Consider the following 54,433-nt stretch of genomic DNA (forward strand, 5'->3'; position numbering starts at 1 on the left):
AGGCGCTGGACGTCGCGGTCCTGCAGGGGCGCGGCGGCGCCTTTTGCGCCGGCGCCGACCTGAAGGGCGTGGCCGAGGGGCGCGGCAACCCGGTGCATCGCGACGGCGACCTGGGGCCGATGGGCGTGACCCGGCTGTCGCTCGGCAAGCCGGTGATCGCCGCGGTGGAGGGCCACGCGGTGGCCGGCGGGCTGGAGGTCGCCTGCTGGGCGGATCTGCGGGTCGCCGCCGAGGGCGCGGTGTTCGGCGTCTTCTGCCGCCGCTTCGGGGTGCCGCTGATCGACCTCGGCACCGTGCGCCTGCCCCGGCTGATCGGCGCCTCGCGGGCCATCGACCTGATCCTCACCGGGCGGCCGGTCGAGGCGCAGGAGGCCTATGACATCGGCCTCGCCAACCGCCTGGCGCCCAGGGGCGGGGCCCTGGACGCGGCGCTGGAGCTGGCCGCCCAACTCTCGGCCTTCCCGCAGCTCTGCATGAGGAACGACCGCCTCTCGGCCATCGGCCAGTGGTCGCTGGATTGGGACCAGGCCACGGCCGCGGAGATCGCGCTGGGCATGGAGGCCCTGCGCTCGGGGCAGAGCCAGGAAGGCGCCGCCCGCTTCGCCGCTGGCGAGGGGCGCGGCGGCAGCTTCTAAAGCTCCTCTCCCCCGAGCGTCAGCGAGAGAGGGAGAGGGTCGGGAGAGGGCGGCTCCTGCGAGCGCGATCCACGGCGCTAGCGCGAGGGCCCTCGACCGACCGCGGAGGCGGGTTTGCCCAGCCGCCCTCTCCCAAACCTCTCCCTCTCGGCTTCGCCGGGGGAGAGGAGTCTCGTTGCCTAAGTCGAACCCCCGTTCGATAATGATCCGACGCTCAAACCGTACCCAAGGTTCGAAAAATGGAGCGCGTGGGAGAGGCAAGATGGCCTGGGATTTCGAGACCGATCCTGAGTTCCAGAAGAAGCTCGACTGGATCGAGGATTTCATGCGGGAGGAAGTCGAGCCGCTTTCGCACCTGGGCATGGCGGCGCACGGCTCGCTCGGCCGCGAGAAGTTCATCAAGCCGCTGCAGCAGAAGGTGAAGGACCAGGGCCTGTGGGCCTGCCACCTGGGCCCCGACCTCGGCGGCCAGGGCTATGGCCAGTTGAAGCTGGGCCTGATGAACGAGAAGCTGGGCCGCAACGCCCTGGCGCCCACCGTCTTCGGCTGCCAGGCGCCGGACTCGGGCAACGCCGAGATCATCGCCCACTACGGCACCGAGGCCCAGAAGGAGCGCTACCTGTGGCCGCTCTTGAATGGCGAGATCCGCTCGGCCTTCTCGATGAGCGAGCCCACCGGCGGCTCCGACCCGCTGACCTTCCAGACCCGCGCGGTGCTGGAGGGCGACGAATGGGTGATCAACGGCGAGAAATGGTTCTCTACCAACGCGCGGTATTCCAAGGTGCTGGTGCTCTATGCGGTCACCGACCCGGACGCCAAGGACCCTTACCGGCGCACCTCGATCTTCCTGGTCCCCACCGACACACCCGGGGTGGAGATCGTCCGCAACGTGGCCGTCGGTGGCGGCGGGGAGATCGGCGGCGGGACCGAGGGCTATGTCCGCTACGCCAATGTGCGGCTGCCCTACGACGCCCTGCTGGGCGAGCGCGGCGCGGCCTTCGTGATCGCCCAGGTGCGGCTGGGCGGCGGGCGCGTGCACCACGCCATGCGCACGGTCGGCGCCTGCAAGAACGCGCTCGACCTGATGTGCAGGCGGGCCGTCAGCCGCAAGACCCGCGACGGCCGGCTCGCCGATCTGCAGATGGTCCAGGCCGACATCGCCGATAGCTGGATCGCCCTGGAAAGCTTCCGCCTGATGGTGCTGCGCACCGCCTGGCTGATCGACAAGCACCAGGACTACCAGATGGTCCGCAAGGACATCGCCGCCATCAAGGTGATGATGCCGCGGGTCTATAACGACATCGCCACCAAGGCTGCCCATCTGCACGGGGCGCTGGGGGTCTCCAACGAGATGCCGTTCATGCACATGGTGACGAGTTCGCTGGTGATGGGCATCGCCGATGGGCCCACCGAGGTGCACAAGGTCACGCTGGCCAAGCAGGTTCTGAAGGACTACCGCCCCGACAACGACCTCTTCCCCGCCTACCATATCCCCAAGCTGCGCGAGGCGGCCCAGGAGAAGTACGCCACGGAGCTGGACGAGCTGAAGGCGGCCTATGCGGAGCGGCGGGACAAGGCGCCGGCCTGACGACGGCCTCAAGTCCGATCTATATAGCTGTCATCCCGGACGGCCGAAGAGCCGATCCGGGACCCAGGGGCGCGCGCATTGCGTGTCCGCCTGGGTCCCGGCTCTCCGCTTCGCTGCGGCCGGGATGAGGATGAATTCTGGAGCGAAGGCGTGAGTGAGAAACCCTGGCCTGTGATGTCGATCGCCGAAGCCCACGCGCGGCTGACCGCGCCGGGCGAGCGGCTGGAGATCGTCGAGATGCCGATCCGGGGCGTCATGACGAGGGTCTGGAAGAATGCGCCGCCGACCTTGCGCGACGTGTTCCTGAACGCCCGCGCGTTTCCCGACCGCGAGTTCCTGGTCTACGACGACGAGCGCGCGACCTACGAGGCCTTCGCCCGCGCCGCGATCGCGCTCGCCCGCCGGCTCCAGGCCGATGGCGTCCGGAAGGGCGACCGGGTCGCGGTGATCATGCGCAACCTGCCGGAATGGCCGGTGGCCTTCTTCGCCGGCGTCCTGGCCGGCGCCATCGTCACCCCGCTGAACGCCTGGTGGACCGGGCCCGAGCTGGAATACGGCCTGGCCGACTCCGGGACCAAGGTCGCCATCGTCGACGACGAGCGCCTGGGCCGGGTCTCCGAGTTCCTGGACGGTCTGGGCGACCTGCAACGCGTCTACGTTTCGAGAGCGACCGAAGCGTTGTCGCATCCCAAGCTCGCCCGGCTGGAAGACGTGATCGGGCCGGTGAACGGCTGGGGCAGTCTGCCCGACCATCCGCTGCCCGACGTGGCGATGGAGCCGGAGGACGACGCCACCATCCTCTACACTTCGGGAACGACCGGGAAGCCCAAGGGAGCGCTCGGCACCCACCGCAACATGACCTCCAACATCGGCGCCGGCGGCATCTCGGCGATGCGCAACTTCCTGCGCGCCGGCGAGCCCCTGCCGGAGACCGACCCGCACAAGCTGCCGCAGCGGGTGACCCTGCTGGTCGTGCCGTTCTTCCACGCCACAGGCCTGTCGGCGACCCTGGGCCCGACGATGAACGCCGGCGGCAAGATCGTGCTCATGCGCCGCTGGGACGCCGAGCCGGCCATGCGGCTGATCGAGCGGGAGAGGGTCTCCTCCACCGGCGGGGTGCCGACCATCGCCTGGCAGCTCATCGAGCATCCGGCGCGCGCCAAGTACGACCTCTCGTCGCTCGTGGCGGTCACCTATGGCGGCGCGCCCTCGGCGCCGGAGCTGGTGCGCAAGATCGCCGAGACCTTCCCCGGCTCGCAGCCCGGCAACGGCTGGGGCATGACCGAGACCACGGCCACCTTCACCTCGCACCTGGGCAAGGACTACGAGAACCGCCCCGACAGCGCCGGGCCGGCTGCGCCGGTGGGCGAGATGCAGATCCGCGATCCGGCCGACGGCAAGACGGTCCTGCCCGTGGGCGCGGTCGGCGAACTCTGGTGCAAGGGCCCCCAGGTGGTGAAGGGCTACTGGAACAAGCCGCAGGCCACGGCCGAGACCTTCGTCGACGGCTGGCTTCGCACCGGCGACCTGGCGCGGATCGACGAGGAAGGCTTCCTGTTCATCATCGACCGGGCCAAGGACATGCTGATCCGCGGCGGCGAGAACATCTACTGCGTGGAGGTCGAGAACGCCCTCTACGAGCACCCGGCGGTGATGGACGCGGCCATCGTCGGCATCCCCCACAAGACTCTGGGCGAGGAGCCCGGTGCGGTGGTCCGCCTGAAGCCCGGCGAGACGGCGACCGAGGGCGAGCTTCGCAACTTCGTCCGCGAACGGTTGGCGGGTTTCAAGGTCCCGGTGAAGGTGGTCTTCTGGCCTGAGATGCTGCCCCGCAACGCCAACGGCAAGATCGTCAAGACGGAGCTGAAGAAGGTGTTCGCGCCACAGACGGAGAGCGCATGAGCGGACCGCTGATCGTCGGTATCGGCGGCACGCCGCGCCCCGGGTCGGCGACCGAGCGGGCGCTGATCCTGGCGCTGCGCCAGGCTGAGGCCGCGGGCGCGCGGACGCGGCTGTTCGGCGGCGAGTTCCTGGAACGGCTGCCGCATTTCAATCCCGGCCCCAGCGGCCCCAGCGCCGAACAGGCCGAGCTGGCCCAGGCGGTGCGCGACGCCGACGGGATCATCCTGGCGACGCCCGGCTATCACGGCTCGCTGTCCGGGGTGGTCAAGAACGCGCTGGACACCCTGGAGTTGACCCGGGCCGATCCACGGCCCTACTTCCACGGCAAGCCGGTGGGGATCATCATCACCGCCGATGGCGCGCAAGCCGGCGGCACCACCTTGATGGCGGTCCGCGGCATCATACATGCCATGCGGGGCTGGCCGACGCCCTACGGGGCGGCGCTCACCGCCGCCAACCTGTTCGACGCGGTGGGCGAGTGCCGCGAAGCCCGGGACGCCGGCCAGATCGCCACAGTGGCCGACCAGGTGATGGAGTTCGCCCAGATGCGCCGCGCCCAGATGACGGGAGCCGACCAATGAAGCGCCCCTACCTCGTGCCCCCCGCTCAAGGACCCGGAGGCGGCAGGCCCACGCCCGATCCGGACGCCTTCTCCTCGGCGATCTCGCCGATCGAGGACATCATCGAGGACGCCCGCAACGGGCGGCCCTACATCCTGGTCGACGCCGAGGACCGGGAGAACGAGGGCGACGTCATCATCCCCGCCCAGTTCGCCACGCCCGAGCAGATCAACTTCATGGCCAAGCATGCGCGGGGCCTGATCTGCCTGTCGATCACCGCCGAGCGCGCCCGGGCGCTGCGCCTGCCACCCATGGCCAGCGACAACCAGTCGGGCCACGGCACCGCCTTCACCGTCTCCATCGAGGCGCGCGAGGGGGTCACCACCGGCATCTCCGCCCACGACCGGGCCCACACCATCGCCGTGGCGGTGGATCCGACCAAGGGTCCCGACGACATCGTCTCGCCGGGCCACGTCTTCCCGCTGGTGGCCAAGGACGGCGGCGTCCTGGTCCGGGCCGGCCATACCGAGGCGGCGGTCGACATCAGCCGCATGGCGGGCCTCAACGCCGCCGGCGTGATCTGCGAGATCATGAAGGACGACGGCTCGATGGCCCGTCTTCCCGACCTGGTCGCCTTCGCCCAACTGCATGGGCTGAAGATCGGCGCCATCGCCGACCTGATCGCCTACCGCCGCCGCACCGAGCGGCAGGTGGAGCGGGTGCTGGAGACGCCGTTCGATTCCTCCTACGGCGGCCGCTTCCGGATGGTGATCTACCGCAACATCATCGACGGCGCGGAGCACGTGGTCCTGACCAAGGGCAAGATCGACCCGGAAAAGCCGACCTTGGTCCGGATGCATCGCGTGGATTTCGCCGCCGACATGCTGGGCCATGTGGAAGCCCGCCGGGACTACGTGCCAAGGGCGCTGCAGGCCATCGCCGACTACGACGGCGCAGGCGTGGCCGTGTTCATCCGCGATCCCAACCCCGCCTGGCTCTCGGAGCGCTATGGCCAGCCCGAGGTCAGCCAGACCGAGAACGTGCTGCGCGACTATGGCGTGGGCGCCCAGATCCTCATCGACCTGGGCGTGCGCGACATGAAGCTGCTCACCTCGTCCAAGACCGTCCTGCCGGGGTCAGCCGGCTACGGCCTGCGCATCCTGGGACGCGAACCGCTCTAGACCCTGTCCCGGCTGACTTGGATCAAGTCAGCCGGGACAGGGTCGTCGCCTATATCTGGAGCCCTTCTTATCCACTCAGGTTGATTCAACCTGAGTGGGAAGGGCTCTAGCCACCCAGTCGCCTCCGGCGCGAAGCGGCTGGACCGCCCAGCCCTGTTCGACAACAGTCCGGCCGCCGCCCCGCCTCGGGCGGGAGAGGGCGGCTGGACGCTTGCTTGCGGCGGCTGAACCTGCAAACCTGAGGTTGCGGGACGCTTGGGATTCTCGTAAAGAATTGAAAGGGATGGGCTTGGTAGAGACGTTCAGATGCCGCCCACGCCCAACCTCGTGACCGATCCCTATGGAATGAGCCTGATGGGCCGGCCGTCGCCCGAGGGGACGGCCCATGACGCGTCGGGATTCGACCCCTATCCGCTGCCGGAAACGACGCTCATCACCGGCGGCGGCGGGCCGGAGTTCTTCCTGAACGCCGATTCCCGCGCCGGGATCGCCGACAACGGCAAGCCCAGCCTCACCATCGACGAGGCGGCCAATCAGATCGTCCGCGGCATGCCCGGCTGGTCGGCCGCGCTCGGCCAGCCGTTCACCGTCACCTTCGCCTTCCGCGCCGACGCTCCGGCCCAGATGCCCAGCGACACCGGCGGCTTCCAGCAATTCAACACCGCCCAGATCGACCAGGCCCTGTTGTCGCTGCAGGCCTGGTCGGACGTCGCCAACATCAAGTTCGTGCGCGTCGGCTCCGGCGACAGCGGGCCGGCGGCCTATTCCGACAACGCCACCATCCTGTTCGCGGACTACACGACCGGCGAGGCCGGCGCCGCGGCTTTCGGCAACTTTCCCGGCAACACCAGCTTCACCTCGTCGGCGGGCGACGTGTGGGTCAATTCGACGCTCAGCTACAACGCCGCGCCCGCCACGGGGAACTACGGCGGCCAGGTGCTGGTGCACGAGATCGGCCACACCATCGGCCTGGACCACCCCAGCAACTACAACGCCGAGGCCAACGTCACCCTCTCCTACGCGGTGGACGCCGGCTACTACGAGGACGACCGCCAGTACACGGTGATGAGCTACTTCAGCGAGGCCAACACCGGGGCCAACTTCGGCGGCGGCTACTATTCGGCGGCGCCCCTGCTGGACGACATCGCCGCGGCCCAGCTCGAGTACGGGCCGAACATGACCACCCGCACCGGGGACACGGTCTACGGCTTCAACTCCAACACCGGCCTGCCCTGGTATACGATCACGGGCAGCTTCCAGAAGGCGGTCTTCGCCGTGTGGGACGCCGGCGGCAACGACACCCTGGACTTCTCCGGCTACTCCCAGGCCCAGACCATCGACCTGCGGCCCGGCTTCTTCTCCAGCGTGGGCGGGCTGACCGGCAACGTCACGATCGCCGAGGGGGCCAATATCGAGAACGCCATCGGCGGCTCGGGCCCGGACTCGATCGTCGGCAACGCCCTGAACAACTCCATCGTCGGCGGCGGCGGCAACGACACGGTGATGGCCGGCGCCGGCAACGACACCATCACCGAGGTCAGCGGCGCGAACTATCTGCGCGGCGAGGACGGCGACGACTCGATCCAGGGCGGCTCCGGCTTCGACGACATCAACGGCAACAAGGGCGCCGACACCATCGACGGCGGATCCGGCGGCAACGACTGGCTGGTCGGCGGCCAGGGCGACGACATGATCACCGCCCACCACGGGCAGAACCTGATCTACGGCAACCTGGGCAACGACACCCTGATCGGCGGCGACGGCGGGGATATCCTGCGGGGCGGCCAGGGCGATGACTCCATCGTCGGCGGCTCGGGCAACGACTTCATCTCCGGCGACCGGGGCAACGACACCATGAGCGGCGGCGCCGGCGCGGATATCTTCCACTCGAGCCAGGACGCCGGAATCGACAAGGTGCTCGACTTCAGCCTGGCGCAGGGCGACCGGGTGATGCTCGATCCCGGGACGACCTACACGGTCAGCCAGGTCGGCAATGACACGGTCATCGACATGGGCGGCGGCAACGAGATGATCCTGGCCGGGGTGAAGCTCTCCAGCCTGACGGGCAACTGGATCTTCGAGGGCTAGACGCCCCCTCAGGGCGAGCCTGGCGCGGGGAGGGGATGACAAATCCCGTTTCCCAAACCGTTGATCCGGCCTATAGATCGCCACTCACCGCCCGGCCGAAAGGCCGGGCGCCTTCATTTCCGACGCACGGAAAAGACGCGAAAAGATAAGACCATGAGCACCGACATCCTGATGCCGAAGGCGACCGCCGTCTGGCTGGTCGACAACACCTCGCTGACCTTCGAGCAGATCGCGGATTTCTGCGGCCTGCACCCGCTGGAGGTGAAGGGCATCGCCGACGGCGAAGTGGCGCGCGACATCCGCGGCGCCGACCCGATCGCCAACGGCCAGCTAAGCCGCGAGGAGCTGGACGCCGCCGAGAAGAACCCCAAGCACAGGCTGGTGGCGCTCAAGAGCCGCCACGCCGAATATCTGAAGCCGCAGAAGAAGGCGCCGCGCTACACGCCCGTGTCGCGCCGCCAGGACCGGCCGGACGCCATCGCCTGGTTCCTGCGCAACCACCCGGAGGTGGCCGACGCCCAGCTCGCCCGCATCCTGGGCACCACCAAGGCCACCATCGACCAGGTGCGCAACCGCACCCACTGGAACTCGGCCAACATCAAGCCGGTCGACCCGGTGACGCTGGGCCTGTCGACCCAGCTCGAGCTGGACGCGGTGGTCAAGAAGGCGGCCGAGAAGAAGGCCCGCGACGACAAGCGCAAGGGCATCGTCGAACCGGAAGGCCCGACCCTGATGCCGGCGTCCGAGACCGGCGTGATCGAGAACGAGGAGCCCGCCGAGGCCCACGCCGGCGAGCATACCGCCCAGTCCGTGTTCGAGGATCACGACGACCACGACGACGAGGATTAGCCCCCGTCCCGGCTGACTTGGTCCAAGTCAGCCGGGACAGGACGGGGTCGTCGTCTATATCTGGAGCCCTTCAACCCAAACGGAAGGGCTGTGGCGCCGCGCACAGAACGGGTGGGAGCATCCTTGCAGGATCTCCCACCCTTGCCGGCGCACCGCCGGCGTCTGCTCTCCCGATTGCGGGAGGGATCTTGTCAGGAAGCGCCTAGAAAAACAGGGGCGTCGGCCATATCCGGAACCCTTCTCCTCCACTCCGGTTGAGCCAACCTGAGTGGGAAGGGTCCTAGTGCAACTGGCCTCGAAGGGCTTCCATCTCTTCCTTCAGCTTCAGCTTTTGTCGCTTCAGTTCCTTCAGTCGGATGTCGTCTGCGGCGGGCCTGCTCATTTCGTCCTGGATCGCGTTTTCCAGGGACTGGTGACGGGATCCGAGCTCGCGGATCCGGGCTTCCAACGCCATGACGAGTGGCCTCCTTGCTGTTGGAGGGCGCAGTGAACACCCGCTATGCGCGGCTGTCAGATCACATATGTTTGCAGGCGGCGTAGCTGAGACGATGCGCGCCGTTCGCGCGTTAGGGACCCCTTTTATGCCGCAGGGCGAGCAACCAAGGCTGGTGGTGGGAATTTCCGGCGCCTCGGGGATCGTCTACGGCCTTCGCGCCCTCGACGCCTGCCGGGACCTCGGCATCGAATCCCACCTGGTGATGAGCAAGGCCGCGGCGCTGACCCTGGCGCAGGAGACCGCGCTCTCGCCCGCCGACGTCAACGCCAAGGCCGATGTCGTCCACAAGGTCGCCGACATCGGCGCCTCCATCGCGTCGGGATCGTTCAAGACGCTCGGCATGATCGTGGCGCCCTGCTCGGTGCGCACCATGAGCGAGATCGCCACCGGGGTGACGTCCTCGCTGCTGAGCCGGGCGGCCGACGTCGCGCTCAAGGAGCGGCGGCCGCTGGTGCTGATGGTGCGCGAGACGCCGCTGCACCTGGGCCACCTGCGCACCCTGGTTCGGCTGGCCGAGATGGGCGCGGTGATCGCCCCGCCGATGCCCGCCTTCTACGCCCAGCCCGCGGACCTGGGCGCCATGGTCGACCAGTCGGTGGGCCGCGCGCTCGACCTCTTCGGACTGTCATGGACGCCGGTTAAGCGGTGGGGCCGCGACGTCGGGCCGTTGAAGGCGGAGATCTGAAGCCATGTCGTTGTGGGACTGGACGCTGCAGGCCTACGCCCGCCCCGGCGCGCCCGAAGCCTGCCTCACCCTGCAGGACGAGTTCGGCCAGAACACCTCGCTGCTGCTCTGGGCGGTCTGGGCCGAGGCGGCCGATCCGGCCCTGCTGGCCCGCGCCGCCGACGTGGCCCGCCGCTGGGAGGCCCTGGCCCTGGTCCCGATCCGGGACGTCCGCCGCGCCCTGAAGCCCGCCTTCGACGGGGTCGACGACGGCGAGCGCGAGGGCCTTCGCGACGACGTGAAGGCCGTGGAGCTGCGCGCCGAGCGGGTGCTGATGGAGGCTCTGGAGGCGATGACCGGAGACCAGGGCGGCGCCCACGCCCTGGCCGCACTGGAGGCCGCCGCGGCCGCCTGGGGAAAGCCCGCGCCCGCCAACGCCCTGGCTGCGCTCGCCGCGGCTCTGGGCTAGAACATCGCGCGCCGATGAACGACGACCTGTCAGAAGCCGCCCTGATCGCGAGGCTCAGCGCCCTTCGCCAGGATCACTCTGACCTCGACGCGGCCGTACAGGCGATCGCGCTGTCGCCGCTCCCCGACATGCTGCTGATCGCCCGGCTGAAGCGCAAGAAGCTGGCCCTGAAGGACGAGATCGCCCGCATCGAGGACCAGCTCAACCCGGACATCATCGCGTAGCTCCAGATGCATACCCCTCAGGGGGAGCTGTCACCGCAGGTGACTGAGGGGGGCGAAGCCCACCGGGTCCGTCAGCCGTGGGTGAAACCCCCTCCGTCTGGGCGCGATGCGCCGAGCCCCCTCCCCCTGATCGGCCTTCGGCCTGGGGGAGGAACTGGAACTCTACGCCGACTTGCGGCCGCGCTTGCGGGCGAACATGGCCGCGTCGGCGTCGGCCACCAGGCCCTCCGGCTCGGCGTCCTGGGTGATCTCGCGCACCCCCCAGGAGATGTGCAGCGGGGCAGACCATTCGCCGAATCGCAGGGGCTCGGCCTCGATGGCGCGGGCCAGCGCCGCGGCCTTGGCTTCGGCGGTCGCGTGATCGGCCTGGGCCAGGATCACGGCGAACTCGTCGCCGCCCATGCGGCCCACGATGTCGCTTTCGCGGAGCTGGGAGACCAGCCGCTCGGCCACCGCCTTCAGCGCGGCGTCGCCGGCGGCGTGGCCCAGGCGGTCGTTGACGCCCTTCAAGTCGTCGAGGTCGATGTAGACCAGGCTGGCCGGCAAGCCGTAGCGCTGGGCGAAGGTGCGGATGCGGCCCAGCTCGCGCACGAAGGCCCGCCGGTTGAGCAGCGGGGTCAGCGCGTCGCGGTCGGCCAGCTCCTCGGTTTCGGCCAGGCGGCCCTTCAGGCGGCCCACCTCGCCGCGCAGGTCGTCGATCTCGCCCATCAGGGTCTGGATGGCGGCCTTCACCGAAGGCGTCATTTCCACCTCGGCGATGCCCAGGAACTCGGTGGAATCGACGGGCGTCGAACTCCGCACCTGGGCGCCGGCCTGGGCCAACGCGCGTCTTCGCATGGCCGAGAAGGGCTCATTACGTGCGCCGGTGATCTTCATGGCTGTTTCCCGAGCGGGGCTGTGGAATCAAGGACGCGCACGACGATTTGGTGAATCTAGCTGTCCTTGGTTGCCCCTGCAAAGTCGGCGCCTATACTCCGCCGCCTTCGTATATGGGGGTCGGATCGACATGAGCGCCGCGTCAGCGCCCGTCGCCATCATTATGGGCAGCCGCTCCGACTGGCCGATCCTGCGCCATGCCGCCGAAATGCTCGACGCCCTGGGCGTGGCCTACGAGGCCAAGGTGGTCTCCGCCCACCGCACGCCCGAGCGGATGTACCACTTCGCCAAGGGGGCCAAGGCGGCCGGCTTCAAGGTGATCATCGCCGCGGCCGGCGGGGCGGCGCACCTGCCGGGCATGACCGCCTCACTCACCGAGCTGCCCGTGCTGGGCGTGCCGATCGAATCCAAGGCGCTGAAGGGCATGGACAGCCTGCTCTCCATCGTCCAGATGCCGGCCGGCATCCCGGTGGGGACTCTGGCGATCGGCGAGGCGGGCGCCAAGAACGCAGGCCTGATGGCCGCCAAGATCCTGGCGCTCTCCGACGAAGGGATCGCCCAGCGGCTGGCGGCCTTCACCGCCAACCAGACCGACAGCATCCCCGAGACCGTCGAGGACGCGTGAGCCCGCCGGTTTTCCCCCTGGCGCCAGGTTCGTCGATCGGCATCCTCGGCGGCGGCCAGCTCGGCCGCATGCTGGCGCTCGCCGCCGCGCGCCTGGGCTTCGACGTGGTGGTGCTGGAGCGCGAGGCCGACAGCCCCGCCGGCCGCGCCGCCGCGAAGCTGATCGTGGGCGGCTACGCCGACGAGGCGGCGCTCGCCGAACTGGCCGAGTTGACCGGCCTGGTCACCTACGAGTTCGAGAATGTCCCCGCGGCCTCGGTGGCCTGGCTCGCCGCGCGCGGCGTCGCCGTCGCGCCCGGGCCGCAGGCCCTGGCCGTGGCGCAGGACCGCTTCGAGGAGAAGACCTTCCTCAACGCGCACGGCGCGCCCACCGTGGCCTTCGCTCCGGCCAGTTCGCCGGCCGAGGCCGTGGCGGCGGTGAGCCAGGTCGGCGCGCCGGCCCTGATGAAGACCCGCCGCGAGGGCTATGACGGCAAGGGCCAGCGCTGGGTGGAGCACGCGGCCGACGCCGCGGCGGCCTTCGAGGCCCTCGGCGGGGCGCCGGTGATCGTCGAGGCGGCCGCCGATTTCGTGCGCGAGCTCTCCGTCATCGCCGCGCGCGGCCGCGACGGGGCGACCGCCATCTATCCCCTGGCCGAGAACCACCACGAGAACGGCGTGCTGCGCCGCTCCATCGCCCCGGCCCGCGCCGGCCAGGCGGTGGTCGAGCAGGCCGAGCGGATCGCCGCGCGGGTCCTGGCTGGGCTCGACTATGTGGGCGTGATCGGCATCGAGCTCTTCGAGATGGCCGATGGCCGCCTGCTGGTGAACGAGATCGCGCCCCGGGTGCACAACACCGGCCACTGGACCCAGGACGGCTGCGAGGTCGACCAGTTCGAGCAGCATATCCGCGCCGTCGCCGGCTGGCCGCTCGGCCCCACCCATGCCATCGCCCAGGTCGAGATGCTGAACCTGCTGGGCGACGACGCCGACGCCTGGGCGAAATACGCCGCCGAGCCGGAGACCCGCATTCACCTCTACGGCAAGCGCGGCGCGCGCCCCGGCCGCAAGATGGGCCACCTCAACCGGGTTCGGCCGCTTTAGGGCTGGCTTTCGCGGCCTCCTGGGCCGCCCGGGCCGCCCAGGCCGTATGCCCCCTTCTGCCGATGTCGAGGATGACCGGCGTCTTGCTGATCATGTCGTCGACGAAGACCGCGAATTCGCGGTCAAACATGTGGCGGGTGGTTATCCAATTGGCGCGGAAGCCCGGCAGGGAGCACTGGAATCTGAGGGAGCCCAGCGTCGCCTCATACTGCCTGTCATCGAGCATGCCCGAGCGGTGCTGGACGAAGTTGTTCTCGTAGACCAGCAGGATCGACCATAGCACAGAGTGGTATCGGACGAACTCGGCGGGCTCCAAGCGCCCATCGTTGCCGCGCACCATGACGTCGGCGATCTCCGGGTGGGCGATGTATTGCAGCCAGTCGCTGAGCTGCTGAGCGCGGCCATGTTGCATCAGCGATTGCTGGTTGCGCGCCGTCTGACGAGTCTGGAGGTTCAGGTAGATCAAGGAGACCAGGACAGCGACGCCATTCACAAGGGCGCCGATGCTGGCGAGGTCGGCGAGAGTCACCGTTCAGCGCCGTACCGCAGGTGGCCAAGCGCCCTGGCCAGGCTGTCCATCATGGCGGCGGGCTTCAGCCGGGTCGTCGCCTTCCACTTCTCGAAGGTCATGACGTTGGCGATGCGCCGGTCTGTGAAGGCCAACGCCGCAGCCGGCCCTGACGTCAGCCGGATGGCGATGGCGCCGGTCAGGATGCCGGCCAGCAGGGCGCGCTTGGAATAGTGGTTCTCGTCGGTGGCGGTGTCGCCGGCCCAGCGCCAGAGAGCGTCGGCGCTCTCCCAGGCCAGGCGCGCGCCCAGGCTGAGGTTCGACGGGAGGGCCAGGAAGCCCGTGAGGCGACGCACGGCGGCCTCGTCCGCGGCCGCGGCCGCCACCCGGGCCTCGACGCCGCGGGCGATGCGCTCGCGGATCTTCAGGGCGCTGGGGTCGACGGCGGCCAGCGCGGCCAGCGCCGCCGCGTCGTGCCGCCGGGAGAGCAGGGCTGCAAGATCGGCGGCCCCGTGCGGCAGCAAGAGCTCCGTCTCGCCGGCCGAGAGGCCGCAGGCCTTGCCGGCCAGGGTCGCCAGGCGCGAGGTCCATCCCTCGTGCGCGACGATCTTCAGCGCGGCGTCCAGCACCTGCTGCTCGGCGGTCTGCGCCCAGTCCGGGGCGGCGGCTTCGGGGGCGGTTCTGGCCATCTCGCTCTCTTACGCCACCTCGCGGCGAAGGCGAAAAGCCTCGCGTGCGGCGTGGACATCGCGGGCCTCTTCTGATATCTCGCCGCGCTCAATCCCGAAGGCCAAAAGCTTCCGGGACCTCAAATCGTTCTAAAATAGGCCTTTTTGTTCGCTCGCCGCCGCCCCTAGCCGGGACTGATGGGGGCCGGGCGCCAAGCGATCAACAGGAGAGAGAACCCTGGTTCAGATTTTCGTCCGCGACAACAACGTCGACCAAGCCTTGAAGGCGCTGAAGAAGAAGATGCAGCGCGAAGGCTCGTTCCGCGAAATGAAGCGGCACGTGCACTACGAAAAGCCGTCGGAAAAGCGCGCCCGCCAGAAGGCGGAAGCCGTGCGCCGGGCGCGTAAGCTGGCCCGCAAGCGCGCCCAGCGCGAAGGCCTGATCGCCGCCCCGAAGAAGCCGGCGCCGCGGTAGCGGCCCTTAAGGGCGTTCGGTAGCGCTTAATTCAGTAAATTCATGCCTATCTAGGGGCCGCGTCTGTCAGGCGCGGCCCTTCGTATTTGGGGTCGTGGTCAGGGTTGGGGCGCGGTCTTAGGTCGCGCATCGTCCGGCCAACTGGTGAAACGGCGTCAAGGCTCCTATCTTGGGAGTTTCGGCGCCAAGCCCTTTTTGAGGCGGTCCAAACCGATGAACCTGCGCAATCTCGCCATCTGGGGCGTTATCGTCGTCGTCCTGATCGGCCTCTATTCGATGGTCACCGGCGGTGGCCAGAAGGGCGCCAACGCCGGCGAGATCACCTATTCGCAACTGCTCAGCAAGGTGAACTCGGGCCAGGTCAAGGCCGCCGAGATCCGCGGCAGCCAGGTGGTGGTCACCGACGGCGCCAACAAGTCCTTCACGGCGGTGACGCCGAACAACCAGGATGACCTGGTGCGCCGCCTGGAAGGCCAGGGCGCCAACATCTCGGTGAAGGCCGCCGGCGGCATGACCCTGGTGGGCTTCCTGCTGCAGAGCCTGCCGGTGCTGCTGCTGATCGGCGTCTGGATCTTCTTCATGCGCCAGATGCAGGGCGGCGCCCGCGGCGCCATGGGCTTCGGCAAGTCCAAGGCCCGCCTGCTGACCGAGAACAAGAACCGCGTCACCTTCGAGGACGTGGCCGGCGTGGAAGAGGCCAAGGAAGAGGTCGTCGAGATCGTCGACTTCCTGAAGGACCCGCAGAAGTTCCAGCGCCTGGGCGGCAAGATCCCCAAGGGCGCCCTGCTGATCGGCCCTCCGGGCACGGGCAAGACCCTGCTGGCCCGCGCGATCGCGGGCGAGGCGGGCGTGCCGTTCTTCACGATCTCGGGTTCGGACTTCGTGGAAATGTTCGTGGGCGTCGGCGCCAGCCGCGTGCGCGACATGTTCGAGCAGGCCAAGAAGAACGCCCCCTGCATCATCTTCATCGACGAAATCGACGCCGTCGGCCGCCACCGCGGCGCGGGCCTGGGCGGCGGCAACGACGAGCGCGAGCAGACGCTGAATCAGTTGCTGGTCGAGATGGACGGCTTCGAGGCCAACGAAGGCATCATCCTGATCGCCGCCACCAACCGTCCCGACGTTCTGGACCCGGCCCTGCTGCGGCCCGGCCGCTTCGACCGCCAGGTGGTGGTGCCGAACCCCGACGTGAACGGCCGCGAGCGCATCCTGCGCGTGCACATGAAGAACGTGCCGCTGGCCGCCGACGTCGAGACCAAGGTGATCGCCCGCGGGACTCCGGGCTTTTCCGGCGCGGACCTGTCCAACCTGGTCAACGAAGCGGCCCTGATGGCCGCGCGCAAGAACCGCCGCATGGTCACCATGCGCGACTTCGAAGAGGCCAAGGACAAGGTCATGATGGGCGCCGAGCGCCGCTCGATGGTCATGACCGAGGACGAGAAGAAGAACACCGCCTACCACGAGGGCGGCCACGCCCTGGTGGCGCTGACGGTCCCCTCCGCGGACCCGGTGCACAAGGCCACGATCATCCCGCGCGGCCGGGCTCTGGGCATGGTGATGCAACTGCCGGAAGGCGACCGCTACTCCATGAACTACGAGCAGATGACCTCGCGGCTGGCGATCATGATGGGCGGCCGCGTCGCCGAGGAGCTGATCTTCGGCAAGGACAAGGTGACCTCCGGCGCCTCCAGCGACATCCAGGCGGCCACCAGCCTGGCGCGCAACATGGTCACCCGCTGGGGCTATTCCGACAAGCTGGGCCTGGTCTCCTACGGCGACAACCAGGAGGAGGTCTTCCTCGGCCACTCGGTGTCGCGCACCCAGAACGTCTCGGAAGAAACCGCCAACATCATCGACGCCGAGGTGAAGCGCCTGGTGCAGAACGGCTATGCCGAGGCCAAGCGCATCCTCACCGAGAAGCTCGAGGACCTGCACACCCTGGCGAAGGCCCTGCTCGAGTACGAGACCCTGAGCGGCGACGAGATCATCGGCGCCTTGAAGGGCGTGGCCCCGAACCGCGAGGACGCCGACGCCAAGCGGCCCACCGGGCCCGCCGTGGCGGTGCCGATCTCGCCCAAGCCCGAGCCGGCGTAAGGTTCAGGCGACGGACGATGCGAATTGGGGCGGCTCCCGGCGACGGGGCCGCCCTTTTTCATTATCCAGGGCCCCGATGACCGCCTTCGCCGCCTCCCAGCCCGTGCGCGCCATGCCCGTGAAGGTGATGGGCGTGCTCAACGTGACACCGGACAGCTTCTCCGACGGCGGGCGGTTCGCCGCGCCCGAGGCGGCCCTGGCCCAGGCCCGCCGGCTGATCGCCGAGGGCGCCGACATCCTGGACGTGGGCGGGGAATCCACGCGGCCGGGCGCCGAACCCGTCGACGCCGCCGCGGAGATCGACCGGGTCGTCCCCCTGATCCGCGCGATCCGCGCCGAGAGCGCCGTGCCGATTTCCGTCGACACCATGAAGCCCGCGGTGGCCCGCGCCGCCGCCGCCGCCGGGGCGACCATCTGGAACGACGTCACCGCCCTGCGCCAAGCGCCCGACAGCCTGGCTGTGGCGGCGGAGCTGGGCTGCGAGGTGGTGCTGATGCACATGCAGGGCGAGCCCGGGACGATGCAGGCCGAGCCGCGCTACGACGACGTGGTGGGCGAGGTCGCCGCCTTCCTGGCCGCCCGCGCCGAGGCCGCCATGGCGGCGGGCGTGGCGCGGGACCGCATCTGGCTCGACCCCGGCGTCGGCTTCGGCAAGCACAGGACGCGCCACAACCTGCCGCTGCTGGCGGGCCTCGACAGGATCGTGGCCCTGGGGTTTCCCGTGCTGCTGGGGGTCAGCCGCAAGAGCTTCATCGGCGCCCTGGATGACGGCGCGGAGGCGGACCGGCGGCTCGGCGGCTCCATCGCGGGCGCCCTGGCCGGCGCCGCGGCCGGCGTGGCGGCGGTGCGGGTCCACGACGTCCGCGAGACGGTCCAGGCGCTGCGCGTCTGGCGCGCGATCGCTCAGGCCGGGAGCTTGGGGTAGGCGTCGCCGAGCGCCGCCTCGCGAGCGGTCTTGGTCTCCCAGGACGTGGCGCGGCCCTCGATGGCGTCGGGCAGGGCCTCCAGGTGGGCATGCCAGCCGGCGCGCACGCCGCCGTCGCGCCCACCGTCGAGGCTGAGGCCCGAGTGGGTGAGGGTGAGCGCGCAGCCGCCATCCTCCGGGGAGAGGTCGAAGCGGACCAGGGTGTCGCGCTCGCCGATCTTCCAGCGCCAGGCCAGGGCGCGCGGCGGTTCGCAGACGGTGATGGTCACGTCCGTCTTGTGCGCGCCATTCCAGCCCAACCGCATGATCCCGCCGACCCGCAGGTCGACCTCCGCGGTGGCGAACCAGTCGGCGAGACGCTCCGGCGTGGTCAGGGCGGCCCAGACCTTCTCGACGGGTTTGTTGTAGCGGCGGTGGAAGACCACCTGCAGGGCCTCGCCCTGGCGCGTGACCTCGCCCAGGGGCGCGTCGCTCAGGAGGTTCTCGGTGGTGATCATTGTTCTTTCTCCAGATGCTCATCGAGGGCGTCCAGGCGCTCGGCCCAGAAGCGGCGGAAGGGTTTCAGCCATTCGTCGAGTTCGGCCAGTTCGCCGGGTTCGAGGCGGTAGAGCCGGCGCTGGCCGTCCGGCCGCACGCTGACCAGCCCCGCCTCGCGCAGCAGCCGCAGGTGCTTGGAGACCCCGGGCTGGCTGAGGCCCGTAGCCTCGACGAGGTCGCCGGCCGGCCGCTCGCCGGCCCGAAGCAGGTCGAGGATCTGGCGGCGGCTGGGTTCGGCGATGGCTTCGAACGGCGTCATGCAGATATATTCCCGATAAGATATATAACCGTCAAGTTATTTCTTTTGGCCGATGCAAATCCGCTTGCGCCGGGCTATCGGGAGTCATGAGCTTCCTGGGCCGAGTCCTGATCATCGCCGGTTCCGACTCCGGCGGCGGGGCGGGAATCCAGGCGGACATCAAGACGGTGACGGCGCTGGGCGGTTATTCGGCCACCGCGATCACGGCGGTCACGGTGCAGAACACGCGCGGAGTCAGCGCCGTCCACGCGATCCCTGCGGAGGTCGTGGAGGCGCAGGGCCGCGCGGTGCTGGACGACATCGGGGCCGACGCCATCAAGACCGGCATGCTGGGCGGCCTGGAGGTGGTCGAGGCGGTCGCGCGCCTCCTGGATTCCGCATCCGCCGTTCCGGCGGTGGTCGACCCGGTGATGGTCGCCAAGGGCGGCGCGGCGCTGCTGTCGCCCGCGGCGACCGGCGCCATGCGCGCGCTGCTGATCCCCCGCGCGGCCCTGTTGACGCCCAACGCCCCGGAAGCCGAGGCCCTGACCGGCGAGACCGTGGCCTCGCACGACGGCCTGCGCCGCGCCGGCGAGGCCCTGCTGATGGCGGGCGCCAGGGCCGTGCTGATGAAGGGCGGCCATCTGCCGGGCCCCCGCGTGGTGGACATCCTGATGACCCCCGACGGCGAGACGGTGTTCGAGGCCGAGCGCCAGGAAACCCGCCACACCCACGGCACCGGCTGCACCCTGGCCTCGGCCTGCGCGGCCGGCCTGGCGCAGGGCCTGACGCTCACCGAGGCGGTCGCCCGCGCCTGGGCCTATGTGCAGGAGGCCATCGCCCGCGCGCCGGGGCTCGGCGCCGGCCACGGGCCGCTCGACCATGGCTGGCCGCTCCGGGGCAAGGCGTGAGCCGGGTGCTGGAACAGCGCCTGGAGGCCATCGTGCGCAGCGGCCCAACCCTGATGCAGGTGCTGGAGACCGCCCGCGACCTCGACCTGCCGGACTGGCTGATCTTCTCCGGGGCGGTCTACCAGCGGGTGCTGAACCACCTGACCGGCCGCGACCTGGACTACGGGATCAAGGACTACGACCTCGGCTACTTCGACCCGTCGGACATCTCCTATGAGGCCGAGGACCTGGTCATCCGGCGCGTGGCCGCGGCCTTCGCCCCGCCGCTCAGCGAACTCGTGGAGGTGCGCAACCAGGCCCGCGTGCACCTGTGGTTCGAGGCCAAGTTCGGCGAGGCCTATGCCCCGCTCACCGCCTCGGCCGAGGCGCTTGGCCGCTTCGTCAGCCCGCTGTTCGCCGTGGCCGTGCGGCTGGAGCGCGACGGCCGCCTGACCATCCTGGCCCCTTTCGGCCTGGACGACCTGTTCGCGCTCAGGCTGCGGCCCAACCCGCTGCGCCGGACCAACGGCTTCGCCCGCGCCGCCGCCTCGGTGACCGCCCGCTGGCCGGAGCTCACCGTGATCAATTAGCCAACTGGCTAATTACGCCTTGCCTAATTCGCCGATGGGGCTATCTGCAAGCTCCGCCACCGAATGGAGTTTCCCATGCGCCAGTGGACCATCGACGCCTTCGCCGCCGCCGCCTTTCGCGGCAACCAGGCCTGCGTGGTGGAGCCCCTGGCCGCCTGGCCCGAGGCGGCGTGGATGCAGGCTCTGGCGGCGGAGAACAACCAGGCCGAGACCGCCTTCCTGCTCAGGACCGACGATCCCGCCCGCTTCGGCCTGCGCTGGTTCACGCCTGCGCTGGAGGTGCCGCTGTGCGGGCACGCCACCCTGGCCTCGGGCCATGTGCTGTTCGCCGAGCTGGGCCTGACCGCCGACAAGGTCACCTTCGACACCAAGTCCGGCCCGCTCACCGTGCGCCGCGCCGGCCAGGGCTATGAGATGGACTTCCCCGCCCAGCCGCCGGCCAGGGTCGCGATGCCGGCCGGCCTGGCGCAGGCCCTGGGCGTCGAGCCGGCGGAGGTCTGGGCCTCGACCTACCTGGTCGCGGTGCTGAAGGACGAGGCGCAGGTGCGCGCCTGCGCGCCGGACCTCGCCGCGCTGGAGGCGGTCTCCAGCGGCGCCACCGGCGGCCGCGGCAACGTGGGCGTGGCGGCGCTGGCTGATCCGGGCCAGGCCTACGACGTGGTCGACCGCTTCTTCGCCCCCGGCTCCGGCATCCCGGAGGATCCCGCGACGGGCTCGCTGCACACCATCCTGACGCCCCTGTTCGCCGACAAGCTGGGCCGCGCGCGGGTGACGTTCCTGCAGGCCTACCCCGGCCGCGGCGGCGACCTCGACTGCGAACTGGCCGGCGACCGCGTCCTGCTGCGCGGCCAGGCGGTGACCGTGCTGGACGGGACCTTGCGGGTCGGGCCTTAACGCCCACGCGAAAACGCCCCGGGACCGTTTCCGACCCCGGGGCGCTCCCGCACTCCAGACTTGAAGAGGTTCGGCGGTCGCATCGTCTGCGCCGGCCGGAGCCTCGGGCCCGGGTTCTGGCGCTCCAGTCGCCATGGATCGGAGAACACCACGCCGCGCCTGACGCGGACCTGAGGCCCGCGTTGTCCGGCGTTCAGCTTGCGAAAGGGCTCAGGCGACCTGGCTGTCGGCGGAGGCCGGCGTGCGGCCCGAGGCGCCGGTGGCCGCGTCGGTCAGCGCCGCGCTGATCGCCTCATAGAGCTTGGCGATCTCGATCGGCTTGGCGACGTGGCCGTCCATGCCCGCGGCGATGTATTCTTCCACCTGGTGGGTCAGGGCGTTGGCGGTGAGCGCCACGATCGGCGTGCGCTTGCGCTGCTCGGCGACCTCGATGGTGCGGATCTGGCGGGAGGCCTCGATGCCGTCCATCACCGGCATCTGGATGTCCATCAACACCAGGTCGTAGCCTCCGAGCCGCCAGGCGTCGATCGCCTGCTTGCCGTCGGCCACGATGTCGATGTCGATGCCGAGCGACTCCATCACCGCGGCCAGCACCTGCTGGTTGGTGGGATTGTCCTCGGCGGCGAGCAGCCGGATGTTCCGGTCTCCGCTGTCCTGGGCGACGTCGGCCGGGACCACGCCGGCGGCCTCGCCGCGGCTCAGCGGCAGCTCGACGGTGAAGGTCGAGCCGTAGCCCTCGCGGCTTTCCACATTGATGGAGCCGCCCATCATCTGGGTCAGTTCGCGGCAGATCGCCAGGCCCAGGCCCGTGCCGCCGAACCGGCGGGTCGCGGAGTTGTCGGCCTGGGTGAACTTCTCGAACAGGGCCGGCAGCTTCTCGGGCGAGATGCCGACGCCGCTGTCGCGGATCACCAGGCGCAGGGCGCCGGTCTGCGGGTTCACCTCGATGGCCGCCTCCACCGCGCCCTGCGGGGTGAACTTCACGGCATTGGATAGCAGATTGCCGACGATCTGGCGCAGGCGGTCGGCGTCGCCCCGCCACCAGCCCTTGGCCGCGTCGTCGATCGTGAAGGCGAAGTCGAGGCCCTTGCCCCGGGCCAGGACCTGGAAGGTCTCGGCGGTGGGCGACAGGGTGGCGGCGATGTCGAAGTCTTCCTTCACCAGGCTGAGCTTGCCGGCCTCGATCTTCGACAGGTCGAGCACGTCGTTCAGCACCGCGAGCAGCAGGCTGCCCGACTGGCGGATGATCCCCAGGCGCTCGCGCTGGACGTCGGCCAGCTCGCCCATCGACATCACCTCGGCCATGGCCAGCACGCCGTTCAGCGGGGTGCGGATCTCGTGGCTCATGTTGGCTAGGAACTGGGTCTTCAGCACATTGGCGGCGTTGGCCGCGTCGCGGGCGCTCTCCAGGTCGCGCATGGCGGCCTTCAGGTCATCCTCGCGCTCGCCCAGCTTGCCGAGCAGATGGTTGAAGCTGGAGGTCAGGCCGCGGAACAGCTCGTCTGGGGCCTTGACCTCGATGGGTTCGAAATTGCCGCCGGCCGCCACCTCGTGCATGGCGTCCGACAGGCGCTGCACCGGGGCGATCACCCGGTGCGCCATGCCGCGCGCCAGGAACAGCGCCACGCCGACGCCGCCGAACAGCAGGGCGGCGGTCAGGGCGATGAACTGCGGCAGCAGCGCGCCCAGGGCCGGGCGGTGCACGCTCAGCGACAGGCGCCCGACCTTGTGGCCGTTGGCGATGACGTCCGTCTCGATGACCTCGATCGGTCCCGGGGCCGCCGGGCCCGCCGTGGGGATCGTTGGATTGGGCGGCCGCTGGAAGCTGGCCAGGGGCGCGCCCGTGAGGCCGGTGAGCCGCGCGCCCTCGATGTTCTTGCTCCCGGCCAGGGCCTGCAGGGCGGCCTGGATGGAGGGCTTGTCGCCGCTGGCGATGGCCGGGGCTTCGGTGGTGGCGGTGATCTGCGCCAGGCCGGCGTACATCTGGTGCGACTGGGTGCGCGCCACCGCCCACTGCTGCAGCATGAACGTCAGGCAGGCGGCCACCAGCACCACGAGCGTGGTGACCAGGCCCACGCCGGCGACGCGGGCGTGGAATGTGGCGGTTGGCGCTGGGCCGGGTGTGCCGGTCGTAGGGGTCATGGCGCTCGCGAAGGGCCGCACGGGACCTCCGCTCTAGACCAACAATCCTAACGTTTCGCTTCCCGGCGCGCCGATCTTCGGCCGGCGGATTCAGCGGACAAGCGCCGAAACTGTGACGCTTAAGACACAGGTACAACCGTCCGGGGAGGAAATCATCGTTAACAACTCATGAATCGGTTGCGTGAACCTTAACCTTATATTTACCGTGAATTGTGGTTGTTCACCTTGTTGGGGAATCCTTATGGAAAAAGCGTTTGTGGCGCAGCGAGTGGCCAAGAAGCTGTTCGTGACCGAAGCCGCTGTTGACGGCGCGCTGTCGGAAGCCGCCGAACTGATGAGCGAAGTGCTCACGGCGCGCAAGGAAGTGAACACCTCGCTGGTGTTCGCCGACGACGTGCAAGTGAAGCTGATGGACGCCATGCGGGCGCTCAGCGAAGCCCGCACGGCTATGGTCGCGGTGCACAACGAACTCAACGAAGCTCAGCTTCGCCTGGGCGTGCGCACGAAGATGGACTTCCAAAAGCCGCAACTCCTGCAGGCTCCGGTCGAAGTCACCGCCCGCAAGGCCGGCTGACCGAAAACCGCCTCGGTCGAAGATCGAGGCTTTGGTTGCGATAGTTTAACTGGTTCCGCGCCCCTAATGTACGCTAGGGGCGCGGAATCATGTCACCAGTCCTAACCTATATCGTCCTGTCCCTTCTGCTCGTCGGGACCTGCCTGTTCGCCATCTGGAAGGGCGGGCCGGCTGAACGCATGGGCGCAAGCGTGATCCTCGCCATGGTGATCCTCGAGCGGCTGCTGCAGGTCGTCCTGCCCAAGCCCTGGTGGATCGTCATGGGCCTCACCTTCGACGCCCTGACGGCCATCGGCCTCTTGGTGGTCACGGTCCGATACGGAAGCCTGTGGCTCGGCGGCGCGATGCTGCTCTACGCGGCCCAGTTCACCCTGCATTCGTTCTATCTCGTCACCGGCCGGCCGGACACGGACCTGCTGCACATGGCGCTGACCGACTTCAACTTCGGGGCGATCCTCGTCTGTCTGGTGGTCGGCACGGGGCTCGCCTGGCGCGGCCGCCAGCGCGCGCGCGACGCGGTCGCGATCGCCGCGCCATAGCGTCTCTCACAGCCGCTTCCAGAAACTTTCTCTTGCTCCCAGGCCCGAAGCCGGGCTTTTGGCCGGCGGGCCACGCCCTCCCAACGGGGCGCAGTCCATCTGCAAGGATGGGAGACATTGCTATGACGACCCCCCCTAATCTAGCGGGGCCGAAGCCGGCCATGCGGCCGGCGCGCCCTGAATTTTCATCCGGCCCCTGCGCCAAGCGCCCCGGATGGACCCCCGAAAACCTACGCAACGCCGTCCTGGGACGCTCGCACCGTTCCAAGCTCGGCAAGGCGCGCCTGAAAGAGGCGATCGACCGCACCCGCGAGGTGCTGGAGGTCCCCGACGACTTCCTGATCGGCATCGTGCCCGGCTCCGACACCGGGGCCGTGGAGATGGCCATGTGGTCGATGCTGGGCCCAAGGCCCGTGCAGCTCCTGGCCTTCGAAAGCTTCGGCAAGGACTGGGTGACCGACGTCACCAAGCAACTGAAGATCGAGGCCGAGGTCCTGGACGCCCCCTACGGCGGGCTGCCGGACCTGTCGAAGGTCCGCAAGGACGCCGACCTGGTGTTCACCTGGAACGGCACCACCTCCGGCGTCCGCGTGCCGAACGGCGACTTCATCGCCGCCGACCGCGAGGGCGTGGTGATCTGCGACGCCACCAGCGCCGCCTTCGCCCAGGACCTCGCCTGGGACAAGCTCGATGTGGTGACCTTCTCCTGGCAGAAGGCCCTGGGCGGCGAGGCCGCGCATGGCGTCCTGATCCTGTCGCCCCGGGCGGTCGCTCGGCTTGAGAGCTACGTCCCGGCCTGGCCGATGCCGAAGCTGTTCCGCATGACCTCCAAGAAGGACGGGGCGAACAAGGTCACCCTCGACCTGTTCGAAGGCGCGACCATCAACACGCCCTCGATGCTGGCCGTCGAAGACGCCGTCGACGCGTTGAAATGGGCCGCCTCTATCGGCGGCCTGGCGGAAATGAAGCGCCGCGCCGACGCCAACCTCGGTGTGCTCGAGGCCTGGGCGCAGAAGACCGCATGGGTCTCGTTCCTGGCCGCCGATCCGGCGACCCGCTCCAACACCTCGGTATGCCTCAAGGTGATCGACCCGGCCGTGACCTCGCTTGCCGAGGACGCCCAGGCCGAGTTCGCCAAGAAGCTGGCGGGCCTGTTGGAGAAGGAGGGCGTGGCCCTCGACGTCGGGGGCTACCGCGACGCGCCTCCGGGCTTGCGGATCTGGTGCGGCGCCACGGTCGAAGCCTCCGACCTCGACGCGCTCACCCCCTGGCTCGACTGGGCCTTCGCCACCGTCTCGGCCGAACTCACCGCAGCCTGATCCCCTCCCAAATTTCCGCTCATCCCGGCGAAGGCCGGGACCCAGATCTCGAAACTCAGATGCTGACCGGCTTGGCTCAGAGCTCCTAGAGCCCGCTTCCAGCCTTTCCATCTGGGTCCCGGCCTTCGCCGGGATGAGCGGTCCAAATTAAGGACCATCCACATGCCCCGCGTTCTCATCGCAGACTCCCTGAGCCCCGCCGCCATCGACATCTTCCGCCAGCGCGGCGTCGACGTCGACGTGAAGACCGGTCTTTCCAAGGAAGACCTGATCAAGGTCGTCGGCGACTACGACGGTCTGGTCGTGCGCTCCGACACCAAGCCCAACAAGGACGTCATCGCCGCCGCCACCAAGCTCAAGGTCATCGGCCGCGCCGGCATCGGCGTCGACAACATCGACATCCCCGCCGCCACCGCCGCCGGGATCGTGGTGATGAACACCCCCTTCGGCAATTCGATCACCACCGCCGAGCACGCGATCGCCATGATGTTCGCGCTCGCCCGCCAGATGCCGGCCGCCGACGTCTCCACCCAGGCCGGCAAGTGGGAAAAAAGCCGCTTCATGGGGGTCGAGCTCTACGCCAAGACCCTCGGCCTGATCGGCGCAGGCAACATCGGCGGCATCGTCGCCGACCGGGCGCTTGGCCTGAAGATGAAGGTTGTGGCCTACGATCCCTTCCTGTCGCCGGAGCGCGCCGTGGAGCTGGGCGTCGAGAAGGTCGAACTCGACGAGCTCCTCACCCGGGCCGACATCATCACCCTGCACACTCCGCTCACCGACAAGACCCGCAACATCCTGTCGGCCGAGAACCTGGCCAAGACCAAGAAGGGCGTGATGATCGTGAACTGCGCGCGCGGCGGGCTGGTGGACGAGGCCGCCCTGCGCGCGGGCCTCGACTCCGGCCATATCGGCGGCGCGGGCTTCGATGTCTTCGTGACCGAGCCGGCCCGCGAAAACGTCCTGTTCGGCGCGCCCAACTTCGTGGCCACCCCGCACCTCGGCGCCTCCACCAACGAGGCCCAGGAAAACGTCGCCCTGCAGGTGGCCGAACAGATCAGCGACTATCTGCTGACCGGCGCGGTGACCAATGCGCTGAACAGCCCCTCGGTCACGGCCGAGGAGGCGCCGCGGCTGAAGCCCTTCATCGCGCTCGCCGAAAAGCTCGGCGCCTTCGCCGGCCAGATGGTCGACTTCGGGATCAAGGCCATCGACATCGCCTATGAGGGCGACGTGGCCAAGCTCAACGCCAAGCCGATGACCGCAGCGGCGCTGGCCGGCGTCATGCGGCCCATGCTCGCGGAGATCAACATGGTCTCCGCGCCGGCGGTGGCCAAGGAGCGCGGCATCACGGTCTCGGAAAGCCGCCAGGAGGACTCGCCGATCTACGAGAGCCTCATCCGGATCACCGTCACCACCGAGAAGGGCAAGCGCTCCTTCGCCGGCTCGGTGCTGGCCGGCACGCCGCGCGTCGTGGAGGTCAAGGGCATGGACCTGGACAGCCCGTTCAGCCCGACCATGCTCTACGTCAACAACCTCGATAAGCCGGGCTTCATCGGCAACCTCGGCCGCCTGCTGGCCGAGGCCGACGTCAACATCGCGACCTTCAACCTGGGGAGGGTCTCGGCCGGCGACGACGCCATCGCCCTGGTCGGCGTCGACCAGGCGCCGGGCGAGGACCTGATCGGCAAGATCCAGGCCCTGCCGCACGTGAAGGAGGCCCGGGCGCTGAGGTTCTAACGCGTGCGGTTTCCTCCTCCCCTTGTGGGAGGAGGTGGCCCGCGCAGCGGGTCGGAGGTGGGGTCTCGCTCGCCCCTCAGACCAGGCCGCCTAGCGGATCGTCTCGGTCTCCTTAGGCGCTGAAACGCGTCGCGTCCGGACCTGGGCCTTGGGCTTTGGCAGCAGCCGGAAGCGCGTCTGGCACCACGCGAAGTCAATGCCGACATCGAGCAAGGCGTCTGAACGTCCGCATGGGCAGGCAAATTCCATGACCGCGAGGACCCGGTAGGTCTCTCCGGCCTGGAGGGGAACCGGCCTTCGCGTGGCATGGTTCGGGGCGGCGTTGACGCAGAGAACCAGATCGCCAGGGCCGATAGCGTCGCTCATAGCCTTCATCCACTATCCCAGGGGAAGACTAGACCCTGACCCGCCAGGGGCAAGGACCGGTTTCGCCCATGACGGGCCTTGGGACGTCCGCATCGAACGGGGGTCCGGTTTCCACGGACCCGCCGGGCATTGATCTCATGGCAGCCAGTTTGCCTTGGGGTCTCGGCTTCTCACCAGGAGATGAAGGCCTCTCCGGCAGTCTGGAAGACCGCCGGTGCTTACCCAGATGTAGGCGGCTTCGGGCCGCGTCGCCGAAGCGCGCCTGCGCCTACGCAGCCGACAGCCCGTCGCTCATCTTTCGCCCGGGGGTGAAGCGTACTCGCTGCGGGTCAAGTCACCCCCCGCTCAGCGCCCCGAAGATCAGCAACTCATCGCCGGGGCCCAACGCTTGGGCGACGCTGCGAGTCTCCGCCTGGCCGATGAACAGGCGCATGTGCTTTCGCACGCGGTCCTGCTCGTCGATGACCCGGAACTTCAGCCCCGGGAACCGCCGGTCGAGGTCGTCCAGCACCGCGCCCACCGTCGCGCCGGCGGCGTCCACCCGCGTCGCGCCGCCGGTATAGGCGATGAGCTGGGACGGGATCAGCACGCGGGTCATGGCGGTCAGGCGATCGGCGCTGCGACGACCGAATAGATCTCCGGCAGGTGGGCGGCGATCTGGCGCCAGCCTTCGCCCTCCTCGCTCATCCAGATCTCGCCGTTGGTGGCGCCGAAGTAGAGGCCCATGGGCTCGCAGCGGTCGCCGCAGAAGGCCTGGCGCTTGACGGTGATCCAGGCCTGTTCGGGGGGCAGGCCCTTGTCCTGCCGCTCCCAGCTTTGGCCCCCGTCGCGGGTGCGGTAGGCGGCGGGCCGTCCGCCCGGGCTGGTGCGCGGCCAGACGTCCGTGCCGTCCATCGGCCACACCCAGGCGGTGTCGGCGAAGCGGGGATGCGGGACGACGGTGAAGCCGATGTCGCCCACGTCCCGCGGCATGGCGTCGCCGATCCGCTCCCAGCGCTCGCCCGGGCGGTCGAGGCGGTAGATGCCGCAGTGGTTCTGCTGCCAGAGCCGGTCCGGGTTGGTCGGCGACAGGGCGATGTAATGCGCGTCCTGGCCGAACTCCGGATAGGGGTCGGGCAGGAAATCGCAGCGGACGTTCTGGTTCAGCGGCCGCCAGGTAGCGGCGCGGTCGGTGCTCTCGAACACCCCGCCGCTGGAGGTGGCCACGTACATGTGCGCCGCGTCGCGCGGGTCGATCACCACCTGGTTGAGGAGCGCGCCGTCCGGCGTGCCGGCTTCCGGCGGGCACCAGTCCCAGTAGTTCGGATGGTCATTGAAGCCGGAAACGCTGGCCCAGGTCGCCCCGCCGTCGCGGCTTTCGAACAGACCGGGCGGAGAGACGCCGGCCCACCAGACGCCGGGCTCGCTGGCGTGCCCCGGCTCGAGCCAGAAGCTGTGGTCCACCGACCGCGCCTTGGGGTCGTCGGACTTGGGAAAGGCCGGCGGTGTCGTCGCCTCGGCCCAGTTCGCCCCGCCGTCGGTGGAGCGGAAGATCGTCGGGCCCAGATGACCGGTCGAGGCGGCCATCAGCAGGGTCTTCCCGTCGCGCGGGTCGAGCACCAGGTGGTTGACGATAGAGCCCAGGAACATCGGGCCCTGGACCTGCCAGGTCCGGCGCTTCGCGTCGCTACGATAGATCCAGGCGCCCTTGCGGGTGCCCACCAGCAGTTGAATGGCCTCGGTCATGGGTGCGTCCTCCCGCCGAAGGACGTTTCATAACATGTGATCCCGACACCTGGCTCCTCCCTGCGCGGAGTCTTCGCAGGCCGAGGGCTCCGTCAGGCCTTGCGCGGGTCCGGCGTCGCCGGCGCGGCGTCGGCGATCATCCGCACGAAGTCGCCGCGGTAGTCGTCCACCACCCGCATCTCGTTGTTGAACACCATGGTGGCGCGGCGCTTGGCGTCGTAGGCGGGCCAGTGGGGGATCAGGCTGTTGTTCGGGTCGCCGGTGGCCGCAAACGCCACCCAGGCCGCCGACAGCCGGTCGCTCATCAGCCGGCCCTCCTTGCGGCCGGCTCCGCCGATCGGGTTGCGCGACAGGTGGAACGAGGCCTCCACGTCGTGGCCGTGCACCGCGCCGAACTTGCCGTCGAAGGCCGGGGTCTCCCAGTCCCAGACGTACATGTAGACCGGCGCCTTCCCTTGCGCGGCCTTGCGCAGCGCCTGGATCTGGGAATTGCCGCGGGTGGCGTCGGTGAAGGCTTCGGCCTGGGTGAGGTAGGGCGACTGGCGCCCATTCTCGCGGCGATAGGCGGCCAGGATCTCGCCGCCCTTCGGCCCGAACCGCTGGCGGAACAGGCCCGCCAGCCCCGCCTCGTCGAGGTCGAAGTTGGTGAGCCGCAGCGCCGCGTCATGCAGGGTCGTGGAGATGATCACCGGCACGTCGGCGGACTCGGGCGGCGCGGCCGGATCGAAGGGATGGTGCGGCAGGGTCGCATCGCCGATCACCGGCCGGAAGTTTGCGCTGGAGGCGACCTGCGCCTCCAGCAGGGTCTGCCACGGGACCTTCTGGATCGCCGCGGCATTGCCCTTGGCGATGCCGAGCGCCTTGAGCAGCTTGGCGGCCTCGGCGCCGGCCTCTTCGGGCGTCGCCTGTTTCAGCGTCGAGCCCGACTGCACCGCGGCGCGGTGGAACAGGCCCTTGGCCGCGGGGACCGCCAGCAGGGTCGAGACCTTCGAGCCCCCGCCCGACTGGCCGAAGATCATCACCCGGCCGGGGTCGCCGCCGAAGCGTTCGATGTTGTCGCGCACCCAGCGAAGGGAGGCGACCATGTCCATGACGCCGCAGTTGCCGGCGTTGGCGAACTCGGCCGGGGCGCCCAGGCCCGCCAGGTGCAGGTAGCCGAAGGAGGCCAGGCGGTGGTTCACGGTCACCACCACCACGTCGCCCAGGCGCGCCATCTGGGCGCCGTCGTACATCGGCCCGTTGCCCGAGCCGGTGGCCCAGCCGCCGCCGTGGAACGACACCAGCACCGGCCGCTTGGCGTGGTCGTTCACGCTGGGCGTCCAGATGTTGAGGTTCAGGCAATCCTCGCCCATGCCGCCCGGCCCCACGTGGCGGTCCCAGGCGATCATCATCGAATAGTCGGACTCCAAGGACGCCCCGGTCTGGGGAGAGATCGGGCCGTAGCCGATGCAGTTGCGCACGCCCGCCCAGGGCGTCGGCTTCCGGGGCGCCATGTAGCGGTTCTTGCCGCCGGTGGAGGCGCCGTAGGGAATGCCCTTGAACTCCTTCACCACGCCGTTGGCGATGCCCTGGACCTTTCCGGACGTGGTCTCCACGGTCCAGAAGATGCCGCCCCTGGGCGCGGCGTTGCCAAGGATGCGGTCCGAGGCCGGCGCCGGCGGCAGGCCCAGGGCCGGCTGGGCGGAGGCCTTGGAGGCGGCCGCCGCGCCCGCCACCGTGGCGGCGACGGAGGCGGCCTGGATCAGGTCGCGGCGGCTGAGGCTGTCGGGGGTCTTCGTCATTTCGTCTTCCTTAGCCGCGGGGGCCGGGGGCCGGCGCATGGGCGTCCCAGTACGCCCGGATTTCGGCGCGCGGATTGAAGTCCTGCCGTGTGTCGTTGTCGAAGATCATCACCGCGCGGCCCTTGTCGTCGTAGGGTTTCCAGGGGGGCAGGTGGGCGTTGTTGGGATCGCCGGTAGCCGCGAACGCCGCCCAGCTCGACGCCAGGCGGTCGGCCATCTTCTTGCCGCTGGTGGAGCCGGCGAAGAAGCCGTCGCGGTAGGAGTGGAAGCTCGCCGAGACGTCGATGCCGTGCACCGCGCCGAATTTGCCGTCATAGGCGGGCGTGCGCCAGTTCCACTCGTACATATAGGCCGGCGCGCCGCCCTGGGCGGCCTTGCGCGCGGCGAGCGTATAGGCGCTGCGGCGGCCGCCGGCGTCGGTCAAGGCCTGGGCCTGGATCAGGAACGGCGTCGCGATGGGGTCGTACTTGCGGTAGAGCGCCACGAGTTCCGCGCCCTTGCCGCCGAACCGCTGGTCGAACAGGGACTTCAGCCCGGCCTCGGTCAGATCGAAGTTGGTCAGGCCGAGCGCAGCGTCCTCCAGGGTCGTGGAAACGATGATCGGCACATTGGCCGAGACCGCCGGCGCGGCCGGGTCGAAGGGATGGTTGGGCAGGGCGTCCGTGCCGATCACCGGCGAGAAGTTTCCGCCCGTCGCGGTCTGAGCTTCGAGGATCTGCTGCCAGGAGACCTTCTGCAGATCGCCCATATTGGCCTTGCCGATGCCGAGCTGCTTCAGGAGCTTCTCCGCCGTGGCGGCGCCTTGTTCCGGCGTCACCAGCCGCAGGGCCGCGCCCGACTGGATCGCCGCGCGGTGGAAGAGGCCCTTGCCGGGCGGCATGGCCAGCACCGTCGAGGTCTTCGCCCCGCCGCCCGACTGGCCGAAGATCATCACCCGCCCGGGGTCGCCGCCGAAGTTCTCGATATTGTCGCGCACCCATTGCAGGGAGGCGATCAGGTCCATGACCCCCGTGACGCCGGCGTATTTGAAGGCGTCCGGAGCGCCGGCCCCCGTCAGGTCGGTGTAGCCGAAGGCGGCGAGGCGGTGGTTCACGGTCACGACCACGGCGTCGGCGTAGTAGGCGAGGTTCTTGCCGTCGAAGCCCGGGGCGTTGCCCGATCCCGTGGCGAAGCCGCCGCCGTGGAACGACACGAACACCGGCTTCCTGGCGGCGCGGTCGACGTTGGTGGTCCAGACGTTGAGGGACAGGCAGTCCTCGCCCATGCCGCCCACCTGGCGGTCCCACATGATCAACTGGCCGTATTCGCCGCGGATGTCGGCTTGCGTCTGCGGGCAGACCGAGGTGTAGGCGAAGCACTCGCGCACGCCCTTCCAGGGGGCCGGCTTCTGCGGCGGCATGAACCGGTTCCTGCCGCCCGTTGGCGCGCCGTAGGGGATGCCGCGGAATTCCCAGGTGGGGCCGTTGGCGATGCCCTGCACCTTGCCGGTGGCCGTTTCGGTGACCTGGAAGATCTTCGAGGAGCCGCCGCCCGCCGCGAGGCCGGCCGGGGGGGCGGCGGGCGGGGTTGGGGCCTGGGCCGCAGCCCGGCCGGCCGCCGCCGCGGTGGCGAGCGCCGCGCCCGCGATCAGCACATGTCTGCGATTGGACTCTGCCTGGCCCGTGGTCATTCGCCCGCTCCCCGCCAGCTTGGACTTTGCAGGAGGCGCCCGCCTGGCTCGTCTTCGCCCCCGTTCACCGCAGAGCTTAGGCTGCGAGCCATCCTGTGGTCAACGGAGCCTACTGATCAGCGCGCGGACGCCTTGGCGGCCAGGCCGTCGACGACCTGCTGGCGCATCCGCTTCAGAAGGGCCACGACCTTCAACGCGTCGTCGGCGGGGCGGCCGATGAACACCGAGGTCATGGCCAGGCCCTCCAGGGCCGCGCGGGTCAGGTGCGCCAGGGTGTCGATCTCTTCCCGGCGCTCGGGGATGCCGAGGTTCTCGGCCATGCGCTCGCGGGCCCGGTGCAGCAGGGCGTCCAGGTCGACGGCGAACTCCGGGTAGCGGGCGGCCAGCTCCTTGTCGCTGCGGGCGGCGACCGTGACCTCCATCAGGGCGACGGCCTCGACCCGCTGCAGGGAGGCCCAGACCGCCTCAACGCCCTGGAGGAAGCGTTCCGGGCCGTCCGGATAGGGGGTCAGGAATTCCCGCACCGTGGCCCCGCGCACCCGCGAGGCGTGCTCGGCCACGGCCAGCATCAGGTCGATCTTGGTGGGGAACTGGTGCAGCAGGGAGCCGCGGCTCACCTTGGCCATCCGCGCCACCAGCGGGGTGGAGGTGGCCGCATAGCCGAACTCGGCCAGGCAGCGGACCGTGGCGTCCATGATCTTCGCCCGCGTCGCGGCCCTGCGCTCGGCATTGGGGCCACGCGGAACCCGGGGCTTCTTCGCCGTCGTCATGGCTTGAGCATGGCGGCGTAAATCTTTCCCGCCAAGCCTCAATGGAAGTCGCGGCTGCGGACCAGGCGGTTGTCGGGGCGCGCATGGGGCGGCGCGGGCTTGGCGCCGGGGGCGTCTTCGTGGTCGCGCATCTCGCCCAGCCGGGCGGAAAGGTCGGTGAAGCCTTCGGCGACGACGTGGATCACGTCGCTGGCCTCCTGCACCTGGCCGTGGACCACCAGGAAGGACGCGCCCATCACCAGGCGGCGGTTGGCCTCGAAGACGTCCTTCCAGCAGACGATGTTGGCGATGCCGCTCTCGTCCTCCAGGGTCAGGAACACCACGCCCTTGGCGGTGCCCGGCCGCTGGCGCACCAGCACCAGGCCGCCCACCGAGACGCCGCGGCCGTTCCGCATCCCCTTCAGGGCCGCGCAGGGGACGGCGCGCATCGCCGCCAGCTCGTCGCGGTAGAAACTGACCGGATGCTGCTTCAGCGACAGGCTGGTGGTGCGGTAATCCTCGGCCACCTCCTTGGGCAGGCTCATGAAGGGCAGCAGGACCTGGGCCTCCTTGACGCTCTGGCGGGCGACCAGCGGCGCGCTCCTTTCGGCGCCCACCTCGTCGGCCATGCCCTTTACCGCCCACAGGGCCTCGCGCCGGCTGAGGCCCAGGGATCGGAAGGCGTCGGCCTCGGCCAGCAGCTCCAGCCCGCGGCGCGTGAGGCCCGAGCGCAGGACATAGTCCTCCAGGGTGGAAAGAAGGCCGCCTGCGCGGACCTTCATGAACGCCTCGGCTTCCTCCTTCTTGAGCCCCTTGATCTGGCGCAGGCCCAGGCGCAACGCCCGGTGCGGTGAGCGCGGATCGTCGGGCGGCTCCAGGGTGCAGTCCCAGTCGCTGGCGACGATGTCCGGCGCGCGCACCTCGACGCCGTGCTCGCGCGCGTCGCGGACCAACTGGGCCGGCTGGTAGAAGCCCATCGGCTGGCTGTTCAGCAGGCTGGCGCAGAAGGCCTCCGGATGATGGCGCTTCACCCAGGCCGAGGCATAGACCAGGAGGGCGAAACTGATCGCGTGGCTCTCCGGGAAACCGTAGGAGCCGAACCCCTCGATCTGTTTGAAGCAGCGCTCGGCGAAGTCGCGCTGGTAGCCGCGCCGCGCCATGCCCTCGATGAACTTGTCGCGGTAGGTCCAGAGCCGTCCGTCCGCGCGGAAGGTGGCCATCGACCGGCGCAGGCCGTCGGCTTCGTCGTCGGTGAACTTGGCCGCCTCGATGGCCAGTCGCATCGCCTGCTCCTGGAACAGGGGCACGCCGTAGGTCTTGCCCAGCACATGCTTCAGCTCGTCGCGCGGGCCGCACTCGGGCGAGGGCGCCGGAAACTCGGGATCCTCCAGCCCATCCCGACGCCGCAGGTAGGGATGCACCATGTCCCCCTGGATCGGCCCCGGGCGGACGATCGCCACCTCGATCACCAGGTCGTAGAACTTGCGCGGCTTCAGGCGCGGCAGCATCGACATCTGCGCGCGGCTCTCCACCTGGAAGACGCCCACGGAATCGGCCTTGCAGAGCATGTCGTAGACCGCCGGATTCTCCTGCGGGATGTGGGAGATGTCGGTGATGAGGCGTCCGTCCGGCAGGGGCGGCAACATATCGAAGGACCGTTTGAGCGCCGTCAGCATGCCCAGCGCCAGGACATCGACCTTCATCAGGCCGATGGCGTCGATGTCGTCCTTGTCCCACTCGATGAAGGTGCGGTCCTTCATGGCGGCGTTGCCGATCGGCACGGTCTCGTCGAGCCGGCGCTTGGTCAGCACATAGCCGCCCACGTGCTGCGACAGGTGGCGCGGGAAGCCGATCAACTGCTCGGCGATGGCGGTGGCGCGGCGGATCTGGGGGTTTTCCGGATCCAGCCCTGCCTGGCGGATGTGGTCGTCGGCGACGCTGTCGCCCCAGCTTCCCCAGACGGTGTTGGCCAGGGCCGCGGTGATGTCCTCGGTCAGGCCCAAGGCCTTGCCCACCTGGCGGATCGCCATGCGCGGCCGGTAATGGATCACGGTGGCGACGATGGCGGCGCGGTCGCGGCCATAACGTCCGTACACGTATTGCATCACCTCCTCGCGCCGCTCGTGCTCGAAGTCGACGTCGATGTCCGGCGGCTCGCCCCGCTCTTCGGACAGGAACCGCGAAAACAGCAGGTCCTGATCGTCTTTGGTCGGGTCGACCGCAGTGACCTCCAGGCAGTAGCAGACGCAGGAATTGGCCGCCGAGCCCCGGCCTTGGCACAGGATGTCCTGGCTGCGCGCCCAGGCGACGATGTCGTGGACCGTCAGGAAGTAGTTGGCGAAACCGAGTTTCTCGATGAGATCGAGTTCGCGTTTGACGGTCCGTCGCTCCTTTTGGCGCAGGCCCTTTTCGAAGCGGCGTTGCGCACCGCGCCAGGCCAGGCGGCGCAGATGGTGGATCGCCGTGTCGCCCGGCGGCACGGGCTCGTCGGGGTATTCGTAGCGCAACTGGCCGAGGTCGAAGCCGATGCGGTCGGCGATCTCGGTGCTGCGCTCCACCGCGCCGGGGAATTTCGCGAACAGGCGGGCCATCTCGGCGGGCGACTTCAGGTGCCGCTCGGCGTTGGCCTGCAGGCGCAACCCCGCCTCGGTGATCGTGCAGGTCTCGCGGATGCAGGTCAGCACGTCCTGCAGGGCTCGCCGTTCCGGGGCGTGGTAGAGGACGTCGTTGGTGGCGACCATGGGCGCGCCCGACCGGCGGGCCAGGTCGGCCAGATGCGACAGCCGGTGCAGGTCGCGCGGGCCATAGCGCCGCGCGGCGGCGAGCCAGGCGTTCCCCGACAGCTCGCCCGCGATGCGCTTGAGGTCGCCTTCGAAGGCCTCGTCCAGGCGGTCCGGCGGCACGACCAGCACGAGCTGGCCCTCGGCGTGGTCGAGGAAGTCGGCCCAGCGGAGATCGCATCCGGCTTTCTTGGCGCGCCGCTGGCCCACGGTGAGCAGGCGGGTCAGCCGGCCATAGGCCTCGCGGTCGGCGGGATAGACCAGCAGGCTCGGCGTCCCGTCGGCGAAGTCCAGGCGGCAGCCGGTCAGGTCGCGGGTCTTCGATCCCGCCGGCAGCTCCTTCCTGGCCGACCAGGCGCGAACCACGCCCGCCAGCGAGTTGCGGTCGCAGACGCCGAGCGCCTCCAGGCCCAACGCCTCGGCGCCCGCCACCAGCTCCCAGGGATGCGAGGCGCCGCGCAGGAACGAGAAGTTGGTGGCCGCCTGCAGCTCGGCGTAGCGGGTCATCCGAACACCCCATGCATCCACCAGTTCGGCGGCGCGTCGGGGTCGCCGTAGAGGCCGGCGCGGAACAGCCAGAAGCGGCCGCCGTCCATGTCCTCCACGCGGTAGTAGTCGCGCACGTGATCGGTGCGGACGTCCTCGATCTGTCCGCGCCACCACTCCTCGCCGATCCGCTCGGGCCCTTCGGCGCGGCGCACGCGGTGGATCTGGCCGCGCCAGCGGAACTGGCTGGGCGGATCGTCGGGGGTGATGGCCATCACCGACTCCACCGGCTCGGGGCGGCGGAAGAGGCGGGTGGGTCGCGGGGTCTCGTGGTCCCAGGGGCGCGTCTCGGCGGGCTTGCCGCCGGCCGCCGAGGCGAAGGGGCGCGCGCGGCCCACCGCCAGCTCCGGCACATGGCTTTCCACCGGGGCGGCGCGCCAGACGCGCTCGGCCCCCAGGCGGTTCACCAGCCGGTCGACCAGGGGCGCTAGGCCTTCCTCGACGGTGGCCTCGCGCGCCGTATCCAGCCGGGCCTGACGCCCGGAGATCGGCTCCACGTCCTGGGCGGTCAGCGTCACCACCTCGATCCCGAAGCCTGGATCGAGCGTCTCCAGCCGGGGCGCGAACAGCTTGGCGATGCGCCACGGATCGCGGCCGGGCAGGGAGAGGCCGATGGCGAGCGGCAAGGCCTTGCCGTCGAGGCGGTGGAAGGCGATCTCGAAGCGCCGGGCGCCGTGGCCCTGGGCCTCCAGCCGCGCGCAGAGCTTGGCTACGACGTCGGCGGTGACCCGAGCCATGTCCTCCGGCGCGCTGATCGGCTCGGCGAAGGCCAGGCGGGCGAACCAGGGGGTCGGCGGGCGGCGGAAGGTCAGCGCCTCGCGCTCGCGGCCCAGCGCCTGGTCGAGGCGGCTCAAGGCCGCGCGGCCAAAGCGGCGCGCAAAGGGCCCGCGCGGGATCGACATCAACTGGCCGAGCCGGCGCAGGCCCAGCCGCTCCACCTGGGCCCAGGTCTCGGTCTCGAACCGCAGGGCCGCCGGCGGCAGGGGTTTCAGCAGCTCGGCCTGGCCGCCGGGCGGGGCGATGGCGCCGTCTTGGCCGTAGTGCGCCAACGCCCAGGCGGCGCCCGGCGTGTCGGCGATGGCTGAGCGGAACGGCAGGCCGTTGGCGGCCAGGCGCGCGCTGAAATCGGCCAGCATCCGAGCCTCGCCGCCCCACAGGTGGTCGACCCCGGTCACGTCGAGGAAGAGGCCGTCCGGGGCGTCCACGGCCACCGCCGGCGAGAAGCGCACGCACCAGTCGGCGAGCGCCGTGAGCGCGGCGGCGTCGGCGTCGGGGTCCGCCTCGGCGCTGATCAGATCCGGGACCAGGGCCGCTGCGTCGGTGGCCTTCTGGCCCACGTGCAGGCCCAGGCGCGCGGCCTCCCGGCTCACCGCCGACAGGCGGCGCACGGCCCGCACCGTCTCCAGCAGGACGAAGGGCGGCGGCTCATGCTCCTCCCCTGAAGGGAACACTTCGGGGGAGGTGTCAGCGAAGCTGACGGAGGGGGCGTCAGGCCCGAAGTTCGGAATCTGAGGCTTTAGGCCCCCTCCGTCTCGCCGCGTTCCGCGCCGATCCACCTCCCCCGAAGTCTTCGCTTCGGGGGAGGAACCTGGCTCAGCCGGCGAGTCGGAAGGGTTGCGCCGGCGCCAGTTGGCGATCGCCCAGGTCGGCGACCAGGCGCAGAGGATGCGCGACATCCGTCTTCTCCCAGCTATAGGCCCCGGAGTCGTAAGCGGTTGGGGCTTCCATCAGCCAGGCGCCCGTCCGTCCGCCGCGGCAACGTTCCAGCTCGACGCGGAAGCGCGGGGCGCCTAGGCCGAACTCCCCCGCCGGCGGCTCGGAGGGGGCGGACGCGACCCGCCAGCGGGTGGCGGCGGCCGAGCCGGTCGCCTCGCGCCGGGGCGTCCCGCCGTAGGGCCGGCGGCGGATCAGGAAGCCGGTGGCCTGGCGTTTCTCGCAGGCGAGCTGCAGCCGGCGGCCCGCGGTCAGGTCGGCGGCCTCGACCTCGCCCACCACGGCGGCGACGCCGACGGTTCCCAGGGCGTCCTCCATCACCGACAGGGCCTCGGCCTCGTCGCGGGCGCAGACCTGGATCAGCCGTTCCGGCGGAAAGCCCAGGCCGGAGAGGCCCGGCGCCCACAGGTCGTCGCGGCGAAGCACCCAGACCACCTCGCCGCGCCGGGCCAGCGGGGCGGTCAGCAGCGCGGTGAAGGCGGTCGGCGCGGCGGCCGTCTCCACCTCCAGGCCGTCGCCGCAGACCTCGTGCCAGCGACCCAGCGGCAGGCCACCGCCCGGCAGGCAGCCGTCGATCCGTTCGTCCCCGAACGGCAGGACGCCGCGGTCGGCGCGACCGGTCGCCTCGATGGCGGCGATCTTCGCCCGGACGGCGTCGAGTCCGCGAAAATCGGACATGGCTTTGCGGACTCCTTTCGTTCCACTTTTGTTCTAGACCTGGGAACGCGGGAGTCAAGCGCCCGGCGCATGGGCCCACGGGCCCGCTTGACCCGCCCCCAAGCCCCACCCAATGCTCCACGCCGGATCGGCGGAACGCCGACGGGAGGATGCCCATGACCCGGATTTCGACGCTGCTGGCGCTCGCCGCCCTGACCTTGAGCCTTGGCGCGACCCAGGCCCAGGCCGACACACCCGTCACCGTCAGGATCGACTCCGGCCTGCTGATCGGCGCTCCGGGGGAGAAGGCCAATGTCTTCCGCAACATCCCCTTCGCCGCGGCGCCGGTGGGCGAGCTGCGCTGGGCGCCGCCGCAGCGGGTGAAGCCGTGGGCCCAGCCGCGTTCGGCCGTCGAGGCTGGGCCTTCCTGCCCGCAGCCGATGAACGCCGACGGGACGCCCAACTCCGGCGGCGCCAACGGGCCGACCTCGGAGGACTGCCTGCAGCTGAACGTCTTCGCCCCGCCCCACGCGAAAGGCGCCCCGGTGATGGTCTGGATCCACGGCGGCGGGCACCGCACGGGCGCCGGCTGGATCTACGGCGGCGAGAACTTCGCCCGCGACGGCGTCGTCGTGGTCTCGATCAACTACCGCCTGGGCGCGCTGGGCTATTTCGCCCACCCCGCGCTGACCAGGGCCGCCAAGCCGGGCGAGCCGGTGGGCAACTACGGCCTGATGGACCAGATCGCGGCGCTCAAGTGGGTGCAGCGGAACATCGCCGCCTTCGGCGGCGACCCGAAGAACGTCACCGTCTTCGGCGAGAGCGCCGGCGGGATGAGCACGCTCGCCATCCTGGCCACGCCCTCCGCGCGGGGCCTCTACGCCAAGGCCATCGTCGAGAGCGGCCTGGGCTGGTTCGAACCCAAGACCCTCGCCGACCAGGAGAAGGCCGGCGCAAAGGCCCTGGCCGGGATCGGCGTGGCCGAGACCGCCACCGCCGCCGACCTGCGCGCGATCCCGGTCGACAGGCTCACGCCGCTCAACGCCGACTACCAGCCCTTCGTCGACGGCCGGCTGATGACCGAGACCGCCTCCCAGGCGATCGCCCGCGGCCATGTCCCGGACGTGCCGATGATCGTCGGCTCCAACTCCGGCGAGGACTCCCTGATGGGCCCGATGACGCTGGGCGAGGCGGCGCTCTCGCGCATCCCGGCCGCGGTCAAGCCCGCCTATTCGGCCGAGGCCGCCGCCGGCCCGGATGCGTTCGCCCGCGCGGTGTTCACCGACCGGGTGATGGGCGGCCCGGCGCGGTGGGTGGCGGCCGAGACCTCCGGCGGCAAGCCCACCTGGCTCTACTATTTCTCCTATGTCGGCTCGCGGTTCCCGGCGTCGAAGACCCGCGCCAGCCACGCCGACGAGATCCAGTACGTCTGGGAGTACTGGGGCCGCCGCACGCCGATGAGCCAGGTCAGCGCCAAGGACCAGGAGGTCGCCGGCCTGATGCACGCCTGCTGGGTCAGCTTCGCCAAGACCAGCGCGCCGAAATGCGGGACCCAGGCCTGGCCGGCCTATGCGCCGACCACCGACCAGCTGATGGAGTTCGGGGCTTCCAGCGGCGTGCGCGCCCACTTCCGCAAGGCCCAGCTCGACGCCGAGCAGGCTTCGGTCTTGCCGACCCTCGGCCTGGGCGGAAAATAGCCGCGTTTCGATTCCAGAGTTCGTGCGTTGAAGGCCGCATGATCCGAATTCCGCTTCTCGTCTCCCTGCTGGCGCTTGCGACTGCGGCGTCGGCGGCGGAGCCCGCAGACAACGCCACCGCCAAGGTCGACGCGACCTTCGGCAATACCGTCCTGTCGATCTATCCCGACGGCCGTTCCCAGAAGATCTGGCTGCAGCCGGACGGCACCTGGACGGGCCTTAGCCGCCGCGGCAACGCCTTGGCCGGCAAGTGGTCCGTGAAGGGCCAGAAGGTCTGTCTCCGGCAGTCGAAGCCACCGACCCTGCCGATCAGCTTCTGCCAGACCTTCCCGTCGGATCCGGTGAAGGGGGTCGACGCCAAGGACCTGCTGGGCACGCCGATCCACCTGAAACTGGTGAAGGGCCACGTGGAGAATGCCGAGGGCTAGGCGCGGCCTCCAACTCGCGGCGCCGAATCCGCAGTTCACGCGTTCAGGGGACATGAAAACACTCGCCCTGCTGATTCCCGCCGTCCTGGCGCTCGCGTCGCCTGCGTTCGCGACCGACGCCTCGCCGGGCGCCGCCAACGTCGCCTCCGCGTTCGGCAACACGATCGTCTCCGTCGATCCGGACGGACGCTCCCGGAAGATCTGGCTACAGCCCGACGGCAACTGGACGGGTAAGAGCCGCCGAGGTCTCGCGCTCGCCGGCAAGTGGACCGTGAAGGGCGACAAGGTCTGCATGAGCCAGTCGAAGCCGCGCCTGTTCGGCAGCCTCTGCCAGGTTTTCCCCACCGATCCGAAGAGCGGCGTCGACACCACCGATCCGACCGGAGCCAAGGTCCACCTGAAGCTGGTGAAGGGCCACGTGGAGAGCTAGGCCTTCGCGGTCGAGGCTCGGCCTATTCCGCTTGCATGACCCCGGAGGCCGGCAAGGGTCCGCCCGCCGCGCCTGAGCGGCTGTCGCGCCAGTAGGCCTCGACAGCCCGCGCGACCCCGATCATCAGCCGATGGCGCGCTGAAGGCGGCTGCTTGGTCTCGCGCACCATCACCGCCACGGCATAGGTGCGGCCGTCCGGCGCGGTCAGCAGGCCCACGTCATTGATGCCCACCGAGGCGCCGCGCCAGTCCGGCCCGGTGCCCGTCTTGTGCGCCAGGCTCCAGCCCCGCTCGACGCCCGCCCGCAGGCGCATGGCGCCGGTGCGCGCCTCGCCCATCAGGTCGAGCATGAAGTCGGTGGAGGCGCGGCTGAGCAGCTCGCCGCGCTTCAGGGCGGCCAGGGCCGTGGCGATCCCCTCCGGCGTCGCGCCGTCCGGCGGATTGGCCAGGTAGTTGGTCAGGGCCTGGTCGCGGACGTCGTCGGGCAGCTTTGCGCGCGCCTGCTTGAAGATCCAGGTCTGGCCGTATTCGGGCCGCCACTCCAGGCCCGCGGTCTTGGTCTGCACGTCGCGCTCGGTGCCGCCCAGGGCCAGGCCGGCCAGGCGCTTGTCGGCGATCACATGGGTGACCACGCCGGGGCCGCCCACCTGGCGGATCAGCATGTCGTTGGCGGCGTTGTCGCTCTCGATCAGGGCATGGCGCAGCAGGTCGGCCAGCGTGATCGTCAGCCCGTTCGGCCCGCGGATGCGTGAGGCGAGCGGCTGGTAGAAGACCGAGCGGTCCTCGGCGTGCATCACCACCGTCTGGTCCAGCGACAGGCGCCGGTCGTCCACCGCCTGCATCACCGCCAGCGCCACCCAGAGCTTGGAGACGCTCTGCTGGGGGAAGGTCTCGCGGCCGGCCACCGAGGCTGTCCAGCCGGAGGTCACGTCGCTGACCGCGATTCCCACCGGCTCGCCATAGCCCTTGGCGATCCGCTCGATCGTCGCCTGCAACTCCGCCGGCGCCGGCGGCGCAGGCGGCCCGTCGCGGGTGTGGACGGGCGCGGACGGGCCCTTGGTGTAGGCGATCTTCTGCGGCGCCAGGCGCGCGGCCGCCCACCAGCCGCCGGCGAAGGTCGCCGCCAGCAGGATCATGGCGGTCGACAGCAAGGTCACGGGCCGCGCGCTCACGCGCCGCCAGATTCGGGAAAGCAAGCCACTCATCGCGGCCAGACTAGCGCGGATTCGCCACGCGCACTTCCACAGTGACGTGACTGAGGCCTTCAAGCCCCTTTAGTCGCAGGTGATAGGCCTCCGCGGGCCGCGGTTCGGGGGCGCTGACCACCGCGACCGCGGCGTGATGGCCGGGGCCCAGGCGCCAGAGGTGCAGGTCCGTCACCTGCTCGCCCTCGGCCTCCAGGCGGCCGCGAACCTCGGCGGTCAGGTCTTGCGAGGGGTTCATGTCCAGCAGGGTGGCGCCCGCGCGCCGGACCAGGCTGACGGCGAACTGCGCCACCAGGGCCGCGCCGGCCAGGCCGGCGGCCGGGTCGGCCCAGGCCCAGCCCAGGCGCTGGCCCGCGAACAGGCCCGCGATCGCCAGCACGCCCACCAGGGCGTCGGCCGACAGGTGCAGGTGGGCGGCGGAGATGTTGAGGTCGTGGCGGCCATGCTCGGTCGGCTTCAGGAGCCAGACGCAGACCAGGGTCACCGCCAGGCCGCCGGCCGCGAGCGGCAGGGCCGAGGCGTAGTCGACCGTCTCCGGCGTGAACAGCCGCTGGACGCTCTCGACCGCGATCAGCACGGCGGTCATGCCCAGCACCACGGCGTTGGCGAAGCCCGCCAGGTAGCCGATCTTGCCGGTCCCGAAGGCGAAGCTCGGGCTCGTGGCGTGGCGCCTGGCCAGGGCGTAGGCCCCCGAGGCCACCAGCAGGGCCGCGACGTGGGCCGCCATGTGCAGGCCGCTGGCGGTCAGCGCCATGGAGTGGAAGATCAGGCCCCCGGCCACCTGGGCGATCAGGGCGGCGATGCAGATGCCCATGACGATCTGCGTCCGCCGCTCGTTGCGGCGGTGGTCCGCGCCCAGGTAGGCGCGGTCGGCCTGGAACCCATCCAGTTCGGAATGGGCGCAAGTGGGATCGGTTGTGGTCATCAAGTGTTACTCTATAACACCGGAAGCGGAGAACGCCACTTCAGAATTCTCCGCACGAGCCCTACATGAGCGCCATGAACACCGTGACCGCCGAACAGGCCCTCCAAAAGACCACGGGGAAGACCCCCGTCACCGTCCTCACCGGCTATCTGGGCGCCGGCAAGACCACGCTCCTCAACCGCATCCTCTCGGAGGACCACGGCAAGCGCTACGCCGTGATCGTCAACGAGTTCGGCGAGGTCGGCATCGACAACGACCTGATCGTCGGGGCCGACGAAGAGGTCTTCGAGATGAACAACGGCTGCGTCTGCTGCACGGTGCGCGGCGACCTGATCCGGGTGGTCTCGGGGCTGATGAAGCGCAAGGGCGGGTTCGACGCGATCATCGTCGAGACCACCGGCCTGGCCGACCCCGGGCCGGTCGCCCAGACCTTCTTCGTCGACGAGGACGTGCGCGCCAAGACCCAGCTCGACAGTGTCACCACCGTCGTCGACGCCAAGCACCTGCCGCTGCGCCTGGCGGACTCCCGGGAAGCGGCCGAACAGGTCGCCTTCGCCGACCAGATCATCCTCAACAAGACCGACCTGGTGAGCGAGGCCGAGCTCGTCGAGGTGGAGCGGATGATCCGGCGGCTGAACCCCCTGGCGCCGATCCACCGGGCGCAGCGGTCGAACGTGCCCCTGGACCAGGTGCTGGGCCGCGGGTCCTTCGACCTGGCGCGGATCGAGGCGATCGAGCCGGACTTCCTGAACCCCGCCCACGGCGAGCCGGGCCATGTGCACGACGAAGACTGCGACCACGACCACCACCACGATCATGACCACCATGACCATGACCACGGCCACGACATCGAAGCGAGCGGCATCCGGGGGATTTCGCTGACCGCGCACAGGCCGCTGAACGCCAACCGGGTCACGGCGTGGCTGAACGAGGTGCTGCAGGCGCAGGGGCCCGACATCCTGCGGGCGAAGGGCATCCTCGACGTGGCCGGCGAGGACCGGCGCCTGGTGTTCCAGGCGGTGCACATGATCCTCGAGGGCGACTTCCAGGGCGCGTGGCGCGACGGCGCCGACCGCTATTCCCGGCTGGTGTTCATCGGGCGCAACCTGGACGAGGCCAAGCTGCGCGCCGGCTTCGAGGCGACGGTGGCCTGATCATCGCTCTCCCGAACAGGGGGGACGGGTTCTAGGCGGCGATCGGGCGTTCCGCCGCCAGTTGCTTGAGCCTGGCCGTGGCGACGTACTCGGGCTTCAGGAGCCCGCAGCGCTCAGCCACCCGGCCGTTACGCCATTCCAGCACCAGCTGGTCGCCTTCCATCCGGTAGCGGCCGCGAACCGTCGCGGACCCTACGGACACCTGCACCGAATTCCACATTTTCGCGCCTCGCGCTCATATTGAGGCCGTTCTGGCCTATTGCAGGCGCCATGGTGACTGAACGAGGTTTCATCACGATTAATGTGGAGGCGCTCCGGCGCATCGCTCCCTGACGCGGGGCGGGAAGGCGCCCGCGAAAAAGCCCGCCCGAGTCTCCCCGGCGGGCTCTTGTCTCGCGAAGCGGATCGGACGGATCAGATCTCTTCGTTGATCAGGGCGACCTGGTAGAAGCCATTGCCCTGCAGGGTGTTCATCACCGACATGAAGTCGCCGTAGCGCACGTGCCTGTCGGCGCGGATGTAGACCCGCTGCTGTGTGGGCGGCAGCGTCGGGTCGTCCGCCGTCAGGATGCGCGACAGATCGGCGGACAGGGTCGCCAGCGCGCTCGCCTTCTCCCCGATGAACAGAGCGCCGCCCGCCTGCAGGTTGATGACGACGGGCTCCTTTGGCTTTTCCCCGTTCTTCGGCGGCTGTGCGGGCGGCAGGTCGAGCTTGATCGACTCCGTCGCCGGCGGCAGCGCCACCATGAAGATGATCAGCAGGACCAGCATCACATCAACGAAGGGGGTGACGTTGATGTCGCTGTTCTGGCCGAGGGTGAAGCGGCCGCCGCCGCCCGAAGACAATTTCGCCGCCATTTTCCCAACCTCCTCGAAGACCACGGCTTGCAGCCGCGCCCTTGAGGAGATCGCGTAATATTACATTCGTAAAGTCAGAAAATTACATACGTCAAAATCATCCCCACGAAAAAGCCCGCCGAGTCTCCCCGGCGGGCTGATGTCTCGCGAAGCGGATCGGACGGATCAGATCTCTTCGTTGATCAGGGCGACCTGGTAGAAGCCGTTGCCCTGCAGGGTGTTCATCACCGACATGAAGTCGCCGTAGCGGACCTGCTTGTCGGCGCGGATGTAGACGCGCTGTTGGGTCGGCGGGAGCGTCGGGTCGTCCGCGGTGAGCGTCCGCGACAGGTCCGCCGGCAGGGTCGCCAGGCTGGTGGGCTTCTCGCCGATGAAGACGCCGCCGCCGGCCTGGATATTGATCAGGATCGGTTCCTTCACCTTGGTCCCGGGCGGCGGCGGAATGGCCGGCGGCAGGTCGAGCTTGATCGACACCGTCGCGGCGGGGATCGCCACCATGAAGATGATCAGGAGCACCAGCATAACGTCCACGAAGGGTGTGACGTTGATGTCGCTATTCTGGCCGAGGTCGAAGCGTCCTCCGCCGCCGCCGCCAAGCTTGGCGCCCATGCACTAATTCCTTCCCTGGGGCGGTTCCGCCGCCCGGTCATTAAGAGTCCGTGGACCATTGGCAAGCCGCCGCGACGTTGTAAAGCCCGAAGCCGCGATCTAGTTGAGGCCATGCAGTATGCCTATGACGCCTACGTAACGGCGGTCTCATTCGACTCGGCCGGTCGGGCGGTCTTCGCGCTCGGCGACGGGGCTGTCCGCTTCGAGGGTGGCGAGGCCGTGAGCGCCCACGACGGGGCGGTTCTGGCCGCCGCGCCGCACCCCTCCGGCGAGGGGATCGTCACCGGAGGGGACGACGGGCGGCTGGTGTGGTCGCAGGCATCGGGCGCCCGCGAAATCGCCAGCCTGCCGGGCCGCTGGATCGATGCGGTGGCCGCCAGCGGCGCCTCGGGCCTGATCGCCTTCGCCGCCGGCCGCGACGTCCACGTCCGCGACATCGCCGACGCGGCGTTTGCACGCAGCTTCGTCCACGAGAAATCGGTGGCGGACCTGGCCTTCGAGCCCAAGGGCCGCCGCCTGGCCGCGGCCACCTACGGCGGGGTCTGGCTGTGGTACGCCCGTATCGAGGCCCAGAAGCCCGGCAAGCTCGCCTGGGCCGGCAGCCACGTGGCGTGCGCCTGGAGCCCCGACGGCAAGTTCCTGATCAGCGCCATGCAGGAGAACCAGCTCCACGGCTGGCGGGTCGCCGACGAGAAGAACATGCGCATGGGCGGCTATCCCGTCAAGCCGAAGAGCCTGGCCTTCCTCAACAAGGGCGCCCTGCTGGCCACCTCCGGCGCGAACGGCGTGGTGGTGTGGCCCTTCGCCGGCGCCACCGGGCCGATGGGCAAGCAGGCCGCAGAGATCGGCTACGACGAGGCCGCCACCGTGGTCCGGGTCGCCGGGGCCCCGGCGCTGAACTGGGTCGCCGCCGGCCTCGACGACGGGCGCGTCTGGGCCTGCGACCTGGCGGGCCAGAGGATCACGCCGCTGAAGGCCGAGAAGGGCGCGCCCGTCACCGCGCTCGCCATGACTCCGGACGCCAAACGCGTGGCCTGGGGCTGCGAGGACGGCGCGGCGGGGATGGCGGAGGTCAGCTGAAAGCCCAAGCTTGACCGTATCGCGCGTTGCTCATCAATCTCGCGCCATGCGTGTGCGGGACGATTTTGAGACGATCGCAAGCTATTCTCGATGGAAGTCCGCCGGCTTGGCTCTGGTGGTCCTCGCCGTCGCGACCTCAATTTTAGCTAGGCCCGTTCCCACAGCGGCGCAGCTGCTCGCCGAACGCTACGGGTGGCTCTGGCCCGGCGCAGCGCTCATAAGCATGCTCGTCGCACCCCTAACGACCTGGCTTGCCGTCTACGTACTGTTGTTCGGAGGCGCCGCGATCAGCCGAAAAGGCGACCGTTTCGTCATCTACCGCCCATGGCCAAAGGCGGTGCCCATCAATTCCATCAAGTATATTGAGGCGTCTCATGACGCCGAAGACATCCCATCTCCCTTGGGAAATTCCAGTCTTATTCCCCAGCGCTACAAGGTGGTTGTCACGCCGAGAGTGCGGATATTCCTGAAGGATCAAAGCAGCGTCACGATAAGCACGGGACTCATGGAGCCAGGCTGCGCCGCCATCGCCGCAGCGATGTCAGCTGTGCTTCGTCGAGAATGAAATCGAGCGGCAGGCCCTCGCTGATGCACCTAAGGCGCTTGCTTGCCGCGGGGGCCAGGGCGTTAGCTGCAGCCAACGATGCGGAGGACGCCATGAGCGAAACCCTGGAACGGCCCACGGCCGAAACGGCGGCGGAAGTGCTCTACGAGGCGGCGGACGGCGTCGCCACCATCACGCTCAACCGCCCGGAGCGGATGAACGCCATCTCCGGGCCGATGCTGGCGCGGCTGAGCGAGCTGCTGGTCCGGGCCAACGCCGACCCCGAGGTGCGGGTCGTGCTGCTGACCGGCGCCGGCCGCGCCTTCTGCGTCGGCCTCGACCTCGTGGACGCGACCCGCGGCTCCGGCATCGGGTCCGAACAATCGGCCGCCGCGCCGTCGGTGAATCTCGACCTCAGGACAGCCCCGCCCACCGTGCTGTTCGCCATGGACAAGCCCACCATCTGCGCCCTGAACGGGGCCGCCGCCGGCTACGGCATGGACACCGCGCTCGGCTGCGACATCCGCATCATGGGCGAGAGCTCCAAGCTGGCCGCGGCCTTCGTCAAGCGCGGGGTGGTGCCGGAGAGCGGCGGCACCTGGATCCTGCCGCGCCTGCTTGGCTGGGCGAAGGCCGCCGAGGTGATCTTCACCGGCCGCACGCTTTCGGCGACCGAGTGCCTGGCGCTGGGCCTGGCCAACGAGGTGGTCCCCGACGCCGAGCTCATGCCGCGCGCCCGGGCCGTGGCCGCCGAGATCGCCGCCAACGCTCCGCTCGCCGTCCAGTCCGCCAAACGGCTGATGCGCATGGGCCTGGCCGAGGGCTTCAACGACCACGTCCACCACGTCTATCTGCAGTTCCTGCAACTGGTCCGCACCCAGGACTTCCGCGAGGGGATGACCTCGTTCCTGGAAAAGCGCCCGGCCGACTTCAAGGGGCGCTAGGCCCTGTCCCGGCTGACTTGGGTCAAGTCAGCCGGGAAAGAACAGGGTCGTCGCCTATATCTGGAGCCCTTCTTCGCCACTCAGGTTGATTCAACCTGAGTGGGAAAGGACTCTAGGCCGCGGCGGCCTCGCGGGCGGCCACCGCGCCGCGCGGGCCCTCGGGTTCGGCCATGTCGCGCCCGTAGCCGAAGGCGTGGCGCAGGTGCTGCGCCAGCCGCTGCTCCACGAGCGCCCGGTCGGGCTCGGCGAACTGCACCGCCTGGCGCGCGGCGCGCTCCGGCGCGACGTCCTCGCCGTAGTCGGGGTCGAGCCGGGCCTGGAGCACCGCCCGCGAGGAGACCGCCATCGCCGCGGCCAGGTCGGCCTCGTCGAGCTCGACGCCCCAGTGGCCCCAGATGCGCCGCACCCAGGTCTGCGGGTCGCGCTCGAGGTCCTCGTAGCGGACGATCATCACCCGGTCCGGGAACACCCGCTTCAGCGCGCCCCAGCGGTTGAAGAAGCGGATGAACCACCAAAGGTCGACGCCCTGGGCGCGTGGCTGGCGCGCGAGGTAGCTGTCCAACGGCCCCAAGGCCTTGGTCTCGCGCCACTTGAAGAAATAGGAGAGTAGGGAATCGGGAATGCGCCGCACCAGCACCACCACCGGCGGCAACCGGATCAGGTTCATTGCGCCGAGCAGGGCGATCAGGCGCGAGGGCATGTGGTGCGAGCTGCCGATCCGCGGCGCCTGGGCGAAGCGGCGCCGGTGGCGGGCGTTGCCGATGAAGACGTCGCTGTGCGGGCCGCTGGAATAGGCCGGCGGCGGCAGGTCCAGGCGGTGGGCGATCGCCGCGCTCAGCATGAAGCGCAGCCAATGGGTGCCGGAATTGTGGCCGCTGACCAGGAAGCCGTCGACCCGGGCGCCGTAGTGCAGGAGATGAAACCGGGAGAGGTCGTCACGCAGGTCCGCGGCCAACAGCGAAAACCCGGGTTCATCCGACATTCCAGCACCCCAAAGCCAACTTTGGAGAGACTGAAACGGATCATTATAACTTTCTTATAACAAGAACGTGCACGCACATCTCAGCGCTGAAACAGACGCCGTTACGGGAATCCGCGCAGCTCGCCCCAGGCCTCGAAGGCGTCGCGGCTAGCCCTCAGGGTGTTGATCGGATGGGCGGCGTCGCGATAGCCCAGGGCCATGCCCGCGAACAGCATGTGGTCCTCCGGCAGTCCCAGGAATTCCGCCACCGTCCTGGGGTATCGCGCCCAGTATTCCTGCGGGCAGGTGTCGAGGCCGCGCTCCACCGCCAGCAGCATCACGTTCTGCATGAACATGCCCAGGTCCGCCCACTGAGGCGGCCCCAGCTTGCGGTCCAGGCAGAAGAACAGGCCCGCCGGGGCGCCGAAGAACTCGCCGTTCTTGGCCAGTTGGCGCAGGCGCGCGGGCCGGTCCTCCCGCGGGATGCCGATCGTCGCGTAGAGATCCTCGCCGTTCTGGAAGCGGCGGGTGCGGAAGGGCTCCCAGAGGTTGGGCGGATAGACGTCGTACTCCGGCTCCTCGCCGAACGGGTTGGCGGCGACCAGGGCCTTGAACTCGGCCAGGGGCGCGCCGGCGACGCCATACACCCGCCAGGGCTGGAGATTTCCGCCGGAGGGCGCCTGGGCGGCGCGGGCCAGGATCTCGGCGACCACCTCGCCCGGGACCGGGTCGGGCCGGAAGGCGCGGATCGAGACCCGCCGGGCTATGGCCTCGCTGACGTCCATGACCACCTCAAAAACAACCCACAAGGGAACCAGCTTGTCTGGACGCTGCTCCTTGTGGTGACGGTTAGCACGGTGGCCAGACGGCCACGCGTTGATATTCGGGGGAAGTCTGCTTGCGTAAGAATCTCGGAGCCGCGGTCCTGGGCGCGGCTGTTTTCGCTATGGCTGCGCCGGCTCAGGCGTCGACCACCATGACCTTCAGGATCGACGTCACCGGCTCCAGCGGGGCGGCGCCGGCCTTTTCGACCCCCTTCTTCGAAACCATCACCCTGCAGGACGGCGTGCTGAGCGGCTTCGGCGGCTCGACCGACCTGACCGGCGGCGCGGCCGGCGGCGACACCCTGACCGCGGGGCTGAAGGGCCTGGCGGATCTGACCGGCGCGGCCGACTTCTCGAACTGGGACCTGGCCACGTTCCAGTTCACCCCGTTCCCCGGCGGGCCGCTGGTCACCAACACCCAGGGCGACATCTTTGAGAACCTGCAAGGTCCGTCGGGCCACTATCAGCAGGTCATCGACGGCGGCTCCCTTCAGGGCTACCTGCCGCCCTCCCAGGACGCGGCGGGCCTGGCCGACTACTTCCGCCAGGGCATGACCCTGGGCTGGGACGAGAGGCTCTTGGACGGCGATTTCAACGTCGTCGCCGGCTATACCGGCACGGCGACGCTGACGGCGTTTTCCGGGGACGCTTCGGGCGCTCCGGAGCCGGCGGCCTGGGCATTGACGATCCTGGGCCTAGGTGCGGCGGGCGCGTCGCTGCGGCGGCGTCGAGCGGCCGTCCTCGCCGGCTGAAGGGACGCTTGACGGCGCGGGCGGCGCCGTCCCACCTGGGCGTCCGCGCCGAGTCGGGGGCCGCCGGTTGAGCCGAAGAGTGAGATCCACAGTTCGTGGCGGCTTTCTGGGCCGCCTCGTCCGCTGGGCGCTGGTCCTGGTCCTGGTGTTTGGCCTGGTCGGGCCGGCGGCCGTGGTGGCGATCTACCGCGTCGTGCCGCCGCCGATGACCTGGCTGATGGTCGAGCGGATGTTCCAGGGCCACGGCTTCGACCGCCGCTGGGTTCCCCTGGGGCGCATCTCCCCGCAACTGGTCCGCAGCGTGATCGGGGCGGAGGACGCCCGGTTCTGCGAGCACCACGGCTTCGACTTCAACGCCATCCAGAAGGCGATGGCGCACAATGAGGCCAATAGCAGCCGGAATGGGCCTGGAAAGATCCGCGGCGGTTCGACCATCAGCCAGCAGACCGCCAAGAACGTCTTCCTGTGGCCGCACCGCGACTACGTGCGCAAGGGCCTGGAGGCCTGGTTCACAGTGCTGATCGAGGCGATCTGGGGCAAGCCCAGGATCATGGAGGTCTATCTGAACTCCATCGAGTGGGGGCCGGGCGTCTATGGCGCCGAGGCCGCCGCCCAGGCCAATTTCCGCGAGAGCGCCGCCCAGCTCAGTCCGGCCCAGGCGGCACGGCTGGCGGCGATCATCCCCAAGCCCCTGGCCTGGAAGGCCGCGAGGCCCGGCCCCTATATCCAGAAGCGCGGCGGCCACATCGCCGCCGCCGCCGGGACCGTCCGCCGGGACGGCCTGGCCGATTGCGTCCTGAGGTAGGGGAGCGGCGAGCGCCAAGCGGCCCTGGCGCCTGCGTTGCATCCGACCCGAGCAACCGGCGGATCTGTCCAGCAACGGCACAGCCCGCCATCGACCGCTTGGACCGAGGGCCTATTTCGTGAAGACACTTTTCGCCGCCGCCGCCATCGCCGCCGGCCTCGCCGCCGCCGGCTCGGCCTCCGCCACCGAACTGCTGACGAACGGCAATTTCGATCAGGGCGCGACGGGCTTCTACAGCCAGTACGTCTATTCCCCGCCGAACGGCTCGGGGACGAACCTGTATCCGGAGGCGACCTATGACGTCACCACCGACGCCCACGCCGACCACCCGGCGTTCGCCTCGTTCGCCGACCATACGGGCGGCGCCGGCGGCGGGATGATGATGGTGATCAACGGCTCGTCCACGCCGGACACCATCATCTGGTCGGAAGGCGACGTCGGCGGCGGCGCGCCCCTGATCGGCGCGGCCAACACCGAGTACACCTTTTCCTTCTGGCTCGCCTCGGTCTATCCGGCGAGCCCGGCGGACCTGCAGCTCTGGGTCAACGGCGCCGCCGTGCCCGGCGAGACCTTCGCGGCCCTGGGCGGCGACCAGGCGCTCGGCCAATGGCAGGCGTTCACCTACACCGGCGTCACCGGCGCGAACGGGCTGCAGAGCATCTCGCTCACCAACCGCAACCTCGAGCCCAACGGCAACGACTTCGCCCTCGACGACATGAGCCTGCAGGGCGTCGCGGTTCCGGAGCCGACGAGCTGGGCCCTGATGCTGCTGGGCTTCGGCGGCCTGGGCGCCCTGATGCGCGGCCATCGCCGCCTGGCCGCCATCGCCGCCGCCTGAGATCTACAGAGCTCTCCAGCTCTGTTGCGTAAGAGCGCCGTCGGGTCCTCCCGGCGGCGCTTTTCGTTGCGCGGCCGGGCCGCCGCCCACCGGACGCGCCGCTCCGGCCCCGCATTTCGCCGTTCCGGCGCGCAAACTCCGATTGACGAAAGAAGCTCCGACCCTCAAACCGCGCCCAACCGAAAAAACCTCCCCCGAAGGAGCCTCCCATGCGCGTTGGCGTGCCCCGCGAAATCAAGCCGGACGAATATCGCGTCGGCCTCACCCCGACCGCCGTGCGCGAGTACGTCAGCCATGGCCATGAGGTGATCGTGGAGAAGGGCGCCGGGACCGGCGCGGGCTATCCGGACGAGGCCTACACCCGCGCCGGCGCGAAGATCGCGGCCGACGCCGCGGCGGTGTTCTCGGGCGCGGAGCTGATCGTCAAGGTCAAGGAGCCGCAACCCGTCGAGTGGGCGCGCCTGACCGACAGGCACATCCTCTTCACCTACCTGCACCTGGCGCCTGATCCGGCCCAGGCCGATGGCCTGCTCGCCTCCGGCTGCGCCGCCATCGCCTATGAGACCGTGACCGATCCCCAGGGCGGCCTGCCGCTGCTCGCGCCGATGTCCGAGGTGGCCGGCCGCATCGCGGTGTTCTCGGCCGGCGAGACCCTGCTCAAGCACAACGGCGGCATGGGCCTGCTGCTCTCCGGCGTCCCCGGCGTTCCGCCGGCGCGCATCGTGGTCCTCGGCGGCGGCGTGGTCGGCATGAACGCCGCGCGCATGGCCGCGGGCCTCGGCGCCGAGGTGGTGATCGTCGAGCGCTCGATCCCGCGCATGCGCGAGCTCGACAACATGTTCCAGGGCCGCATCCTCACCCGCTATTCGACCCAGGACGCCGTCGAGGAAGAGATCCTCAAGGCCGACGTGGTGGTGGGCGCGGTGCTGACCGCCGGGGCCTCGGCCCCCAAGATGATCCGCAAGGACGACCTGAAGAAGATGAAGCCGGGCTCGGTGCTGGTGGACGTCTCCATCGACCAGGGC

At 69.7% G+C, this 54,433-nt stretch carries 56 protein-coding genes and 1 pseudogene (1 of these 57 cut by a window edge); 33 read left to right on the plus strand and 24 right to left on the minus strand.

What is annotated here, in order from left to right:
* Together VNW53_RS02130 and VNW53_RS02135 are read left to right on the plus strand one after the other, a co-directional pair.
* The coding region (locus VNW53_RS02130; protein ID WP_325553319.1) for a crotonase/enoyl-CoA hydratase family protein at positions 1 to 635 on the plus strand (635 nt) is incomplete at its 5' end.
* Between the two features lie 262 nt (positions 636 to 897).
* Entirely contained in the window at positions 898 to 2,223 is a 1,326-nt protein-coding gene (locus VNW53_RS02135; protein WP_325553320.1) for an acyl-CoA dehydrogenase family protein, read from the plus strand.
* A gap of 19 nt (positions 2,224 to 2,242) precedes the next feature.
* Here the strand turns inward: VNW53_RS02135 and VNW53_RS02140 are convergent.
* Positions 2,243 to 2,350: pseudogene (locus VNW53_RS02140) on the minus strand (hypothetical protein); the annotation flags it as partial.
* Between the two features lie 47 nt (positions 2,351 to 2,397).
* Between VNW53_RS02140 and VNW53_RS02145 the strand changes: the two are divergent.
* The 5 genes from VNW53_RS02145 to VNW53_RS02165 all read left to right on the plus strand — a co-directional run bounded on the left by VNW53_RS02145 (position 2,398) and on the right by VNW53_RS02165 (position 8,803).
* The gene (locus VNW53_RS02145) at positions 2,398 to 4,125 is read left to right on the plus strand and encodes a class I adenylate-forming enzyme family protein (RefSeq protein ID WP_325553400.1); all 1,728 of its coding nucleotides are present in this window, start codon (positions 2,398 to 2,400) and stop codon (positions 4,123 to 4,125) included.
* Positions 4,122 to 4,706: an NAD(P)H-dependent oxidoreductase gene (locus VNW53_RS02150; protein WP_325553321.1), complete on the plus strand. Its 585-nt coding sequence runs from the start codon at positions 4,122 to 4,124 to the stop codon at positions 4,704 to 4,706. The genes VNW53_RS02145 and VNW53_RS02150 overlap by 4 nt, the downstream gene beginning before the upstream one ends.
* A complete protein-coding gene (ribB, locus tag VNW53_RS02155; protein WP_325553322.1) occupies positions 4,703 to 5,866 on the plus strand; it encodes a 3,4-dihydroxy-2-butanone-4-phosphate synthase in 1,164 nt (387 codons plus the stop codon). The genes VNW53_RS02150 and ribB overlap by 4 nt, the downstream gene beginning before the upstream one ends.
* A gap of 306 nt (positions 5,867 to 6,172) precedes the next feature.
* Positions 6,173 to 7,954, plus strand: a complete 1,782-nt coding sequence (locus tag VNW53_RS02160) for a M10 family metallopeptidase C-terminal domain-containing protein (protein WP_325553323.1) — start codon at positions 6,173 to 6,175, stop codon at positions 7,952 to 7,954.
* Positions 7,955 to 8,107: 153 nt separating this feature from the next.
* Positions 8,108 to 8,803: a DUF1013 domain-containing protein gene (locus tag VNW53_RS02165; RefSeq protein WP_325553324.1), complete on the plus strand. Its 696-nt coding sequence runs from the start codon at positions 8,108 to 8,110 to the stop codon at positions 8,801 to 8,803.
* Positions 8,804 to 9,083: 280 nt separating this feature from the next.
* On the opposite strand, the gene VNW53_RS02170 is transcribed toward VNW53_RS02165, so the two are convergent.
* Complete coding sequence (locus VNW53_RS02170) at positions 9,084 to 9,257, minus strand: YdcH family protein (protein ID WP_325553326.1); 174 nt, start codon at positions 9,255 to 9,257, stop codon at positions 9,084 to 9,086.
* Positions 9,258 to 9,384: 127 nt separating this feature from the next.
* Here VNW53_RS02170 and VNW53_RS02175 point away from each other — a divergent pair, with 127 nt between their 5' ends.
* From VNW53_RS02175 to VNW53_RS02185, 3 genes are read left to right on the plus strand one after another with little or no spacing between them, the layout of a single operon-like run.
* Entirely contained in the window at positions 9,385 to 9,984 is a 600-nt protein-coding gene (locus VNW53_RS02175) for a UbiX family flavin prenyltransferase (protein WP_325553328.1), read from the plus strand.
* A gap of 4 nt (positions 9,985 to 9,988) precedes the next feature.
* Positions 9,989 to 10,432, plus strand: a complete 444-nt coding sequence (locus VNW53_RS02180; RefSeq protein WP_325553330.1) for a TIGR02444 family protein — start codon at positions 9,989 to 9,991, stop codon at positions 10,430 to 10,432.
* A gap of 14 nt (positions 10,433 to 10,446) precedes the next feature.
* A complete protein-coding gene (locus VNW53_RS02185) occupies positions 10,447 to 10,656 on the plus strand; it encodes a YdcH family protein (protein WP_325553332.1) in 210 nt (69 codons plus the stop codon).
* Between the two features lie 162 nt (positions 10,657 to 10,818).
* Here the strand turns inward: VNW53_RS02185 and VNW53_RS02190 are convergent, their stop codons facing one another.
* Positions 10,819 to 11,532, minus strand: coding sequence for a GGDEF domain-containing protein (locus tag VNW53_RS02190; RefSeq protein ID WP_325553333.1), 714 nt, complete (start codon positions 11,530 to 11,532; stop codon positions 10,819 to 10,821).
* 130 nt (positions 11,533 to 11,662) lie between these two features.
* On the opposite strand from VNW53_RS02190, the gene purE reads away from it, so the two are divergent.
* Complete coding sequence (gene purE / locus VNW53_RS02195) at positions 11,663 to 12,157, plus strand: 5-(carboxyamino)imidazole ribonucleotide mutase (RefSeq protein ID WP_325553334.1); 495 nt, start codon at positions 11,663 to 11,665, stop codon at positions 12,155 to 12,157.
* Positions 12,154 to 13,239 carry a 5-(carboxyamino)imidazole ribonucleotide synthase gene (locus VNW53_RS02200; RefSeq protein ID WP_414693229.1) on the plus strand — a complete coding sequence of 362 codons (1,086 nt, stop codon included), beginning with the start codon at positions 12,154 to 12,156 and terminating at the stop codon, positions 13,237 to 13,239. The genes purE and VNW53_RS02200 overlap by 4 nt, the downstream gene beginning before the upstream one ends.
* On the opposite strand, the gene VNW53_RS02205 is transcribed toward VNW53_RS02200, so the two are convergent.
* Together VNW53_RS02205 and VNW53_RS02210 are read right to left on the minus strand one after the other, a co-directional pair.
* Positions 13,217 to 13,768 (minus strand): hypothetical protein, encoded by a 552-nt coding sequence (locus VNW53_RS02205; RefSeq protein ID WP_325553335.1) that lies wholly within the window; start codon positions 13,766 to 13,768, stop codon positions 13,217 to 13,219. The genes VNW53_RS02200 and VNW53_RS02205 overlap by 23 nt on opposite strands.
* Positions 13,765 to 14,436 carry a COQ9 family protein gene (locus tag VNW53_RS02210; protein WP_325553336.1) on the minus strand — a complete coding sequence of 224 codons (672 nt, stop codon included), beginning with the start codon at positions 14,434 to 14,436 and terminating at the stop codon, positions 13,765 to 13,767. Before VNW53_RS02210 ends, VNW53_RS02205 begins: the two co-directional genes overlap by 4 nt.
* A 217-nt stretch (positions 14,437 to 14,653) precedes the next feature.
* On the opposite strand from VNW53_RS02210, the gene rpsU reads away from it, so the two are divergent.
* From rpsU to folP, 3 genes are all read left to right on the plus strand, one after another.
* The gene (gene rpsU, locus VNW53_RS02215; protein ID WP_199622309.1) at positions 14,654 to 14,890 is read left to right on the plus strand and encodes a 30S ribosomal protein S21; all 237 of its coding nucleotides are present in this window, start codon (positions 14,654 to 14,656) and stop codon (positions 14,888 to 14,890) included.
* A 213-nt stretch (positions 14,891 to 15,103) separates the two neighbouring features.
* Positions 15,104 to 16,984, plus strand: a complete 1,881-nt coding sequence (ftsH, locus tag VNW53_RS02220) for an ATP-dependent zinc metalloprotease FtsH (protein ID WP_325553337.1) — start codon at positions 15,104 to 15,106, stop codon at positions 16,982 to 16,984.
* Positions 16,985 to 17,060: 76 nt separating this feature from the next.
* Positions 17,061 to 17,909 (plus strand): dihydropteroate synthase, encoded by an 849-nt coding sequence (gene folP, locus VNW53_RS02225; RefSeq protein ID WP_325553338.1) that lies wholly within the window; start codon positions 17,061 to 17,063, stop codon positions 17,907 to 17,909.
* Here folP and VNW53_RS02230 read toward each other — a convergent pair.
* Both VNW53_RS02230 and VNW53_RS02235 read right to left on the minus strand, forming a co-directional pair.
* A complete protein-coding gene (locus VNW53_RS02230; protein WP_325553340.1) occupies positions 17,888 to 18,406 on the minus strand; it encodes an SRPBCC family protein in 519 nt (172 codons plus the stop codon). The genes folP and VNW53_RS02230 overlap by 22 nt on opposite strands.
* Entirely contained in the window at positions 18,403 to 18,705 is a 303-nt protein-coding gene (locus VNW53_RS02235) for a metalloregulator ArsR/SmtB family transcription factor (RefSeq protein ID WP_325553342.1), read from the minus strand. The genes VNW53_RS02230 and VNW53_RS02235 overlap by 4 nt, the downstream gene beginning before the upstream one ends.
* Before the next feature lie 86 nt (positions 18,706 to 18,791).
* On the opposite strand from VNW53_RS02235, the gene thiD reads away from it, so the two are divergent.
* The 3 genes from thiD to VNW53_RS02250 all read left to right on the plus strand — a co-directional run bounded on the left by thiD (position 18,792) and on the right by VNW53_RS02250 (position 21,058).
* On the plus strand, positions 18,792 to 19,595 hold the full coding sequence (gene thiD, locus VNW53_RS02240; protein ID WP_325553344.1) for a bifunctional hydroxymethylpyrimidine kinase/phosphomethylpyrimidine kinase: 804 nt from the start codon (positions 18,792 to 18,794) through the stop codon (positions 19,593 to 19,595).
* A gap of 53 nt (positions 19,596 to 19,648) precedes the next feature.
* A complete protein-coding gene (locus VNW53_RS02245; RefSeq protein WP_414693231.1) occupies positions 19,649 to 20,164 on the plus strand; it encodes a nucleotidyltransferase family protein in 516 nt (171 codons plus the stop codon).
* 75 nt (positions 20,165 to 20,239) lie between these two features.
* On the plus strand, positions 20,240 to 21,058 hold the full coding sequence (locus VNW53_RS02250; RefSeq protein ID WP_325553348.1) for a PhzF family phenazine biosynthesis protein: 819 nt from the start codon (positions 20,240 to 20,242) through the stop codon (positions 21,056 to 21,058).
* Between the two features lie 210 nt (positions 21,059 to 21,268).
* On the opposite strand, the gene VNW53_RS02255 is transcribed toward VNW53_RS02250, so the two are convergent.
* Complete coding sequence (locus VNW53_RS02255; RefSeq protein WP_325553350.1) at positions 21,269 to 23,200, minus strand: ATP-binding protein; 1,932 nt, start codon at positions 23,198 to 23,200, stop codon at positions 21,269 to 21,271.
* A gap of 268 nt (positions 23,201 to 23,468) precedes the next feature.
* Here VNW53_RS02255 and VNW53_RS02260 point away from each other — a divergent pair, with 268 nt between their 5' ends.
* The 4 genes from VNW53_RS02260 to serA all read left to right on the plus strand — a co-directional run bounded on the left by VNW53_RS02260 (position 23,469) and on the right by serA (position 27,369).
* Positions 23,469 to 23,774, plus strand: a complete 306-nt coding sequence (locus VNW53_RS02260) for a hypothetical protein (RefSeq protein WP_325553352.1) — start codon at positions 23,469 to 23,471, stop codon at positions 23,772 to 23,774.
* Positions 23,775 to 23,863: 89 nt separating this feature from the next.
* Positions 23,864 to 24,313, plus strand: coding sequence for a hypothetical protein (locus VNW53_RS02265; protein ID WP_325553354.1), 450 nt, complete (start codon positions 23,864 to 23,866; stop codon positions 24,311 to 24,313).
* A gap of 122 nt (positions 24,314 to 24,435) precedes the next feature.
* Positions 24,436 to 25,632 (plus strand): phosphoserine transaminase, encoded by a 1,197-nt coding sequence (locus VNW53_RS02270; protein WP_325553356.1) that lies wholly within the window; start codon positions 24,436 to 24,438, stop codon positions 25,630 to 25,632.
* Between the two features lie 156 nt (positions 25,633 to 25,788).
* Positions 25,789 to 27,369 carry a phosphoglycerate dehydrogenase gene (serA, locus tag VNW53_RS02275; RefSeq protein ID WP_325553403.1) on the plus strand — a complete coding sequence of 527 codons (1,581 nt, stop codon included), beginning with the start codon at positions 25,789 to 25,791 and terminating at the stop codon, positions 27,367 to 27,369.
* 90 nt (positions 27,370 to 27,459) lie between these two features.
* Here the strand turns inward: serA and VNW53_RS02280 are convergent, their stop codons facing one another.
* The 9 genes from VNW53_RS02280 to VNW53_RS02320 form a co-directional block, all read right to left on the minus strand.
* On the minus strand, positions 27,460 to 27,735 hold the full coding sequence (locus VNW53_RS02280; protein WP_325553358.1) for a hypothetical protein: 276 nt from the start codon (positions 27,733 to 27,735) through the stop codon (positions 27,460 to 27,462).
* Positions 27,736 to 28,069: 334 nt separating this feature from the next.
* Complete coding sequence (locus VNW53_RS02285) at positions 28,070 to 28,333, minus strand: MoaD/ThiS family protein (protein WP_325553360.1); 264 nt, start codon at positions 28,331 to 28,333, stop codon at positions 28,070 to 28,072.
* Positions 28,334 to 28,338: 5 nt separating this feature from the next.
* Positions 28,339 to 29,460, minus strand: coding sequence for a glycosyl hydrolase (locus VNW53_RS02290; RefSeq protein WP_325553361.1), 1,122 nt, complete (start codon positions 29,458 to 29,460; stop codon positions 28,339 to 28,341).
* A 92-nt stretch (positions 29,461 to 29,552) separates the two neighbouring features.
* The gene (locus VNW53_RS02295) at positions 29,553 to 31,241 is read right to left on the minus strand and encodes a carboxylesterase/lipase family protein (RefSeq protein ID WP_325553362.1); all 1,689 of its coding nucleotides are present in this window, start codon (positions 31,239 to 31,241) and stop codon (positions 29,553 to 29,555) included.
* A gap of 10 nt (positions 31,242 to 31,251) precedes the next feature.
* On the minus strand, positions 31,252 to 32,910 hold the full coding sequence (locus tag VNW53_RS02300) for a carboxylesterase/lipase family protein (RefSeq protein WP_325553364.1): 1,659 nt from the start codon (positions 32,908 to 32,910) through the stop codon (positions 31,252 to 31,254).
* Positions 32,911 to 33,026: 116 nt separating this feature from the next.
* Entirely contained in the window at positions 33,027 to 33,605 is a 579-nt protein-coding gene (locus tag VNW53_RS02305; protein ID WP_325553366.1) for a helix-turn-helix domain-containing protein, read from the minus strand.
* A 113-nt stretch (positions 33,606 to 33,718) separates the two neighbouring features.
* Positions 33,719 to 36,946, minus strand: a complete 3,228-nt coding sequence (locus tag VNW53_RS02310; RefSeq protein WP_325553367.1) for an error-prone DNA polymerase — start codon at positions 36,944 to 36,946, stop codon at positions 33,719 to 33,721.
* Complete coding sequence (locus VNW53_RS02315; RefSeq protein WP_325553405.1) at positions 36,943 to 38,391, minus strand: DUF6504 family protein; 1,449 nt, start codon at positions 38,389 to 38,391, stop codon at positions 36,943 to 36,945. Before VNW53_RS02315 ends, VNW53_RS02310 begins: the two co-directional genes overlap by 4 nt.
* 187 nt (positions 38,392 to 38,578) lie before the next feature.
* Positions 38,579 to 39,376, minus strand: a complete 798-nt coding sequence (locus tag VNW53_RS02320; protein WP_325553369.1) for a protein imuA — start codon at positions 39,374 to 39,376, stop codon at positions 38,579 to 38,581.
* Between the two features lie 155 nt (positions 39,377 to 39,531).
* Here VNW53_RS02320 and VNW53_RS02325 point away from each other — a divergent pair, with 155 nt between their 5' ends.
* The 3 genes from VNW53_RS02325 to VNW53_RS02335 are packed head-to-tail and all read left to right on the plus strand — an operon-like array spanning position 39,532 to position 41,910.
* Positions 39,532 to 41,052 (plus strand): carboxylesterase/lipase family protein, encoded by a 1,521-nt coding sequence (locus VNW53_RS02325; RefSeq protein WP_325553370.1) that lies wholly within the window; start codon positions 39,532 to 39,534, stop codon positions 41,050 to 41,052.
* Positions 41,053 to 41,090: 38 nt separating this feature from the next.
* A complete protein-coding gene (locus tag VNW53_RS02330) occupies positions 41,091 to 41,480 on the plus strand; it encodes a hypothetical protein (protein ID WP_325553371.1) in 390 nt (129 codons plus the stop codon).
* 52 nt (positions 41,481 to 41,532) lie between these two features.
* Positions 41,533 to 41,910 carry a hypothetical protein gene (locus VNW53_RS02335; RefSeq protein WP_325553372.1) on the plus strand — a complete coding sequence of 126 codons (378 nt, stop codon included), beginning with the start codon at positions 41,533 to 41,535 and terminating at the stop codon, positions 41,908 to 41,910.
* Between the two features lie 22 nt (positions 41,911 to 41,932).
* On the opposite strand, the gene VNW53_RS02340 is transcribed toward VNW53_RS02335, so the two are convergent.
* Together VNW53_RS02340 and VNW53_RS02345 are read right to left on the minus strand one after the other, a co-directional pair.
* Positions 41,933 to 43,066, minus strand: a complete 1,134-nt coding sequence (locus VNW53_RS02340) for a serine hydrolase (RefSeq protein WP_325553373.1) — start codon at positions 43,064 to 43,066, stop codon at positions 41,933 to 41,935.
* 58 nt (positions 43,067 to 43,124) lie between these two features.
* Positions 43,125 to 44,039, minus strand: a complete 915-nt coding sequence (locus tag VNW53_RS02345) for a cation diffusion facilitator family transporter (protein ID WP_325553375.1) — start codon at positions 44,037 to 44,039, stop codon at positions 43,125 to 43,127.
* A 74-nt stretch (positions 44,040 to 44,113) separates the two neighbouring features.
* Here VNW53_RS02345 and VNW53_RS02350 point away from each other — a divergent pair, with 74 nt between their 5' ends.
* Positions 44,114 to 45,193 (plus strand): GTP-binding protein, encoded by a 1,080-nt coding sequence (locus VNW53_RS02350; protein WP_325553406.1) that lies wholly within the window; start codon positions 44,114 to 44,116, stop codon positions 45,191 to 45,193.
* A 31-nt stretch (positions 45,194 to 45,224) separates the two neighbouring features.
* Here the strand turns inward: VNW53_RS02350 and VNW53_RS02355 are convergent, their stop codons facing one another.
* From VNW53_RS02355 to VNW53_RS02365, 3 genes are all read right to left on the minus strand, one after another.
* Positions 45,225 to 45,395 (minus strand): hypothetical protein, encoded by a 171-nt coding sequence (locus tag VNW53_RS02355; protein ID WP_325553376.1) that lies wholly within the window; start codon positions 45,393 to 45,395, stop codon positions 45,225 to 45,227.
* 212 nt (positions 45,396 to 45,607) lie between these two features.
* Entirely contained in the window at positions 45,608 to 46,051 is a 444-nt protein-coding gene (locus VNW53_RS02360; protein WP_325553378.1) for a biopolymer transporter ExbD, read from the minus strand.
* 165 nt (positions 46,052 to 46,216) lie between these two features.
* Positions 46,217 to 46,660 carry a biopolymer transporter ExbD gene (locus VNW53_RS02365; protein ID WP_325553379.1) on the minus strand — a complete coding sequence of 148 codons (444 nt, stop codon included), beginning with the start codon at positions 46,658 to 46,660 and terminating at the stop codon, positions 46,217 to 46,219.
* A 111-nt stretch (positions 46,661 to 46,771) separates the two neighbouring features.
* On the opposite strand from VNW53_RS02365, the gene VNW53_RS02370 reads away from it, so the two are divergent.
* The 3 genes from VNW53_RS02370 (at position 46,772) to VNW53_RS02380 (ending at position 49,228) form a co-directional block, all read left to right on the plus strand.
* Positions 46,772 to 47,740 (plus strand): WD40 repeat domain-containing protein, encoded by a 969-nt coding sequence (locus tag VNW53_RS02370; protein ID WP_325553381.1) that lies wholly within the window; start codon positions 46,772 to 46,774, stop codon positions 47,738 to 47,740.
* A gap of 10 nt (positions 47,741 to 47,750) precedes the next feature.
* A complete protein-coding gene (locus VNW53_RS02375) occupies positions 47,751 to 48,305 on the plus strand; it encodes a hypothetical protein (protein ID WP_325553383.1) in 555 nt (184 codons plus the stop codon).
* A 92-nt stretch (positions 48,306 to 48,397) separates the two neighbouring features.
* Complete coding sequence (locus VNW53_RS02380) at positions 48,398 to 49,228, plus strand: enoyl-CoA hydratase/isomerase family protein (RefSeq protein WP_325553384.1); 831 nt, start codon at positions 48,398 to 48,400, stop codon at positions 49,226 to 49,228.
* Between the two features lie 112 nt (positions 49,229 to 49,340).
* Here VNW53_RS02380 and VNW53_RS02385 read toward each other — a convergent pair whose 3' ends face one another.
* Complete coding sequence (locus tag VNW53_RS02385; protein ID WP_325553385.1) at positions 49,341 to 50,210, minus strand: sulfotransferase; 870 nt, start codon at positions 50,208 to 50,210, stop codon at positions 49,341 to 49,343.
* 101 nt (positions 50,211 to 50,311) lie between these two features.
* On the minus strand, positions 50,312 to 50,974 hold the full coding sequence (locus tag VNW53_RS02390; RefSeq protein ID WP_325553387.1) for a nitroreductase: 663 nt from the start codon (positions 50,972 to 50,974) through the stop codon (positions 50,312 to 50,314).
* A 191-nt stretch (positions 50,975 to 51,165) separates the two neighbouring features.
* On the opposite strand from VNW53_RS02390, the gene VNW53_RS02395 reads away from it, so the two are divergent.
* From VNW53_RS02395 to ald, 4 genes are all read left to right on the plus strand, one after another.
* Positions 51,166 to 51,765, plus strand: coding sequence for a PEP-CTERM sorting domain-containing protein (locus tag VNW53_RS02395; RefSeq protein WP_325553388.1), 600 nt, complete (start codon positions 51,166 to 51,168; stop codon positions 51,763 to 51,765).
* Between the two features lie 79 nt (positions 51,766 to 51,844).
* Positions 51,845 to 52,570: a monofunctional biosynthetic peptidoglycan transglycosylase gene (gene mtgA / locus VNW53_RS02400; RefSeq protein ID WP_325553389.1), complete on the plus strand. Its 726-nt coding sequence runs from the start codon at positions 51,845 to 51,847 to the stop codon at positions 52,568 to 52,570.
* Between the two features lie 118 nt (positions 52,571 to 52,688).
* Positions 52,689 to 53,408: a PEPxxWA-CTERM sorting domain-containing protein gene (locus tag VNW53_RS02405; protein WP_325553390.1), complete on the plus strand. Its 720-nt coding sequence runs from the start codon at positions 52,689 to 52,691 to the stop codon at positions 53,406 to 53,408.
* Between the two features lie 209 nt (positions 53,409 to 53,617).
* Positions 53,618 to 54,433: the 5' portion of an alanine dehydrogenase gene (gene ald / locus VNW53_RS02410; RefSeq protein ID WP_325553391.1), read on the plus strand. Its footprint extends 297 nt past the window's final position; the window shows 816 of its 1,113 coding nt (coding positions 1-816); it begins with the start codon at positions 53,618 to 53,620; its stop codon lies beyond the right edge, outside the window.

The organism is Phenylobacterium sp. (genome assembly GCF_035569475.1).
Taxonomy (GTDB): Bacteria; Pseudomonadota; Alphaproteobacteria; order Caulobacterales; family Caulobacteraceae; genus Phenylobacterium.

Excerpts from the sequence above, each read along its gene's own strand:
- VNW53_RS02135 (WP_325553320.1), top strand. The coding sequence starts at position 898 with ATGGCCTGGGATTTCGAGACCGATCCTGAGTTCCAGAAGAAGCTCGAC.
- VNW53_RS02145 (WP_325553400.1), top strand. The coding sequence starts at position 2,398 with ATGTCGATCGCCGAAGCCCACGCGCGGCTGACCGCGCCGGGCGAGCGG.
- VNW53_RS02150 (WP_325553321.1), top strand. The coding sequence starts at position 4,122 with ATGAGCGGACCGCTGATCGTCGGTATCGGCGGCACGCCGCGCCCCGGG.
- ribB (WP_325553322.1), top strand. The coding sequence starts at position 4,703 with ATGAAGCGCCCCTACCTCGTGCCCCCCGCTCAAGGACCCGGAGGCGGC.
- VNW53_RS02160 (WP_325553323.1), top strand. The coding sequence starts at position 6,173 with ATGCCGCCCACGCCCAACCTCGTGACCGATCCCTATGGAATGAGCCTG.
- VNW53_RS02165 (WP_325553324.1), top strand. The coding sequence starts at position 8,108 with ATGAGCACCGACATCCTGATGCCGAAGGCGACCGCCGTCTGGCTGGTC.
- VNW53_RS02170 (WP_325553326.1), bottom strand. The coding sequence starts at position 9,257 with ATGGCGTTGGAAGCCCGGATCCGCGAGCTCGGATCCCGTCACCAGTCC.
- VNW53_RS02175 (WP_325553328.1), top strand. The coding sequence starts at position 9,385 with ATGCCGCAGGGCGAGCAACCAAGGCTGGTGGTGGGAATTTCCGGCGCC.
- VNW53_RS02180 (WP_325553330.1), top strand. The coding sequence starts at position 9,989 with ATGTCGTTGTGGGACTGGACGCTGCAGGCCTACGCCCGCCCCGGCGCG.
- VNW53_RS02185 (WP_325553332.1), top strand. The coding sequence starts at position 10,447 with ATGAACGACGACCTGTCAGAAGCCGCCCTGATCGCGAGGCTCAGCGCC.
- VNW53_RS02190 (WP_325553333.1), bottom strand. The coding sequence starts at position 11,532 with ATGAAGATCACCGGCGCACGTAATGAGCCCTTCTCGGCCATGCGAAGA.
- purE (WP_325553334.1), top strand. The coding sequence starts at position 11,663 with ATGAGCGCCGCGTCAGCGCCCGTCGCCATCATTATGGGCAGCCGCTCC.
- VNW53_RS02210 (WP_325553336.1), bottom strand. The coding sequence starts at position 14,436 with ATGGCCAGAACCGCCCCCGAAGCCGCCGCCCCGGACTGGGCGCAGACC.
- ftsH (WP_325553337.1), top strand. The coding sequence starts at position 15,104 with ATGAACCTGCGCAATCTCGCCATCTGGGGCGTTATCGTCGTCGTCCTG.
- folP (WP_325553338.1), top strand. The coding sequence starts at position 17,061 with ATGACCGCCTTCGCCGCCTCCCAGCCCGTGCGCGCCATGCCCGTGAAG.
- VNW53_RS02230 (WP_325553340.1), bottom strand. The coding sequence starts at position 18,406 with ATGATCACCACCGAGAACCTCCTGAGCGACGCGCCCCTGGGCGAGGTC.
- VNW53_RS02235 (WP_325553342.1), bottom strand. The coding sequence starts at position 18,705 with ATGACGCCGTTCGAAGCCATCGCCGAACCCAGCCGCCGCCAGATCCTC.
- thiD (WP_325553344.1), top strand. The coding sequence starts at position 18,792 with ATGAGCTTCCTGGGCCGAGTCCTGATCATCGCCGGTTCCGACTCCGGC.
- VNW53_RS02245 (WP_414693231.1), top strand. The coding sequence starts at position 19,649 with ATGCAGGTGCTGGAGACCGCCCGCGACCTCGACCTGCCGGACTGGCTG.
- VNW53_RS02250 (WP_325553348.1), top strand. The coding sequence starts at position 20,240 with ATGCGCCAGTGGACCATCGACGCCTTCGCCGCCGCCGCCTTTCGCGGC.
- VNW53_RS02255 (WP_325553350.1), bottom strand. The coding sequence starts at position 23,200 with ATGACCCCTACGACCGGCACACCCGGCCCAGCGCCAACCGCCACATTC.
- VNW53_RS02265 (WP_325553354.1), top strand. The coding sequence starts at position 23,864 with ATGTCACCAGTCCTAACCTATATCGTCCTGTCCCTTCTGCTCGTCGGG.
- VNW53_RS02270 (WP_325553356.1), top strand. The coding sequence starts at position 24,436 with ATGACGACCCCCCCTAATCTAGCGGGGCCGAAGCCGGCCATGCGGCCG.
- VNW53_RS02280 (WP_325553358.1), bottom strand. The coding sequence starts at position 27,735 with ATGAGCGACGCTATCGGCCCTGGCGATCTGGTTCTCTGCGTCAACGCC.
- VNW53_RS02285 (WP_325553360.1), bottom strand. The coding sequence starts at position 28,333 with ATGACCCGCGTGCTGATCCCGTCCCAGCTCATCGCCTATACCGGCGGC.
- VNW53_RS02290 (WP_325553361.1), bottom strand. The coding sequence starts at position 29,460 with ATGACCGAGGCCATTCAACTGCTGGTGGGCACCCGCAAGGGCGCCTGG.
- VNW53_RS02295 (WP_325553362.1), bottom strand. The coding sequence starts at position 31,241 with ATGACGAAGACCCCCGACAGCCTCAGCCGCCGCGACCTGATCCAGGCC.
- VNW53_RS02300 (WP_325553364.1), bottom strand. The coding sequence starts at position 32,910 with ATGACCACGGGCCAGGCAGAGTCCAATCGCAGACATGTGCTGATCGCG.
- VNW53_RS02305 (WP_325553366.1), bottom strand. The coding sequence starts at position 33,605 with ATGGACGCCACGGTCCGCTGCCTGGCCGAGTTCGGCTATGCGGCCACC.
- VNW53_RS02310 (WP_325553367.1), bottom strand. The coding sequence starts at position 36,946 with ATGACCCGCTACGCCGAGCTGCAGGCGGCCACCAACTTCTCGTTCCTG.
- VNW53_RS02320 (WP_325553369.1), bottom strand. The coding sequence starts at position 39,376 with ATGTCCGATTTTCGCGGACTCGACGCCGTCCGGGCGAAGATCGCCGCC.
- VNW53_RS02325 (WP_325553370.1), top strand. The coding sequence starts at position 39,532 with ATGACCCGGATTTCGACGCTGCTGGCGCTCGCCGCCCTGACCTTGAGC.
- VNW53_RS02330 (WP_325553371.1), top strand. The coding sequence starts at position 41,091 with ATGATCCGAATTCCGCTTCTCGTCTCCCTGCTGGCGCTTGCGACTGCG.
- VNW53_RS02335 (WP_325553372.1), top strand. The coding sequence starts at position 41,533 with ATGAAAACACTCGCCCTGCTGATTCCCGCCGTCCTGGCGCTCGCGTCG.
- VNW53_RS02345 (WP_325553375.1), bottom strand. The coding sequence starts at position 44,039 with ATGACCACAACCGATCCCACTTGCGCCCATTCCGAACTGGATGGGTTC.
- VNW53_RS02350 (WP_325553406.1), top strand. The coding sequence starts at position 44,114 with ATGAACACCGTGACCGCCGAACAGGCCCTCCAAAAGACCACGGGGAAG.
- VNW53_RS02360 (WP_325553378.1), bottom strand. The coding sequence starts at position 46,051 with ATGGCGGCGAAATTGTCTTCGGGCGGCGGCGGCCGCTTCACCCTCGGC.
- VNW53_RS02365 (WP_325553379.1), bottom strand. The coding sequence starts at position 46,660 with ATGGGCGCCAAGCTTGGCGGCGGCGGCGGAGGACGCTTCGACCTCGGC.
- VNW53_RS02370 (WP_325553381.1), top strand. The coding sequence starts at position 46,772 with ATGCAGTATGCCTATGACGCCTACGTAACGGCGGTCTCATTCGACTCG.
- VNW53_RS02380 (WP_325553384.1), top strand. The coding sequence starts at position 48,398 with ATGAGCGAAACCCTGGAACGGCCCACGGCCGAAACGGCGGCGGAAGTG.
- VNW53_RS02385 (WP_325553385.1), bottom strand. The coding sequence starts at position 50,210 with ATGTCGGATGAACCCGGGTTTTCGCTGTTGGCCGCGGACCTGCGTGAC.
- VNW53_RS02390 (WP_325553387.1), bottom strand. The coding sequence starts at position 50,974 with ATGGACGTCAGCGAGGCCATAGCCCGGCGGGTCTCGATCCGCGCCTTC.
- VNW53_RS02395 (WP_325553388.1), top strand. The coding sequence starts at position 51,166 with ATGACCTTCAGGATCGACGTCACCGGCTCCAGCGGGGCGGCGCCGGCC.